The 57,671-nt window shown below is 31.2% G+C and carries 57 protein-coding genes (2 of these 57 running past the window's edge); 40 read left to right on the top strand and 17 right to left on the bottom strand.

What is annotated here, in order from left to right:
• The 11 genes from LX78_RS09630 to LX78_RS09580 all read left to right on the top strand — a co-directional run.
• Positions 1–561: the 3' portion of a sulfotransferase domain-containing protein gene (locus LX78_RS09630; protein ID WP_109682454.1), read on the top strand. It extends 216 nt beyond the left edge of the window; only the last 561 of its 777 coding nucleotides appear in the window; the start codon falls outside the window, past its left edge; the stop codon is at positions 559–561.
• Positions 562–567: 6 nt separating this feature from the next.
• Positions 568–1,545 (top strand): sulfotransferase family protein, encoded by a 978-nt coding sequence (locus LX78_RS09625; RefSeq protein ID WP_109682453.1) that lies wholly within the window; start codon positions 568–570, stop codon positions 1,543–1,545.
• Positions 1,538–1,960 carry a cupin domain-containing protein gene (locus LX78_RS09620; RefSeq protein ID WP_109682452.1) on the top strand — a complete coding sequence of 141 codons (423 nt, stop codon included), beginning with the start codon at positions 1,538–1,540 and terminating at the stop codon, positions 1,958–1,960. Before LX78_RS09625 ends, LX78_RS09620 begins: the two co-directional genes overlap by 8 nt.
• A gap of 2 nt (positions 1,961–1,962) precedes the next feature.
• Positions 1,963–3,075: a DegT/DnrJ/EryC1/StrS family aminotransferase gene (locus LX78_RS09615; protein ID WP_109682451.1), complete on the top strand. Its 1,113-nt coding sequence runs from the start codon at positions 1,963–1,965 to the stop codon at positions 3,073–3,075.
• The gene (locus tag LX78_RS09610) at positions 3,068–3,826 is read left to right on the top strand and encodes a class I SAM-dependent DNA methyltransferase (RefSeq protein WP_109682450.1); all 759 of its coding nucleotides are present in this window, start codon (positions 3,068–3,070) and stop codon (positions 3,824–3,826) included. The genes LX78_RS09615 and LX78_RS09610 overlap by 8 nt, the downstream gene beginning before the upstream one ends.
• A 3-nt stretch (positions 3,827–3,829) precedes the next feature.
• Positions 3,830–5,068: a glycosyltransferase family 4 protein gene (locus LX78_RS09605; protein ID WP_109682449.1), complete on the top strand. Its 1,239-nt coding sequence runs from the start codon at positions 3,830–3,832 to the stop codon at positions 5,066–5,068.
• Between the two features lie 64 nt (positions 5,069–5,132).
• Positions 5,133–6,269, top strand: coding sequence for a GDP-mannose 4,6-dehydratase (gmd, locus tag LX78_RS09600; protein ID WP_109682448.1), 1,137 nt, complete (start codon positions 5,133–5,135; stop codon positions 6,267–6,269).
• Positions 6,262–7,191, top strand: coding sequence for a GDP-L-fucose synthase family protein (locus LX78_RS09595; RefSeq protein ID WP_109682447.1), 930 nt, complete (start codon positions 6,262–6,264; stop codon positions 7,189–7,191). Before gmd ends, LX78_RS09595 begins: the two co-directional genes overlap by 8 nt.
• A 1-nt stretch (position 7,192) precedes the next feature.
• Positions 7,193–7,987, top strand: a complete 795-nt coding sequence (locus tag LX78_RS09590; RefSeq protein WP_109682446.1) for a glycosyltransferase family 2 protein — start codon at positions 7,193–7,195, stop codon at positions 7,985–7,987.
• The gene (locus tag LX78_RS09585; RefSeq protein WP_109682445.1) at positions 7,987–8,958 is read left to right on the top strand and encodes a glycosyltransferase family 2 protein; all 972 of its coding nucleotides are present in this window, start codon (positions 7,987–7,989) and stop codon (positions 8,956–8,958) included. Before LX78_RS09590 ends, LX78_RS09585 begins: the two co-directional genes overlap by 1 nt.
• Before the next feature lie 28 nt (positions 8,959–8,986).
• Positions 8,987–10,210, top strand: coding sequence for a glycosyltransferase (locus LX78_RS09580; RefSeq protein ID WP_170109835.1), 1,224 nt, complete (start codon positions 8,987–8,989; stop codon positions 10,208–10,210).
• A gap of 159 nt (positions 10,211–10,369) precedes the next feature.
• Here the strand turns inward: LX78_RS09580 and LX78_RS09575 are convergent, their stop codons facing one another.
• The 4 genes from LX78_RS09575 to LX78_RS09560 form a co-directional block, all read right to left on the bottom strand.
• The gene (locus LX78_RS09575) at positions 10,370–11,080 is read right to left on the bottom strand and encodes a class I SAM-dependent methyltransferase (protein WP_109682443.1); all 711 of its coding nucleotides are present in this window, start codon (positions 11,078–11,080) and stop codon (positions 10,370–10,372) included.
• 139 nt (positions 11,081–11,219) lie between these two features.
• Positions 11,220–12,182 (bottom strand): FkbM family methyltransferase, encoded by a 963-nt coding sequence (locus LX78_RS09570; RefSeq protein ID WP_109682442.1) that lies wholly within the window; start codon positions 12,180–12,182, stop codon positions 11,220–11,222.
• 70 nt (positions 12,183–12,252) lie between these two features.
• Positions 12,253–13,098 carry a class I SAM-dependent methyltransferase gene (locus tag LX78_RS09565; protein ID WP_170109834.1) on the bottom strand — a complete coding sequence of 282 codons (846 nt, stop codon included), beginning with the start codon at positions 13,096–13,098 and terminating at the stop codon, positions 12,253–12,255.
• A 165-nt stretch (positions 13,099–13,263) separates the two neighbouring features.
• Positions 13,264–14,028 (bottom strand): class I SAM-dependent methyltransferase, encoded by a 765-nt coding sequence (locus LX78_RS09560; protein WP_109682440.1) that lies wholly within the window; start codon positions 14,026–14,028, stop codon positions 13,264–13,266.
• A gap of 412 nt (positions 14,029–14,440) precedes the next feature.
• Here LX78_RS09560 and LX78_RS15050 point away from each other — a divergent pair, with 412 nt between their 5' ends.
• From LX78_RS15050 to LX78_RS09455, 21 genes are all read left to right on the top strand, one after another.
• Complete coding sequence (locus LX78_RS15050; RefSeq protein ID WP_408068262.1) at positions 14,441–14,563, top strand: hypothetical protein; 123 nt, start codon at positions 14,441–14,443, stop codon at positions 14,561–14,563.
• 121 nt (positions 14,564–14,684) lie between these two features.
• Positions 14,685–14,873 (top strand): hypothetical protein, encoded by a 189-nt coding sequence (locus tag LX78_RS09550; protein WP_109682439.1) that lies wholly within the window; start codon positions 14,685–14,687, stop codon positions 14,871–14,873.
• 119 nt (positions 14,874–14,992) lie between these two features.
• Positions 14,993–15,760 carry a sulfotransferase family 2 domain-containing protein gene (locus tag LX78_RS09545; RefSeq protein ID WP_109682438.1) on the top strand — a complete coding sequence of 256 codons (768 nt, stop codon included), beginning with the start codon at positions 14,993–14,995 and terminating at the stop codon, positions 15,758–15,760.
• 137 nt (positions 15,761–15,897) lie between these two features.
• Complete coding sequence (locus LX78_RS09540) at positions 15,898–16,833, top strand: glycosyltransferase family 2 protein (RefSeq protein ID WP_109682437.1); 936 nt, start codon at positions 15,898–15,900, stop codon at positions 16,831–16,833.
• A gap of 149 nt (positions 16,834–16,982) precedes the next feature.
• Positions 16,983–17,900: a glycosyltransferase family 2 protein gene (locus LX78_RS09535; RefSeq protein WP_109682436.1), complete on the top strand. Its 918-nt coding sequence runs from the start codon at positions 16,983–16,985 to the stop codon at positions 17,898–17,900.
• A gap of 4 nt (positions 17,901–17,904) precedes the next feature.
• Positions 17,905–18,678, top strand: a complete 774-nt coding sequence (locus LX78_RS09530; protein ID WP_109682435.1) for a class I SAM-dependent methyltransferase — start codon at positions 17,905–17,907, stop codon at positions 18,676–18,678.
• Positions 18,654–19,757, top strand: coding sequence for a glycosyltransferase (locus tag LX78_RS09525; protein ID WP_109682434.1), 1,104 nt, complete (start codon positions 18,654–18,656; stop codon positions 19,755–19,757). The genes LX78_RS09530 and LX78_RS09525 overlap by 25 nt, the downstream gene beginning before the upstream one ends.
• Positions 19,758–19,769: 12 nt before the next feature.
• A complete protein-coding gene (locus LX78_RS09520; RefSeq protein WP_109682433.1) occupies positions 19,770–21,143 on the top strand; it encodes an asparagine synthase-related protein in 1,374 nt (457 codons plus the stop codon).
• A gap of 130 nt (positions 21,144–21,273) precedes the next feature.
• Positions 21,274–22,455: a glycosyltransferase family 4 protein gene (locus LX78_RS09515; RefSeq protein WP_109682432.1), complete on the top strand. Its 1,182-nt coding sequence runs from the start codon at positions 21,274–21,276 to the stop codon at positions 22,453–22,455.
• Positions 22,452–23,630 carry a glycosyltransferase family 4 protein gene (locus LX78_RS09510; RefSeq protein ID WP_109682431.1) on the top strand — a complete coding sequence of 393 codons (1,179 nt, stop codon included), beginning with the start codon at positions 22,452–22,454 and terminating at the stop codon, positions 23,628–23,630. The genes LX78_RS09515 and LX78_RS09510 overlap by 4 nt, the downstream gene beginning before the upstream one ends.
• A 105-nt stretch (positions 23,631–23,735) precedes the next feature.
• Positions 23,736–24,569: an FkbM family methyltransferase gene (locus LX78_RS09505; RefSeq protein ID WP_109682430.1), complete on the top strand. Its 834-nt coding sequence runs from the start codon at positions 23,736–23,738 to the stop codon at positions 24,567–24,569.
• Between the two features lie 59 nt (positions 24,570–24,628).
• A complete protein-coding gene (locus tag LX78_RS09500) occupies positions 24,629–25,897 on the top strand; it encodes a glycosyltransferase family 2 protein (protein ID WP_245881511.1) in 1,269 nt (422 codons plus the stop codon).
• Positions 25,898–25,905: 8 nt separating this feature from the next.
• Positions 25,906–26,994 carry a glycosyltransferase family 4 protein gene (locus LX78_RS09495; RefSeq protein ID WP_109682428.1) on the top strand — a complete coding sequence of 363 codons (1,089 nt, stop codon included), beginning with the start codon at positions 25,906–25,908 and terminating at the stop codon, positions 26,992–26,994.
• Between the two features lie 5 nt (positions 26,995–26,999).
• Positions 27,000–28,124, top strand: coding sequence for a glycosyltransferase (locus tag LX78_RS09490; RefSeq protein WP_245881510.1), 1,125 nt, complete (start codon positions 27,000–27,002; stop codon positions 28,122–28,124).
• Positions 28,125–28,296: 172 nt separating this feature from the next.
• The gene (locus LX78_RS09485; protein WP_109682426.1) at positions 28,297–29,904 is read left to right on the top strand and encodes a hypothetical protein; all 1,608 of its coding nucleotides are present in this window, start codon (positions 28,297–28,299) and stop codon (positions 29,902–29,904) included.
• Positions 29,901–30,974 (top strand): peptidoglycan bridge formation glycyltransferase FemA/FemB family protein, encoded by a 1,074-nt coding sequence (locus LX78_RS09480; protein WP_109682425.1) that lies wholly within the window; start codon positions 29,901–29,903, stop codon positions 30,972–30,974. Before LX78_RS09485 ends, LX78_RS09480 begins: the two co-directional genes overlap by 4 nt.
• Complete coding sequence (locus LX78_RS09475) at positions 30,974–31,447, top strand: hypothetical protein (protein ID WP_109682424.1); 474 nt, start codon at positions 30,974–30,976, stop codon at positions 31,445–31,447. Before LX78_RS09480 ends, LX78_RS09475 begins: the two co-directional genes overlap by 1 nt.
• A 263-nt stretch (positions 31,448–31,710) precedes the next feature.
• Positions 31,711–32,511 (top strand): transglutaminase-like domain-containing protein, encoded by an 801-nt coding sequence (locus LX78_RS09470; protein ID WP_109682423.1) that lies wholly within the window; start codon positions 31,711–31,713, stop codon positions 32,509–32,511.
• An 85-nt stretch (positions 32,512–32,596) separates the two neighbouring features.
• A complete protein-coding gene (locus LX78_RS09465) occupies positions 32,597–33,961 on the top strand; it encodes an O-antigen ligase family protein (RefSeq protein ID WP_245881509.1) in 1,365 nt (454 codons plus the stop codon).
• Positions 33,912–34,922: a glycosyltransferase family 4 protein gene (locus LX78_RS09460; protein ID WP_170109833.1), complete on the top strand. Its 1,011-nt coding sequence runs from the start codon at positions 33,912–33,914 to the stop codon at positions 34,920–34,922. The genes LX78_RS09465 and LX78_RS09460 overlap by 50 nt, the downstream gene beginning before the upstream one ends.
• Positions 34,923–35,185: 263 nt before the next feature.
• Complete coding sequence (locus LX78_RS09455) at positions 35,186–36,577, top strand: sugar transferase (RefSeq protein WP_109682422.1); 1,392 nt, start codon at positions 35,186–35,188, stop codon at positions 36,575–36,577.
• Between the two features lie 131 nt (positions 36,578–36,708).
• Here LX78_RS09455 and LX78_RS09450 read toward each other — a convergent pair whose 3' ends face one another.
• A complete protein-coding gene (locus LX78_RS09450; RefSeq protein ID WP_109682421.1) occupies positions 36,709–37,884 on the bottom strand; it encodes a lipoprotein N-acyltransferase Lnb domain-containing protein in 1,176 nt (391 codons plus the stop codon).
• Between the two features lie 8 nt (positions 37,885–37,892).
• The gene (locus tag LX78_RS09445) at positions 37,893–38,963 is read right to left on the bottom strand and encodes a putative type IX sorting system protein PorV2 (RefSeq protein WP_109682565.1); all 1,071 of its coding nucleotides are present in this window, start codon (positions 38,961–38,963) and stop codon (positions 37,893–37,895) included.
• A 292-nt stretch (positions 38,964–39,255) separates the two neighbouring features.
• Between LX78_RS09445 and LX78_RS09440 the strand changes: the two genes are divergently transcribed.
• Both LX78_RS09440 and LX78_RS09435 read left to right on the top strand, forming a co-directional pair.
• A complete protein-coding gene (locus LX78_RS09440; RefSeq protein WP_109682420.1) occupies positions 39,256–40,008 on the top strand; it encodes a CDP-alcohol phosphatidyltransferase family protein in 753 nt (250 codons plus the stop codon).
• 90 nt (positions 40,009–40,098) lie between these two features.
• Positions 40,099–40,974 (top strand): DUF808 domain-containing protein, encoded by an 876-nt coding sequence (locus tag LX78_RS09435; protein ID WP_109682419.1) that lies wholly within the window; start codon positions 40,099–40,101, stop codon positions 40,972–40,974.
• Positions 40,975–41,086: 112 nt separating this feature from the next.
• Here LX78_RS09435 and lptB read toward each other — a convergent pair whose 3' ends face one another.
• The 4 genes from lptB to LX78_RS09415 form a co-directional block, all read right to left on the bottom strand.
• Positions 41,087–41,827, bottom strand: a complete 741-nt coding sequence (gene lptB, locus LX78_RS09430) for an LPS export ABC transporter ATP-binding protein (protein ID WP_109682418.1) — start codon at positions 41,825–41,827, stop codon at positions 41,087–41,089.
• 428 nt (positions 41,828–42,255) lie between these two features.
• Complete coding sequence (locus LX78_RS09425; protein ID WP_109682417.1) at positions 42,256–42,603, bottom strand: carboxymuconolactone decarboxylase family protein; 348 nt, start codon at positions 42,601–42,603, stop codon at positions 42,256–42,258.
• Positions 42,596–43,432 carry a twin-arginine translocase subunit TatC gene (gene tatC, locus LX78_RS09420; protein ID WP_109682416.1) on the bottom strand — a complete coding sequence of 279 codons (837 nt, stop codon included), beginning with the start codon at positions 43,430–43,432 and terminating at the stop codon, positions 42,596–42,598. Before tatC ends, LX78_RS09425 begins: the two co-directional genes overlap by 8 nt.
• Complete coding sequence (locus LX78_RS09415; RefSeq protein ID WP_109682564.1) at positions 43,432–44,349, bottom strand: KpsF/GutQ family sugar-phosphate isomerase; 918 nt, start codon at positions 44,347–44,349, stop codon at positions 43,432–43,434. The genes tatC and LX78_RS09415 overlap by 1 nt, the downstream gene beginning before the upstream one ends.
• Before the next feature lie 250 nt (positions 44,350–44,599).
• Here LX78_RS09415 and LX78_RS09410 point away from each other — a divergent pair, with 250 nt between their 5' ends.
• The 4 genes from LX78_RS09410 to LX78_RS09395 all read left to right on the top strand — a co-directional run bounded on the left by LX78_RS09410 (position 44,600) and on the right by LX78_RS09395 (position 49,473).
• Positions 44,600–46,801: an ATP-dependent DNA helicase RecQ gene (locus LX78_RS09410; RefSeq protein WP_109682415.1), complete on the top strand. Its 2,202-nt coding sequence runs from the start codon at positions 44,600–44,602 to the stop codon at positions 46,799–46,801.
• 91 nt (positions 46,802–46,892) lie between these two features.
• Positions 46,893–47,825, top strand: a complete 933-nt coding sequence (locus LX78_RS09405; protein WP_109682414.1) for a peptidylprolyl isomerase — start codon at positions 46,893–46,895, stop codon at positions 47,823–47,825.
• A gap of 146 nt (positions 47,826–47,971) precedes the next feature.
• Complete coding sequence (locus LX78_RS09400) at positions 47,972–48,676, top strand: tetratricopeptide repeat protein (protein WP_109682413.1); 705 nt, start codon at positions 47,972–47,974, stop codon at positions 48,674–48,676.
• Positions 48,677–48,786: 110 nt separating this feature from the next.
• The gene (locus tag LX78_RS09395; RefSeq protein WP_109682412.1) at positions 48,787–49,473 is read left to right on the top strand and encodes a hypothetical protein; all 687 of its coding nucleotides are present in this window, start codon (positions 48,787–48,789) and stop codon (positions 49,471–49,473) included.
• 110 nt (positions 49,474–49,583) lie between these two features.
• Here LX78_RS09395 and LX78_RS09390 read toward each other — a convergent pair whose 3' ends face one another.
• The 4 genes from LX78_RS09390 to LX78_RS09375 form a co-directional block, all read right to left on the bottom strand.
• On the bottom strand, positions 49,584–50,558 hold the full coding sequence (locus tag LX78_RS09390; RefSeq protein WP_109682563.1) for a BamA/TamA family outer membrane protein: 975 nt from the start codon (positions 50,556–50,558) through the stop codon (positions 49,584–49,586).
• A gap of 146 nt (positions 50,559–50,704) precedes the next feature.
• Complete coding sequence (locus LX78_RS09385; protein ID WP_109682411.1) at positions 50,705–51,604, bottom strand: hypothetical protein; 900 nt, start codon at positions 51,602–51,604, stop codon at positions 50,705–50,707.
• 15 nt (positions 51,605–51,619) lie between these two features.
• Entirely contained in the window at positions 51,620–52,831 is a 1,212-nt protein-coding gene (locus LX78_RS09380) for a DcaP family trimeric outer membrane transporter (RefSeq protein ID WP_170109832.1), read from the bottom strand.
• 66 nt (positions 52,832–52,897) lie between these two features.
• Positions 52,898–54,457 (bottom strand): M20 family peptidase, encoded by a 1,560-nt coding sequence (locus LX78_RS09375; protein WP_109682409.1) that lies wholly within the window; start codon positions 54,455–54,457, stop codon positions 52,898–52,900.
• Positions 54,458–54,652: 195 nt separating this feature from the next.
• Between LX78_RS09375 and LX78_RS09370 the strand changes: the two genes are divergently transcribed.
• Entirely contained in the window at positions 54,653–55,198 is a 546-nt protein-coding gene (locus LX78_RS09370; protein WP_109682408.1) for a YfiT family bacillithiol transferase, read from the top strand.
• 89 nt (positions 55,199–55,287) lie between these two features.
• On the opposite strand, the gene LX78_RS09365 is transcribed toward LX78_RS09370, so the two are convergent.
• Genes LX78_RS09365 through LX78_RS09355 form a run of 3 tightly spaced genes read right to left on the bottom strand, consistent with a single transcriptional unit; the run spans position 55,288 to position 57,051 of the window.
• Complete coding sequence (locus tag LX78_RS09365; RefSeq protein ID WP_109682407.1) at positions 55,288–56,034, bottom strand: porin family protein; 747 nt, start codon at positions 56,032–56,034, stop codon at positions 55,288–55,290.
• A gap of 6 nt (positions 56,035–56,040) precedes the next feature.
• On the bottom strand, positions 56,041–56,535 hold the full coding sequence (locus LX78_RS09360; RefSeq protein ID WP_221407900.1) for a glycine zipper domain-containing protein: 495 nt from the start codon (positions 56,533–56,535) through the stop codon (positions 56,041–56,043).
• Between the two features lie 18 nt (positions 56,536–56,553).
• Positions 56,554–57,051 carry a nuclear transport factor 2-like protein gene (locus tag LX78_RS09355; RefSeq protein ID WP_109682405.1) on the bottom strand — a complete coding sequence of 166 codons (498 nt, stop codon included), beginning with the start codon at positions 57,049–57,051 and terminating at the stop codon, positions 56,554–56,556.
• A gap of 314 nt (positions 57,052–57,365) precedes the next feature.
• Here LX78_RS09355 and LX78_RS09345 point away from each other — a divergent pair, with 314 nt between their 5' ends.
• A protein-coding gene (locus LX78_RS09345) for a patatin-like phospholipase family protein (RefSeq protein WP_245881508.1) crosses the window boundary here: on the top strand, positions 57,366–57,671 show its start. The gene runs 2,004 nt beyond the window's last position; 306 of the gene's 2,310 nt are visible here — the first part of the coding sequence; the start codon lies at positions 57,366–57,368; its stop codon lies off the right edge, out of view.

Raw genomic sequence — 57,671 nt, 5'->3', positions numbered from 1 at the left:
AAATCTTCAATTGAATCAATCAATTCCAAAAAAGGATTAAGAATAATCAAATCTCATTTCGTGAAACTCGTTTACCCAAAAATTATTTATATTGTTAGGGACGGAAGAGATGCTTTAGTTTCATATTATTACTATCAAAAAGAATTACGTGGTTTTAAAGGGAGTTTTGAAGAGTTTTATTTTTCTAAATTATCATCAGAGGCAGGTAATTGGCAAGAGCATTTAAGAGCCGCTTTGAAATTTAAAAAGGAAAACCCTAATAATATAATATTTGTTAAATATGAAGATTTAAAAAAAGATACAAACTCAACCTTTAAAGAGGTTATTTCTTTTCTTGGTGAAGCAATTTATGAAGAGAAACTTAATTTCGCAATAAATAGTTCTTCATTTAATAATCTTAAAAAAATGCAATTGTCTGATGGAGTTGAAATTGAAAAAAAGAATATTAATTTTTTTAGAAAAGGAACTAGTGAGCAATGGACAGGTTATTTTAATGAAAAGATAAATGATGATTTTATGAAAAACTCCAAAGATTTAATGGAACATTTTAATTATATATGAAATTAGATGAATGAAAATCAGCTCATTTTTTTAATATCTCAGCCTAGATCAGGATCTTCTTTGACTCAGCAACTTTTATTAAACAACAAAGGCATTACTTCGGCACCAGAATCTTGGCAAATGCTATCTTTAATACATACCTATAAAAAAACAAATATTAGCGATGGTTATAATCCAAATTATGCCAGTATTAATTTTTTGGACTATTTAAATAATATAGACCATGGACTTGATACATTTAAACAACAAATAAAAGACTTAGCTTTAAAACTTTATGCATATAACACAAATGGAGATTGCTATTTTCTTGATAAAACACCACGTTATTACCATATAATTGATGAATTATATGAGTTGTTTCCTCAAGCTAAATTTGTTTTTTTAGTAAGAAATCCATTATCTGTTTTTGCCTCTATTCTTGATCATAATTTTAAAGGCAATTATGTTAACTTCTTATCTTCAAAAGATCGAGTAGAAGATTTGTTTTCTGCACCAGTTGAAATTGATAAGGCTTTAAAGACATATGATAATAAGATTTTGGTAAAATATGAAGATTTAATTGAAAACCCTGAACAGGAATTATTAAAGATATTTAATTATTTGGAATTAGAATTGCCTGAAAGTGTAGGGACTTATAAAGTTAAAGACGATTTTGTAAATACCCAAGCTATAGATACAAAAAGCCTAAAAAAACACTCTAAACCTTCAGACTCATATCTTAATTCTTGGAAGAAAACTATAAATAATACACAGAAAAAAAAACTAGCGTTAGATTTTATTGAAGCACTAAGTAAAAAACATGTTGACTACTTTGGTTATGATTTAAAAGATTTATCAAATAAATTGAGAGCTTTTAAGCCAGAGAAAAGAACATTAATAAATTTGTCTTTAAAATCGCTAATATTGGAAGAAGCACAACTACCTTTTACAAGGTTATTAAAAAAAAGAATTATATTGAAATTTCAAAGTAAGCATTATGTTTGAAGAGATTAAATTTAAAGATCAATTATTGGGTATTATTATAAAATCTACTTATGAAAAAGAAGGAATTACTTTTTTTACACCAGACGATTTCTCCCAACAATTAGGTTATATGAAGCGTGAAAAAGGCTATGTTATCGAACCTCATGTACACAATCCTGTAACACGCGAAGTCATTTGGACCCAGGAAGTATTATTCATTAAATCTGGTAAAGTTCGTGTTGATTTCTATGATGACAATAAAAATTATTTAGAAAGTCGCACTTTAAAAACTGGAGATGTTGTTTTATTAGCTTCTGGAGGTCATGGATTTAGTATGTTAGAGACTAGCGAAATTATAGAAGTAAAACAAGGACCATATTCGGGTGAAAAAGATAAAACAAGATTTGAACCTATAAACGAAGCAAATATAAAATAACAATGATACCAGTTAACACACCATTGCTTAATGGAAATGAAAAGAAATACCTTTTAGAGTGTGTAGAAACTGGGTGGATATCCAGTGAAGGACCTTTTGTGAGAAGATTTGAAGAAGACATTGCTTGTTTTGTTGGAAGACAACATGGTATTGCAGTATCAAATGGGTCTGCTGCTCTAGATGTAGCTATTAGAGCTTTAAATCTTGAAAAGGGAAGCGAGGTTATTATGCCAACGTTTACAATAATTTCTCCAGCTCAATCCTTGGTTAATGAAGGATTGGTACCCGTTTTAATTGATTCAGATCCTTTAACATGGAATATGGATGTTAATCAAATTGAGGCTAAAATAACATCTAAAACAAAAGCAATCCTTGTTGTTCATATTTATGGACTTCCAGTAGATTTGGATGCCATATTAAGTTTAGCTAAAAAATACCAACTTAAAATTATTGAAGATGCAGCAGAAATGCATGGGCAAACCTATAATGGTAAACAATGTGGTAGTTTTGGAGATATAAGTATTTTTAGTTTTTACCCTAATAAACACATTACAACAGGAGAAGGTGGTATGATTTTAACAGACGATGATGAGCTAGCCGAAAGATGTAGAACATTAAAAAATCTATGCTTTAAACCTGGACGTCGTTTTGTGCATGATGAATTAGGTTGGAACTACAGGATGACTAATATGCAAGCGGCTTTAGGAGTTGCCCAATTAGAAAATATTCAATCTATTGTAGAACGTAAACGAGAGATAGGTGATCGTTACAACCAAAACTTAAAAGATTTAATAAATGTTGAATTACCACTAAAGTCTACAGATTATGCCGAAAACATCTATTGGGTTTATGGTTTAATAGCAAAAACTGAAGTGATGGCCATAGAAATCCAAAAAAAATTAGGAGATAACAAAATTGGAACTAGACCGTTTTTTTGGTGTATGCATGAGCAACCTGTTTTTAATAAACTTGGTATGTTTCTAGGTGAAACCTATCCACAAGCCGAAAAATTGGCTCGAACTGGATTTTACATACCCTCAGGTTTAGGATTGAGTAATGCTGAAATTGATGAAGTTTCTGAACAAATTATTAAAGCAGTGAGTTATTATGGATAAGTTTAATCTATATGCAAAGTATTATGATTTGTTATACAGTGACAAAGACTATCAAGGAGAAGTTGAATATATAAACTCACTTATAAAATTAAATAGTAATCAAAATAATTATACTATTTTAGATTTGGGGTGTGGGACTGGTATTCATGCTAATTTATTTTCGAATTTAAATTGTCAAGTAGATGGTGTAGATATGTCACCACAAATGATTTCACGTGCAAAAGAGAGATATTCTGGCAATGTTGATTTAAATTTTTATGTAAATAGTATCACAGATTTTAAAAACAATAAACACTATGATGTGGTAACCTCTTTATTCCATGTTATGAGTTATCAAAACACTAATTCAGATGTAATAAAGACCTTTAAAACAGCTTATAACCATTTAAAAAAGGATGGTTTATTTGTCTTCGATTTTTGGTATGGACCAGGAGTTTTAACAGATCGACCAGAACCTAGAATAAAAATTTTAGAAGATGATTTTATTAAAGTTAAACGGCAGGCCAAACCTAAATTACATATCAATGAAAATATAGTTGATGTTAATTACGAGATATTTATTAATAATAAAGAGAATAACACTTCCGAAATAATAAATGAGGTACACTCTATGCGTTATTTTTTTAAAAAGGAGATTGAATTTTATTTAGAGTATGCGGGATTTAACGTAGAACATTTTTATGAATGGATGACTTTTAAAGAACCTAATACCAAAAGTTGGAATGTGGTAGTTGTTGCCAAAAAAGTATAATTTATGAAGGTAGGTGTTTGGTTAAATGAAGATATTGATACTCAGGTAGGTGGAGGTTTTTCATATGCTGATAGGTTGATACATTTAATAGATAATCATGAATTTTCAACCGAAATTGAGATTGTCTTTCTAACTTCAAAATCACTAATAAAATCTTACAAAAAGGAAGTTGTTTGCTTGCAATTTGATAAGCAACTTAAAAAAGAGAATATTAAGCAAAAACTTAATAAATTTATTTTTAAAAATAGTTATTTCTTAAAGCGTTTATATTCACAAGCAGATAGAAATTTAAAGCGTAAACGTATTTATGCATCTTATAGAAAACAATTAATAATAAATAATATAGATATTATTTATTATTTAAGCCAAACTCAGTGTGTAATAGAAGATTTTCCTTTTATTTCAACCAATTGGGATATAGGACATATAAGTATGTATGCGTTTCCTGAAGTTTCAAATAAAAAAGCTTTTAATTTAAGGCATACCTGGTATAATGAAACTTTAAAAAAGGCTATTTCCATATTTTCCGAATCTGAAGCAGGAAAAGAAGAATTAATATCCTATTTAAATATTAATCCAGCACGAATTAAAGTTTTGCCTATTTTTCCTGGAGGAGTAATACATCAAAAGGTTTCAACAGAAAAACAACAAGATTTATTAAAGTCTTTTAATATAGAAAAAGAGAAATTCTTTTTTTATCCTGCACAGTTTTGGGCTCATAAAAATCATTATAACTTGTTATTAGCATTTAAAAGTTTAATATTGAAAGAGCCTCATTTCAAACTTGTACTTACAGGTAGTGACAAAGGAAATTTAGATTATATAAAAAATAAAATTATTCAACTTAAATTAGAAGAGCATGTAATTTATCTTGGCTTTATGGATTTACAATCTATTTATACCTTATATTCTAATGCTGTTGCATTAGTAATGCCTACATTTTTAGGCCCAACCAATATGCCATTATTAGAGGCAAGAACATTAGGTTGTCCAGTTTTATGTTCAGATTTTAAAGGACATCGTGAGCAATTGGAAGATGGTGCGCTTTATTTTAATCCATTAGAAGCTAATACTATTTTTGAGACAATGGATGAAATATTAAAAAGTGACTTTAGACAAAAATTAATAGAAGTATCAAAAAATATTAATAACGCTTCAAAATTTAACGAGAATCAAGTTATAAAGATATTAGAGCGAAATTTAATTGATATTAGTAAATATAGAAGTTGTTGGAATCATTAAATAAAAACTAATATAAGCCAGCATTTATAGCATTTATAATAACAATTAAGATGAATTTATTTAAATGAAAAAACAAAAAACAGCATTAATAACAGGAATCACAGGCCAAGATGGTGCTTATTTAGCCGAACTTTTATTAGAAAAAGGTTATCAGGTACATGGTATTAAACGTCGTGCTTCCTTATTAAATACCCAACGTGTGGACCATTTGTATCAAGACCCACACGAAGACGAAATCAGGTTCACCTTACATTATGGCGATTTAAGTGATGCCATGAATTTAACGCGAATTATACAAGATGTGCAGCCAGACGAGATTTACAATCTGGGAGCCATGAGCCATGTAAAAGTAAGTTTTGACACTCCAGAATATACAGCCAATGTCGATGGATTAGGTACCTTACGTATTTTAGAAGCTGTACGGTTATTGGGTCTTACCGAGAAAACCAAAATTTACCAAGCATCCACATCAGAGCTTTATGGTATGGTTCAAGAAACGCCACAAACAGAAACAACGCCTTTTTATCCACGTTCTCCTTATGGTGTGGCTAAATTGTATGCTTATTGGATAACTGTAAATTACAGAGAAGCATATAACATGTTTGCTTGCAATGGTATTTTGTTTAATCACGAATCGCCACTACGTGGAGAAACCTTTGTATCACGAAAAATAACACGTGCTGCAAGTCGCATTGCGCTAAAGCAACAAGATGTGTTGTATTTAGGAAATTTGGATGCCCAACGAGATTGGGGTCATGCCAAAGATTATGTAGAAGCCATGTGGTTGATGTTACAACAAGAAGAGGCTAGAGATTATGTAATAGCTACAGGGATTACAACACGAGTTCGAGATTTTGTTGTTATGGCTTTTAAGGAAGTAGGTATTGAATTGTCTTTTAAAGGCTCTGGAGAAGATGAGGTTGCTATAGTTAATGCATGTAACCATGCTGATTATCAATTACCAATTGGTCAAATAGTTGTAAAAATTGATCCTAATTATTATAGACCAACAGAAGTCGATTTATTAGTGGGTAATGCAGATAAATGTAAAGCCTTACTAAACTGGAAACCTAAATACACGTTGCAGGCACTAATTACCGAAATGATGGCTCACGATTTACAATCCTGTAAAAAAGAAGCCTATTTAACATCTGGTGGTTTTAATAACAACACAAGTAAAACGTCATTTAAGCATGAATAAAAGTGCTAAAATATATGTGGCAGGTCATACAGGAATGGTTGGTTCGGCTATTGTTAGGGCATTGGAAACCCAAGGTTTTAATAATTTAGTTTTTAAAAGCTCTAAAGTATTAGATTTAACCAATCAGCAAGCTGTTTCTGAATATTTTGAAATTGAAAAACCAGAATATGTGTTCTTAGCTGCAGCAAAAGTAGGAGGGATAGAAGCAAATAATTTGTATCGAGCCGAATTTTTGTACGATAATTTAATGATAGAAGCCAATATCATCCATCAAAGTTATGTGCATGGCGTGAAAAAGCTCTTGTTTTTAGGGTCTTCCTGTATATATCCTAAATACGCCCAACAACCAATTTCTGAATCAAGCATGTTAACAGGCGCTTTAGAACCAACTAATGAGCCTTATGCCATTGCTAAAATAACAGGTGTGAAACTCTGTGAAAATTACAATAGACAATATGGTTGCGACTTTATATCTGCTATGCCAACCAATTTATATGGTCCAAACGATAATTACAATTTAAAGAATTCGCATGTCCTCCCAGCTTTGTTGCGAAAGTTTCATGAGGCGAAAGAAGCAAATTCTACAAGTGTCGAGGTTTGGGGCTCTGGAAAGCCCATGCGTGAGTTTTTGCATGTCGATGATTTAGCATTAGCCTGTTGTTTTTTAATGCAACATTACTCTGGGAATGAACCTATAAACATTGGAACAGGAACAGATATTTCCATAAAAGACTTGGCCCTTTTAATTAAGGAGATAACAGGTTTTAAAGGAGACATAACTTGGAATTTAGACAAGCCAGATGGAACTCCAAGGAAATTGTTGGATGTTACTAAGATTCACAGCTTGGGTTGGAAGCATAAAATAGATTTAGAGGCTGGTATTCAGTTGGTTTATAATTCCAAATTTTTTAAAAAGGAATAACATGCTAATAACTATAATCACTATTAATTACAATAATTTTGAAGGACTTAAAAAAACCATGCAAAGTGTTTTTAGTCAGACATATCAAAATATTGAATATGTAGTAATTGATGGAGGTAGTACAGATGGAAGTAAAGCGTATATAGAAAGTAACAAGCAACATTTGGCCTATTGGGTAAGTGAACCTGACAACGGTGTTTATCAAGCCATGAATAAAGGCATTGATCAGGCTACAGGTAATTATTTGTTGTTTTTAAATAGTGGAGATTGGTTGTTTGATAATTATGTGATTGAAACATTTATTAAGTTAAATCCCATTGAAGATATTGTATATGGTGATCCTCTAATGCGAGTTAATAATAAATGGCAAAGATTGTATATGCCTAAAACAATGAATAAAATTATAGCCATAACAAATACATTGGCACATCAAGCTGAGTTTTATAAACGATCTCTATTTCATGATGGTTTGAGGTATGATACATCCTATCAAGTAGTAAGTGACTGGATTTTGACTAACCATGCGATTGTTTTTAATAACTGTACGACACGATATATAGATTTAGTTGTTTGTTACTTTGATGATCCAGGTATCAGTAGTGATTTGAAATTAAGGATTAAAGAACGCAAACGCTACTTAAAGGAAAATTTCGATCCATTATTTTTAAGCCTTTTAAGAAAGTATCGCACTTTACAAAAAGAACATGATGCCATAAAAAACAATGCATTAGTGCAAGGAGCACTATGGATGCATCAAAAAGGAGAAAAATTAATTCACTTTTTTAAGAAAAAATAATGAAGCAGCCATTAGTGAGTATTATTATTCCAACCTATAATTCCAAGAATTATCTAGAAGAGGCTGTTTCAAGTGCTTTAAGACAAAGTTATCAGCCAATAGAAATTATTGTTATTGATGATGGCTCAACAGATCAAACACGAGATTTGTTTCCGGAATTTGAAAGCAAAGGTGTTAAATGCTTTACAATAGAAAATGGTGGTGCATCAAATGCACGAAATTATGGATTAGAAAAAGCATCTGGCGAGTATATTCAATTTTTAGATGCCGATGATATTATTGAGCCAACCAAGATAGAAAAACAACTCCATTTGATGCAAAAACATCAGGCAGGCATTTGTTATTCACCTTGGATTGATTTCAAGACCCACCCCAATGATGGGCATCAAACAGAGTTTAGGTTTTTGCATATTAATCATTCTTTAATAAGAACAGGAAAAGAGCTTATGATTAGTTATGGCATGGATAATTGGTTTATACCTACGGTGTCCTGGTTGGTTAGCAAAACTGTAATTGAAAAAGCTGGTTATTGGAATCCTGCTAAATGCCCAAATGACGATGGAGAATATTTTTCTCGTGTCTTATTTTGGACCAAGAAAGTAGTGTGTTGTAATGAAAATTTGGCTCATTACAGACTAGTTGCAGGTGATAGCTTGAGTAAGCTAAATTCAACTGTAAAAATTGAGGCGTCCTTTAAGAGTCATAAGCAAGTTGAAGCTTTATTAACTACCTGTGATGATAAACGTTTGATGTGTTATCCCAAGCGCCATCATTACATGAGCTATAAGTTAATAAAAAAAGGGTATCCTAAATTAGCCAAACGTGCTGCTAGACATTTTGATGCTATAAAATCTGATAGCTTTTTAAGTAAAAAGAAACATTATTGGCGTTTAATAAATTGGTTTGGATTGTATAATGGAACGAAAATTTATAAATTGCTTCTACCTATCTGGAACTTATCAAAAAGATAACTCTTATTTGAAGTTTAACTAAATGCGTATGAAAACAATTTGCTTTACTGTTCCTACATATCCAGCTTTATCTGAAACCTTTATTACCAACCAAATTGTTGAGGCGAAAAAAAAAGGATATTCTGTTGTTGTACTGACTCACAATTTAGGCAAAATAGAGCAATCATCGCAACGTAAAATATTAGAAACCTATTCTATACTAGACAATACCATTCTTATAGATCTTCATATTCCGAAATCTCAATTAAAACGATTTTTGGTTGGACTAGGATTAATTCTTAAATATTTTAAATACTGGATTCGTCTTTCTGATTTGACTTTGAGATATCGAATCATAAATTCACCGTATTTGTTTCGGTTTTATGACCAACTACGACATATAAATGTGTTTCATATCCAATTTGCGGCAGCAGGCAGAGGTGTAGCAGAGATGAAAGCTTGTGGCTTTATACAGGCAAAACTGATTACGACTTTTCATGGGCATGATGCTCATTTTGCAAACAACCAGCAATTAAAAAGCTTACAGGAACTTTATAGATTTATTTTTAAAGTTTCAGATTTTATTACCGTGAATACGCCTTTTTTAGGACAGATAGTAACCCAACTTGGGTGCAATCCAGAAAAGTTACGAGTTGTTTTTATGGGGATTGATGTTAGTTATTTTAAAAGCAACCAAGTACGAATGGGTTTATTAGGAAACGAAGTGAAATTGATATCTGTTGGCAGACTTGTAACATTTAAAGGTTTTAAGTTTGCTATAGAAGCAATAAAATTACTTGTGGAAGGAGGATTAAAAGTACACTACACAATTGTAGGAGAAGGGAAATTATTTGATGCTTTGCAAAAGCAGATCAGCGCATTAAATCTGGAGAATTATGTAGCTTTAGTTGGTAAAAAAAGTCAGGATGAGATAAAACATTTGTTGACAAACCATGATGTGTTTTTAATGAGTTCCATTACTGATCCTACAGGTAGATGTGAAACACAAGGCGTAGTTACTGCTGAAGCTCAAGCGATGGGATTGCCAGTTGTAGCATTCAATAACGGTGGGATTCCTTATACGATTATAGATGGCGAGACAGGTGTTTTAGTAACTGAAAAAGATGTTGAAGGTTATGCTAAGGCTATAAAAGACCTAATAGAAAACAAAGAGCGTTACAAACTAATGAGTAAAGCTGCTATAGAATTTGCCTCATCTAAATTTTCTAATACGCTAATGATGCAACAATTCATGGCGTTGTATGAGGCTTAGAGTAGTTGTACAAGAAATCTTAGATATCTACTCTATTTAGAAACCCTGTACCCATATTCTTCTAAATTTAAATTTGTTAGTTGACTACTTATTTTTTTGACTTCTCGAATCTTCCAACAGACCATTGTACAATTTCTTTTTTAGCTTATTTTTATTAGACTATGTTATTTTTTTAGCTACGGTAATTATATGCAAACCCAGATTTAACCGACTTTGTATATAATCTTTTAATGCATTTGCCTTTAAAGCGGCAAAACCATAATGAATGAATTTGCTATTTATCAGCCTATATATTCCTTTATCTCCCTTTGGGTGTATAATGGAATAAAACTTGAGTATATGGAAATCTTTACTCAAAAGTTTTTTTAATTCTTTCGGATATAAAATATTTTCAATAGGTTGATTAGAGTAATTACCTCCAATCCGTCTATCGAAATAAAATTTATTAGGAGTTGTTAAAATTAGGATTCCATTTGGTGAAAGCAGTCTTTTACACTCATCTATGTAGGTTGATTGAACTTCAATATGTTCAATAACTTCTTGAGAGATTATAATATCAAAGGATCCATCCTTAAAACTGGTGTTAGTAGCATCTCCTGAGGAGAATTCAATAAAAGGATATCTTTTTTTTGCAATTTTCATTGCTTCTTGGGATAGATCTATTCCAGTAGTATCACCAATTTCATGCCATATTGAACAACACCTCCCATCTCCACAACCTAAGTCAAGAATTCTTGGGTTTTTCTTATGTTTCTTGGCAAAGTCAAGTTGTTTTATTATTTCGCTGATTCTTTTTAGTTTATAAGAACCGTATTTTTTCGACCCTCTCCAATAAGTATCATAGAATTCAGATTGTTTTTTTAATTCCATATTATTTAAAATTTAGCTTAAGGTTTATGCAGATTTGAAATTAGCATTATTAAATGAGATATCAAATTAACTTTAATTGCTTTTTTTAATGTGTTATTCTTCAATTGAGTTTTCTAATAAAGGTAAATAACCTGTAATTTTAGTTAGATGTTGCTAAAATTTTGGAATTGTGGCAGCTTACAAAATTTCGTTTACTAGAAGTTGTGAACGTTTCAAGGTCTAGTGGATTTGCCAAATCTTTGAATTCGAAAATTGAATAGTCAAAATCACTTAATTTCTCGAAAATTGCCAACTTATCGTCTTTAGTGTTAGATTCAAAGACAATAATAGGTTTTGTGTTTTTCAAGACTTCATAAGCTCCTGATAATACATCTATTTCAAAGCCTTCAGTATCGATTTTTATCAGGTCCGGATTGATACCAAAATCTTGAGTAAATGTATCAAGTGTTGTTATTTCAACATCGATATTAATTAAATCATTACGCTTTAAAACGGTGTCTTTAACATTTTGATTTATCGTACCAAGCCATGTTTCTTTATTTGGAAATGAAAGTACTGCATTACCAGGTGTTTTACCAACTGCTTTTTTTATTATGTTTGGGGTTAATGCGTTTGCCTTAAACAATTGATTAAAATAGTCGTAACATCTTGGGTTGGGTTCAAATGAATAAGTCTCAACACCTTGAGATTGGAAAAGAAATGAATGCGTTCCATAATTTGCCCCTACATCAAAAAACACTTGAGGCTTATCTTTAGATTTTAAAATATCTTCATAAAACAATTTAATTTCGAGATCATGACCTAGCATGGACAAAGCAGAATCCCAAGTTAGCCACATGTTTTCTTTAACAATAGGAGCAATGATTTTTGAGTCCATAAATCGCATGTTCCATGTTCCATTAAAAGCAAAAGAACTGTCTTGTCTAAAAATTTTAGCAAATTTTTGATGAAACCGTTTTTTTTCTTTAGGCGAAAGCGACTTATAGGAATTATTTAATAAAGCCCTGCTTAGCTTAAAACCTAGCAATGGCTTGATGTTTTTTTGTAAAAGCTTGGTGAGTTTTGATGATTTTAAAACAAACTTAAGAAATGGTAAATACATGTTTAATTGTTGTAATGTTAGATAGTTATATTATCTATGGATTCAGGTTTAATAGATAACAAACTTACACTTATTTTGTACAAATAAAAGCCATATCATTTTTCCTTACACCATACTCTAATTTTGATATGGTATGTAAATCAATGGCATCAACTTTGCTAAAATAAGATTTCATTTTTTTAATGACATCAAGACCATAATGACGAAAATGACCGTTTGAGTCTGTTTGTTTAAATTCGACAGTTGGGTTTAAATGATAATCTCCTGGAATCGTGATGATTGCTTTTCCATTAGTCTTTAATAGTCTTGATAATTCTGAAAAAGCAAGGTCATCGTTGGGTACATGTTCAATCACATGATTGCATAATATATAATCATAACTTTGGCTCTCAAACGACAGGTTTTGTATATCCTCATTTGCAAAATCAACATCAGTTGAATAATAGTCGGTAGTTTTAATAATAATGTTGGGTAGATGGTTATTCAGAATTTCTAATAATATTTTTTCGGGAGCAAAGAATAAAAGATCTAAGCTTTTATTTTCTAAAGCCTGAACTAAAAGTGTTGAAAGTCCACGATGTCTTGATCTAGAATCACAGTTTGGACAGTTAGAATAATAATTAACTCTTTTACTATTGCAAGTGGTTATAAAAGCAGAACCAGTCCAATTACAACAAGAACATCTAACATTTTTTTGATTTTTTTTAAAGACAAAAGCTGACGTATTTATTGACGTCGCCTTCAAATCATTTATAAACAAGCTTAAATTACCACTTAAAAGATTTGTTTTAAAGTTACGTAGCGCTTTATAAGATAAAGTTTTTAAATTGGGAACTCCTTTACCTGACCATCCTGGGTTGTTTTTGGATACTTGACCAATGTTTTTTTCATTTGTATTGTTAAATGAGTTTTTCATATGTATGTGGTTCATTTTTTTTAAAAATAGTATGTATCATTTTATAAATTCAGACTTTTAAAAGCCACATTTCTGGTTTTTGTTAGGTTGTTTTTAAAATTCTATTTTCAATAGTAATTAGTTGTTTAATCAAAAAAGAGAATTTGAACTTGTAATTTAGTGAGATTATTTAAAGCGTTTATAGATTTTTCTAAGTATTTGAATGAGATAGTATCGAGCAGAGTATGATTGTTGGTAAGTCACTTTCTTATGAGTCGAATTACTGATTTTGTTTGCCCATACCCAATCTGAATCTTCTTGGATTATAAAATTGCCATAATTTGGATGTTGCATGACTAATAATTCAAAAATGGCTTTTATATGAGGAATTTTTAATTCGTCATCCGAGAGATTTCTATGTGTAACACCATCTGTTGCATCTCTTCTTTTATTTGCACTCGCATAGGTCCAATTGTAATCATCCCAGATAATCCAACCGTTTTCGTTTAATAACTTATCACATAAATAAAATGAACTGCTGTCTATGGTCCAATTTTTTGGGCCATCGATAATAATTAAATCATATTTAGGAAGACATATATTTTCAGGATTGTTTGAATTGGACTTGATAGCATCATGCAAAAACCAGTTATAACCAGATTTCATTCGATGAATGTCAACCTGCTTATTTAATCCTAAAATATTAAGTTGTTCTTCAATTGAAGGTTTAAAGTGGTCTTTCATTTCTGTTAAGTCAACGCAAGTAAGGGATCCATGACCTATTTCATCGAGTGCTGCAGCCATATAACAACTTGCTGTACCATGAGCAATTCCTAATTCTAGAATATGTGCTGGTTTGTGTTTAAGGATAAAGTCATATAATGTTTTTGCATTTCTATGAGAGATAAAAGGCACATTTTTGACTTTATTGTATACATATTGAAATTCCATTTTTTGGTTTTAAAGTAATAGTTAAAAAGAATAATTTATATTGTTGTTAAAAAACTTATTATTTCAAATATAACTTTTATCATTAATTATTTAAGATTTTATAATTTTAAATTCCTTAAGATTATCGCTTAATCATAGTCATATAATAAGTTTTAAATAAATTATTTGTTCTGAATGATTGTACTATATTTACGACTGAAATTTATAAAAATTGTTTTTTTCGTGAAAATCCAAAAAAATCATTTGCAACTAACAAAAAATATAAACTAATTAAGTGTGGTTTTTCAGGTAGAATTTCTTCAAATTTATTAGAAGACAATTCTTTTAAAGACTTGTAAGATTTAAGTTTAAATCGAGGTCCAGATCAACAAGGGTTTTGGTATGATTCTATTTGTCAGCAAGGTTTTAACCGATTAGGAATTATAGATGTTTAAAAGTAGGAAAGCAGCCTATGGTTAGTCCTTCTGGTCGTTATGTGATAATTTTTAATGGTGAAATATATAATTGTAAAGAGTTGGAATGTCTAGTAAGGTAGACTTAAAAGGATAGTTCATAGTTTAGAAGTTCATTTGCCTTTTCTAAATAAAAACATGATTGCTTTTAGTAATCGTGCAAAATTTGGCTTTACAATTAATCATTATTAGACTAAATTGTTATTGAAGCATGTTCTTTTTTATTTTATCCCAGAAAATATTGTTAATAAACATAAAAAAGAGTTTACAGTAACTATGGATTCTTGGTTAAGACAAGAGCTCAAGTCTGATATTATTGAAACCGTATTAGACACCTCTTTTTATGGAATAGAACATATAAATCTAGAATATTTAAAAAGAACTTTTAAATAAATATTTTGTATGTGAGAGCTCAATTGAAATTTCAACTTTATGGCATGTGTATGCTTGGCAGAAATGGGCTATTCATCATGATTTAGTTTAAATGGGAATCTAAGTAACAAATTAATATAATGGCGATAAAATTAAAAAACGGAGCTGAATTCCTTCACATCCCAAAAACAGGTGGGCGATGGGTTGCATCACTTTTAGATTCAAATAACTTAATTGCACACAATAAAGGACATAAACATGCCGATTACGATTCTAATCTCTTTGATTATGATTCTAATTTATTCCCAATTGGAAAAGGACGAAAGCGTAATTTATTACGGTTATGGTCTCTACTAAAGACCAAAGGCATATTAAAAGACACATCTCATAATATTAGTCCGTTTAGGTTTTGTTTTGTAAGACACCCTCTTTCTTGGTATGAATCGTGGTGGAAATATATGGAAACAATTGGCTGGAGAGACTTTGGTGAAACTAATTCTGCAAGCTTATGGCATCCTAACTCCATACTTAATGGTTTAGGGAGTCATGATTTTAATGAATTTGTATGGAATGTTATAAAAAAAAGGCCTGGATATGTTTCAGAATTATTTATGAGTTATACGAAGTCTGGAATAAATTTTATTGGAAAGACAGAAAACTTACATCATGACATGATTGATGTTATGAGTATTCTTGATATAGAAATAGATAAATCAAAAATACTAGATGCTCCAAAATTTCATGAGTCAAAAAAAGTACAAATTGAATGGGACCCTAAACTTAAAGACATGATGTTGAAATTAGAATTGCCTTCTTTAATTCATTTTGGGTATATTAATGAAAAAGAGCAACGCGACTTTGGACTTCATAAATTCATTCCTCCAAACAAAGCTCTGCATCTAAAATAAGCACTATTGCATATAAAAAAATCAATCAAAATATAACGTAAGCAATATTAAAAACTTGAAGGATTCATTGTTAAAATCAATAAAGCGTATATATTTGAAATTCGATGTAATTTATAAAATCAGTCTTTAAATAAATAATGAGTTTAAGTGTCATTACTCCACATTATAACGATTTAGATGGGTTAAAAAGAATATTAACCTGTTTGCAGGAGCAGACCTCTAAAGATTGGGAATGGATTATTGTGGATGATTGTTCAGATAAATTAGTTCTTATTAATGTAGAAGAGTGGAAAAGTAACATAAACGATAACAGGATTCGATTTATTAAAAACTCTTCAAAATCTAATGCTTCCGTATGTAGAAATAAAGGGATTGAACTAGCCAAATTTGAAAATTTAGTTTTTTTAGATTCGGACGATTATATTGTAGAAGATTTTGTTTCCAATCGTCAGATTGAATTTAATGAATTCGCTGTTTTTCCTAATTTTCATGTAGTTGATGATACAAGTCATTTTATTAAAAAAGAGCTAAAAAATAAAAAAGAGTTATTAAATAAATTTTTAGCGGCCCAATTTTTATGGCAAACCTCATGTATTCTCTGGAATAAAACCTTTTTAGCACAAATCGGAAAATTTGATCCAAATTTAGAACGTTTACAAGACGTAGAACTCTGTATAAGAGCTTTATTTGTTAGTGAAAATTATAAAATAATTGACAATAAGGTAGATTTTTTTTATTATGCTAAGCCTATAAGTTTAAAGCCTGAGATTGTTAGAAAATCCTGTGAATCTGTTAATTATTTGATTTCAAAATTGAATACCAATTATTTATTAGATTTTTACAGAAAATCTTTAATTAAAGCTTACTATTTTGCGTGTGTTAAAGGTTTGCATCGTTGTAAAAATAGAACGAATACTATTTATGTAAAAGAAAGTTTAAAACTGTTCTCTAAATTAAAATATATTAATTTATTTGAATATATTGTTGGATACACTCTGTTGAAACTATATCAATATCATTTGATTTCAGATTCATTATTTATAAGGATTAATCGGTATATTTTTAAATATTAAAATTTATGTTTTTGAGAAGTACTCCTAAATAAGAAGAAGTAAAAAAAGAATAAAAGTAAGATAGATATGAAATGTAAAATCAATATTGATAATCAACTTAGTTGTAAAATCTTTTTTATTTCTGAAATAAGCTCTATTAATAAATAGTAATGATACAAGTTTCAGTTATATTACCCATCTACAATGGTGCAAAAACACTACCAAAAACATTGGATAGCTTAGTGGCGCAATCCTATACTAATTTTGAAGTTATTGCATGTATTGATGGGAGTAAAGATGAATCTGAAGATATTTTAAATCAATATGCCCTGAAGTTTAAAAAGCTAACCATCCTTAAGAATGAAACAAATAGAGGGTTGGGGTCAACTATGAATCGCTTGCTATATCAAGCAAAAGGGGCTTATATAGCAGTAGCTGAGCAAGATGATTATTATTATCCAGAGCGTTTACAGCTACAAGTTGATACATTAGATAAGGATCCATCCATTGGCTTGGTTTCTGGAATTTCTGAATTTTACAATGGAGTAGAAGTAGTTGGTAAATTTCCAGGTATTTTAGTTCATGGAAATCAATATCCTAATGGTGAGGAAATGTTTATGTTGAATTATAAACATCAAATAAAAGTAGTGAATAGTTGTTTAATGTTTAGGAAATCTGTTCATGTAGATAACGGGTTATACTTTACGCAACACTACCCAAGTATTAGTGTTGATTGGACTTATATATTAAGGTTTTCACTTATTTCTAAAATACATGGACTTAATCAAATATTAGTACGCTTAGATAGACGCCATGAAAGAAATTCAGTGACATCAAATAAAGAGAAACAGTTTAAAGCAACAAGAGAATTATTACGTTCATTTGCCTACGAATATCCAAATATTATAAAAGATGAAGATTTTAAGTATGCCATGAGATCACAATATTTGATGGAAATTAATTCAAAATCTGGAATGACATATATATTGGCTTGGTTGTATTATTACATTCAATATCCTTTTGATAAACGGTATATTGGAAGTATAAAAAAAAGGATTTTACATAAAAAGAAAATTTACTTTAATTGATAGCATGAATTTTATAAAACAATATTTAGTGGATTTAATTACTTTCCATCGTTTGGGAAAAAAGGTGCATTTCGATGAATATTTTAGGGAAACAGCCAAATTAACTACCTCGGAAATCCATAAAACTCCAAGACGAACTCTTATTATAAATCATTTTATAAAATTAGTAAAAGCTCAATATTATTTAGAAATAGGAGTCAGAGATCCAAAAAAGAATTTCAACAAAATTGAATCCGAAAATAAATTTTCTGTGGACCCTGGAATTGAATTTGATGATAATCCAGTAGACTTTAAAATGACTTCTGATGCTTTTTTTGACAAACTAAAAAATAATAATTTGAAAATAAAATCAGATGTCAAATTTGATGTTATTTTCATTGATGGGTTGCACATATCTAATCAAGTTGAAAAAGATATATTGAACAGTTTAGAGTTCTTAAATGAAAATGGCGTTATTATTTTGCATGACTGTAATCCACCATCAGAGTTTCATCAAAGAGAGCAATATAATTTTGTAAATTCTCCTGCTGGTCCTTTTTGGAATGGAACTACATGGAAAGCATTTTACAAATTTAGACATTATAAGGACTTGTTTTCAATATGTTTCGATTCCGATTGGGGAGTTGGCATCATTTCTAAAAAACAGTATCCTTTGTTTAATAATATTAAAGGTAAGATTGAAAATGAATTTTATGAATTTTCAAATTTAAATGAAAATAGAGGCGAACACTTAAATTTAAGTTCTTTCGAACAATGGGCAGAATTAATAAAAAAATAAAAATTCTTTATACGATTCCCAATTTCAACACAGCAGGTAGTGGAAAGGTGCTTTATGATTTGGCCAAAGGTCTAGATAAAGAACATTTTGATGTATCCATTGCATGTAACCATAACAAAGGTGCGTTTTTTGAGGAAGTTGAAGCTCTGGGCTTACCAATTTACCTTATAGATGCAACAGTCCCATTACGTCCTTACTATAGTTTAATCTTTAGGCAAAAACGCTTTAAAGACTTTATTAAAACCCACCAATTTGACATGGTTCATTCATGGCATTATACTAGTGATTGGTCTGAAGCTTTAGCTGTACGTATGTCTGGAATAAAATGGCTTTATACCAAAAAAGCTATGGGTTTTAATAATATTCACTGGAAAATTAGAAGTTATTTGGCTAGTTTTATTATTACAATCAATAATGAAATGCGAACGTATTTCCCATACAAAAAACAGCAAGCATTAATTCCTTTGGGCATTGATACCAATTACTACAACCCTGAGATACTTGAAGTAAAACCACCAGTTGATACAAATAAATTTCACATAATTACTGTTGCTAATTTAGTTCCAGTTAAAGGAATTGAAATATTAATAAAGGCTATTAGTGAACTCAATAACCCCTCTATTATACTCACAGTTATAGGAGGCTACAAAAATGAATATGGAGACACTTTAGTAGCTTTAAGAGATCGTTTAAGGATGCAAGAACAAGTGCTTTTTTTAGGCAAAAAACAAGACATTAGACCATATATTGCAACTTCTAATTTGTATGTTATTCCTACTTTAGATCAAGGTAGAAAAGAAGGGATGCCTATGGCGTTAGTTGAGGCTATGTGTATGGGAATTCCTGTTTTAGGTTCTGATATTTCTGGTATTAACTTTGTGTTAAAAAACTTTCCTGACTTACTTTTTCCAGCTTCTGACGTGAACGAATTGGCAATGAAAATTGAAAATTTATTTCATAAACCTAATAAGGAACGCTTGTCTTTGGGAAATGCCTTACGGAACTATTGTATAACACATTATTCTATGGAAATTTTTATAAATGCCCATGAAAGTTTATATTTAGAACTTACCAAATAGCTTGACTTATAGATGAAAATTACTACGGATATTATCCCAGTTCACAACTATTTTATAGGAGATAAAACAAATTTAGACCTAGAAGCTATATGTGTATTTGCTGCTACAGGTTTTTTTTTAGACCAAGACTCATATTATAAAGAGCAAAAGGTATTAAGGCCTGCAACTCGCTATGAATTAAATGAAGAAGGCACTTCAGTCTTAAAATCAAGTCCATATTTTAAATGGCATTATACACCTAATGAGCGTCCCCTTAATGAAGTTGTAGATGAGTTTGCAGATTTATTTGAGACGATTATAAAGGAGCATTCACAAGGAAATAAAATGATTTTGCCATTGTCTGGTGGATTAGATAGTAGAACACAAGCCGTTGCTTTAAAACATTTAGGGATTGATACACATGCTTATTGTTATGCTTTTAAAGGAGGGCACGATGAAACTTTATATGGAAAAAAAATAGCCGCTAGTTGTGGTTTCCCGTTTCAAGGGTTTAAAATTTCAGAGGGCTATTTATGGGATGTCATTGAGCCACTTTCAGAATTAAATAATTGTTATTCTGATTTTACTCACCCAAGACAAATGGCTATTCTAGATGCTTATCAAACAATGGGTGATGTTTTTAGTTTGGGACATTGGGGAGATGTGCTTTTTGATGACATGGGTGTTCCAGAAAACTTGTCTTTTGAAGACCAGGTTGAAGTTATTTTGAAAAAATTAGTTAAAAAAGGAGGCTGGCACTTGGCTGAGACATTATGGCAATCTTGGCAATTGGAAGGAGATTTTAAAAGCTATCTTCAAACCAGAGTTATTAAATTGTTAAAAGAAATTGATATTCCTGAAAGTGCCAATGCGCAAATTCGGGCATTTAAGAGTTTGTATTGGGCGCCTAGATGGACATCTGTGAATCTAGCAGTTTTTGAAGCATCTAAACCAATAACAGTTCCATATTACGATGCACGTATATGTGAGTTTATTTGTTCCGTTCCAGAACGATATCTAGCAGGACGACAAATCCAAATTGCCTATATTAAAAAGCGCATGCCAGAGCTCGCAAAACTCACCTGGCAGGCACAGTATCCATTTAATTTATATACGTATCACTACAATAAAACACCTTGGAATTTACCATATCGTATTTTTAATAAAATAAAACGACTTTCAAAGAGTCAACTTTATATACAAAGGAATTGGGAACTTCAGTTTTTAGGCACATCTAATGATGAGGAATTAAAAAACTGGTTATTTGAATCAGATACTTTTGATGATCTAGTGAACAAAGACATAAGAAATCAGTTTTATAAATTATTTAAAGAAGAAGATGCTGTTTTTTATTCCCATCCTGTGAGTATGTTATTGACCCTGGCTGTGTTTTCAAAAAAGAGATAGTTTTCTGCAACCTTTAATCAGTGTTAAGTAATCGCAGTATTACTTATTTAATTACAGAAAAAGCAACAAATAGTATAAAAAAATTTGTTCCTGATAAAAGATTTATAACTTTAGGTTTTTAATTTAAGTTTTGAAAAAACATCCTACAGTAGCCATATATTCAGGAGTTAGTGCTAGTACCACTTTTATTGAGCGCTTGATAAAAGGTTTGGTAGAGGCTGATGCCCATATTTATATTTTTGGAGCAGATTCTGGAAAACCCATCCAACATAAAAACATACATTATTTTGTACATGGTAAGAAATGGCATAAGCTTTATGTGTTACTAAAGTACAGCATGTTATTATTTCTTTTTAAATCCAAAGAAAAAAAAGCCTTAGATGTTATAATAAATGAGAAGTATACAAATAAATTATTATGGCAATTAAAATTTTACCCAGTACTATACCATCAACCAGATGTATTCCATGTTCAATGGGCCAAAGGACTTGAAGATTGGATTTGGGTTCAGAATTTTGGCATGAAACTGGTGTTAAGCTTGCGTGGTGCTCACATTAATTATTCACCAATTGCTGATCCTGAATTGGCCGCCATGTATCAAAAGAACTTTCCAAAAGTGGATGCATTTCACGCAGTTTCAAACGCCATAGCGATAGAGGCGACTAATTATGGAGCTCCATTGGAGCGTATAAAGGTTGTTAAGAGTGGTTTGAGTGGAAAAGACTATCCTTTTGAATTGAAAAAAGTAGCCCCAAAAGGGACATTAAATATTTTATCTGTTGGAAGAAATCATTGGATTAAAAATTATAGTTTGGCTTTGGATGTCATGTTTGTTTTAAAAAGTAAAAATATTGATTTTCATTATAGCATTATAGGAATGGATGACAATGAAGGTTTGTTTTTTCAACGCGAGCAACTCCAATTACAAGAAAATGTCAGTTTTATTAAGACTCTACCGTTTAACGAGGTTCAAATAGCAATGAAAAGAGCAGACATCCTCCTTTTACCAAGCTTGAAAGAAGGCATAGCTAATGTGGTTTTAGAATCTATGATGTTAGGAACATTGGTCATCAGCTCAGATTGTGGTGGCATGTCAGAAGTTGTAAAGACATCTCAAACAGGTTATCTAGTCCCAATAAGAAATGTAGAAGCAATGGCAGGCGTTATTGAAGAAGTCACAACATTATCATTAGAAACGTATCAAACCATGATTCTAAATGCAAGAACTTTTATAGAGCAACAGCATTCAATGGAAGCCATGATTACCGAAATGTTAGATTTGTATCATAAGATAACAGTAGATAACTTATGAAAATAGGATTGGTATTGCCTTCCGGGCCAGGATATACAGAAACTTTTTTTAGATCTAAAATTGAAGGTTTACAAAAGTCAGGACATCAAGTTATTTTATTTTGCACTAACAATCCTGAAAATTTTAACGATTGCCCTGTTTATTTATTGCCAGAAAGATCTCCATCCAAGATCAAGCAGGTTTTTCGTATGTGGTTGGAGTATTTGAAATTATTACCACATTTTAAAACCATAAAGCATTACATAGCTTTGGAACGTGAGGATGGCACAACGTGGTCGAGAATCTTTAAGCGTATTTATAATAATGCACCTATGTTTAAGTATGAACTAGACTGGTTGCACTTTGGATTTGGTACTTTGGTAATGGATTGTCAGAATGTGGCAGCTGCCTCAAAAACTAAAATGGCTGTGAGTTTTAGAGGTTTTGATATTGGTGTGTATCCCATCAAACATCCTCATTGTTATCAGAAGTTGTGGGATAAGGTTTCTAAAATCCATGTCATATCTGACGATATTGCCCAACTTGTACATGATCAAGGATTCAAAGGGCAGGTGCCATTGGTTAAAATTACTCCAGCAATTAATACGTCCTATTTTTTGGCGCCTGAACAAAAAACAGAAAGCGATCTCGTAAGAATTGTTACGGTCGGCAGGTTACATTGGAAGAAAGGATTGGATTATACTTTACAAGCTTTATCAATATTGAAAAAGGAAGGTATTCTATTTGAATATACCATCATTGGAGCAGGTTTTGAAGAAGAAGCATTAAAATTTGCTGTTTATCAATTGGGGTTGAAAGATCAGGTTATATTTAAGGGAAAATTAGATCCAAAAGATGTAAAAAAGGAATTGTTAAAGTCTCATATCTATGTACAATACAGTGTACAGGAAGGATTCTGTAATGCAGTTTTAGAGGCCCAAGCAATGGGTTTACTTTGTATTGTTTCTGATGCTGAAGGTTTAGCAGAAAATATTCTTGATGGACAAACAGGTTGGGTAGTACCTAAGCGTCAGCCTGATTTATTGGCATCTAAAATTAAAGACACAATAGGTCTATCAAAGACAAAAAAACAGCAGATTAGAGATGCAGCTATTATACGTGTTCAACAACAATTTAATATAGAAAAACAGCAATTAGAATTTATTGAGTTTTATAAAGAAAATAAAACCATTTAATGAGAGTTAAGATATTTATATTCATTTTCTATACCTTACAATTTTCAATAAAACTAAATAATTGTCTATTTTCGTTGACTAGAAATTGAATTATAATAAATTCCAATGCGCATTAAAAACATTTTAAAAGAAATATTCTACAAAGTAAAAGGCCAAGAACATAAGTTTGTTTCAAAACAGCTTAGTGGTTTTCATTTAAAAGTGATTCCTGGGACTATTAGAGGAAAAGTAGATCAGGATGACGCATGGTGGTTTTATTTAGCCAAACATCATGATGTTATTTTTGATATTGGTTGTAATATTGGTTATACAGCCTTATTGGCTTTGATTCAAAATCCAGATAAACGTATCGTTTTAGTTGATCCTAATCCGAAAGCATTAGGTATAGCTGCACTAAATATTATTGAAAATGGTTTAGGTCATCAAGCACAATATTTTTCAGCTTTTGTAGGAAATAAATTAGATGATGAAGTAAAATTTTATACGGTTGGTTCTGGTGCTGCTGGAAGCATGCACCCAACACATGCTCAAACGGCTTCGTCGATGAATTCATTTATAAATGTAAAAACTGTTACTCTGGATTATTTGTATCGTTATTATGATGTAAAACCAGATTTAGTAAAAATTGATGTTGAAGGAGCAGAAACTTTAGTTATGGAAGCTGCTATAAATTTAGCAAAAGAAACACAATGTTCATTCTTTATAGAAATGCATGATATTGTTGATTTAGGCATGGAAGCTTCAGGCCAAATGATGATAGATTGGTGTAAGGAACAAGAATATAAGGCTTGGTATTTAAAGACAGGTGAGGAGTTAACCAATGCTGAGACGATAAAAACGAGAGGTAAATGCCATCTACTTTTAATGCCTAAAGAAAAATTATATCCTGATTATTTAAAAGGCGTTGTGCAGAATGCGACCTTACCCGAGACTATTTAATGTTATTTAGATTTTTAAAATATTTACAGCCTACCCATTATTTTCAGGTTAAAACTGCAATGGGTTTATCGGTATTTCCCGTTATAGAGCACTTGCCAGATTTTGTAAAGAAACAACTATTGGTTGATAGAGCATATCAATCAGAAATTGCACAGAATTATGATTTGTCATGGCAAGCAATTCAAAAAGGTTACATAGGGAATCTACCAACATATACTAATTTTGAACACGATTCATTATATGACAATTACCACTTTATAAGAAAGAATTTTCATCCAATTTGGGTGTTTTATGTCATGATGATTCGTATTTTTTCATTGCATAATCCGTTTAAAGAAATTCGATATTGGTTTAAAACAAGGCATACAACCAGAGCATTAAATATAAGTGAATCCATTAATTATGATAGTTGGGAAGATTATAAATCTTCATTAATTGAACGAAACCCGAAAGTTAGTGTCGTAATCCCTACTTTAAATAGGTATAATTATCTCAAAGATGTTTTAAAGGATTTAGAGCAACAAGATTACACTAATTTTGAAGTAATTGTTGTTGATCAGTCTGACGCTTTTAATCTAGATTTTTATAAAGATTTTAAATTAGATATGAATGTCATCAATCAAAAAGAAAAAGCATTATGGTTAGCAAGAAATACAGCCATTAAAATGTCTAAAGGTGATTTGATAGCGCTTTCTGAAGATGATGTTAGAATACAACCTCATTGGATTTCTAATCATTTAAAATGCCTTGATTTTTTTGATGCACAAGTTTCAGCTGGTGTATTTTATCCTGAAGGACAACAAATCCCAAAAGAGCGCTCTTTTTTTGCTATTGCTTCTCAATTTGCAACAGGTAATGCCATGCTTTATAAACATGTTTTTAAAAGAGTTGGACTATTTGATAGGCAATTTGAAAAACAAAGGATGGGAGATGGTGAGTTTGGAATGCGAGTTTATTTAGATGGAATTAAAAGTGTTTCCAACCCTTTTGCTTCATGTATAGATGTAAAAGCTGCAACTGGTGGCTTAAGAGAAATGGGGAGCTGGGATGCATTTAGACCTTCTACATTTTTTGCTCCTAGACCTATTCCAAGTGTTTTATATTATTTTAGGAGATATTATGGTAATCAGGCTGCAAGATTGACATTATTAAGAACCATACCACTTTCTATAATGCCATATCAGTTTAAAAAAAATAAACCTTTGCTAGTGTTAGGTGTTTTATTTACAATTGTTCTTCTTCCAATTGTGTTTTATCAAGTCTTTAAATCTTGGAGCCTTGCTAGTGAAAAAATAAAAGAAGGACCAATAGTTGATTTTCTTGTTTGAGTACGAAAATGAAACATATCGTAATTGTTACATCAGAATTTCCTCCACAACCAGGAGGAATAGGCAATCATGCCTATAATTTGGCATTGTATTTATCTAAAAACAATTATGAGGTGACAGTAATTGCCGATCAGCGTGCAGCATTAAATGAAGCTGAAATAAAGTTCGATACAACCTTACCTTTTTTAGTTGAAAGAATTTCATTGAAGAAACTTCGAGTTTTGATGTATGTGAATAGAATTATTAAAACCTTACATACAATTATAAAAGGCGATTTTATTATTGCTACAGGAAAATTTTCTCTTTGGAATGTGGCTTTATGCACATTGTTTGTCAAGCGTCCAAGCATGGCTGTAATTCATGGGACAGAAGTTAATTTTAAATCTTCAAGTTTGCGAAAAGCTATTAATGTTTCTTTAAAACGATTTGATCGTATAGTAGCTGTTTCAAACTACACCAAACAATTAGTCACTCATTTAAAAAAGGATGTAGAAGTAATACCTAACGGAATTGATTCAAATCAATGGACTACTAATATTTTAAAAATACCATTAAAAGGATTTCCTGTTATTACAACAGTGGGACGTGTGAGCATTCGAAAAGGTCAATTGCAAGTAATAAAAATGCTGCCAGATTTGTTAAATGATTATCCGGAAATACACTACCACTGTGTTGGGATTACAAGTGAAGCTGAAGCTTTTTTGGATGAAGCAAAACGAATAGGAGTCGATAAACACATCACCTTTCATGGTGTTTTAAATAATGATGATTTGAAACGAGTACTTTCTTCAACCGACGTGTTTGTTATGTTAAGTCAAGAAAGTGTTACTGGAGATGTTGAAGGGTTTGGCATAGCAATCCTGGAAGCAAATGCTATTGGAATTCCTGCTATAGGTGCTAAAAATTGTGGTATAGAAGATGCCATTGATAATGGAATTACTGGATTTTTAATTGAGGGAAACGATAGCAAAGCTTTAAAAAACAGTTTGGATAACATCTTAGAAAATAAACTAGTATTTCAGGAAAATTCTAGAGAATGGGCAAAACAACATGATTGGAGCCAGTTAATTAAACGTTATATTGCTTTGATACCATGAAAAGTTTGACAATAATTTCACATACCGAACATTATAAAAATTCAGATGGTAGTATTGTTGGATTGGGCTCTACAGTTACAGAAATTAATCATTTACTAGAAATTTTTGATATGGTAATTCATGTAGCCATGCTTCATGATTCTGTACCACCTCCAAGCGCTTTGCCTTATCTCTCAGATAAAATAACATTCGTAGCTTTGCCAGCTGTTGGAGGCACAAGTATTAATGATAAAATGGCAATTGTTTTCAAAGCACCTCATATTCTAAATACCATTAGAAAAGCAGTTGAAGAAACAGATTATTTTCAGTTTAGAGCACCAACAGGAATTGGTGTTTATGTGATTCCATATTTAATTTTTTTAAGCAAAAAAAAGGGTTGGTTTAAATATGCTGGTAATTGGAAGCAACAAAATGCAACAATGGCTTATAGCTTTCAGCGTTGGCTTTTAAAGCAGCAAAAACGGACAGTGACTATAAATGGTATGTGGAACGATCAACCAAAGCAATGTAAAACATTTGAAAATCCTTGTTTAACTAAGGATGAAATTGAATTAGGGAAGCAAACCATTGCAAATAAAATATTTCAATTTCCATTACAGTTTTGTTTTGTTGGACGCTTAGAAGCTGCCAAGGGATTAGATTTAATAATAGAAGCTATACAATCTTTAGAACCTGAAGAACTTTTAAAAATAGGAACCATTCATTTGGTAGGAGAAGGTAAGCGAATTACAGAATATAAAAAGAAAATAAAAGATATAAATTTGCCATTTGAATTTCATGGTTTTTTATCAAGAATAGAGGTGCATGACATATATAGAAAGTCACATGCCATCATCTTGCCTTCAGCTTCTGAAGGGTTTCCTAAAGTAATAGCAGAAGCTATGAATTATGGATGTGTTCCTATTGTTTCTAATGTTTCATCTATAGGTCATTATATTAAAGATAATAAAAATGGTTTTTTAATAGAAACTCTAAATGCAGAAGGTGTTGTTAAAGTATTGAGGTATTTTTTAAATCTACATCAAACAGAATATTTTAATTTAGTCAATTTAGATAATAAGGAATTAGCTAAGTTTAGTTATGCTTTTTATAATCAGCGTATTAAAGATGAAATTCTTTTAAGTGATTAATATAACCTATTATTAATAACAGTATATGGACATTTTTAAGTCATACTGAAAGTATATTCAATTTAGTTTTTATACTTTTAACTTTTTCTTGTAATTTGCTTCTAACTCATTTTAAAACTCTTTTTTAATAAAGAATCTAAAAGCAATTATGAATTGAATTGGTGCCTATTTTATGATTAAATCTATAACGCTTTTAAAGGATAATTCTGAAATAAATCTTGAATTTATTAAGACGCACGCACATAAAGTGGAGATAGACTCTTCATTTATGAATGATTTGTCGATAACCATTCAAATAGAATTTAAAATCCCTATTATACAATTTAGGAGTCATGGTTATACATGGAAAAGTTTAGAACAAACGGAATTATCAAATTGGTATGCTCCTAAAATTTTACGTCTTAATAATAACCAGCTAGTACAAGCCAATCAACATATTGGTATTTGGGAAGTTAATAAGAAGAATTCGAGAATATTAAACTGGCACTTTAATTTAGAAAATGCGAATCCATTAGTAGAATATGGTTTTAATAATTCTAAGCAGATAGTACAAGCAGTTTCTAAACATCGTTTATTAAGCCCATTAGCTCTTCTGTTTCCTATTGAAAGTAGCATTGAAATTAGTAGGTCTAAAATACCATTTTCAGCCATAGCCTGTTTTACAGATCACTGCGATTTTGATACATTAATTAATCTGAAACAACAACGGCAATTTTTTAAGACTTATAATATAAAAATTACTAAAGGCTTTTTTTTAAATCATTTCTCAAAAAGGTCAGATACAGCTTGTTTTGAAATTCATAATCAGGAGATAAGTGCTTGGCAAGATGATGACCATGAATTGGCTTACCATTCTTTGTCACAATCTATTAAGCCCTTAGATGAAAGCTTAAATGATTTTGAATCATTTGCGCCACCTTTTAAAGGTATAAGTACATGGATAGATCATGGTTTTCAGCCTTATAATGTTTCACTTTATAAAAATTTTGACCGTATTAGTAATCATTATGGGTCATCATTAAAAAATAATGGTATTAATACATTCTGGAATTATACTGATTCTGGAACTGCTGTAAAAGGAGTCATAAATCAATTAAACCCTAATCAATTTACATTACATTCTTTTTATAATGGCATTAAGCATTTAAAATTGAAGGAGCAAATACCAATGTTTATTAAAAATGTTGTTTTTCATTATTATAATACAGAATACAGTTTAAGAATCTATAGAGATGTTGCTAAATATTTTAAAAATATAAAACATAAAAAATCGATTAATAGTCATTTAAGAGTTTTAGTAGTCATGTTTAAATTAATAAAACTGTTAATTCCCATTCTCTTATTTTGGAAAACTAGAAAAAATCAGGTTTATCCTTTAGCTAGATATAATCCTGTTATTTTTAATCAGGATATTTTAAATGATACTTTTACCGTTTTTCAAACCATAGAAATGATAGATTTCAAGTTGGGGCTTAATCAAAACAATATTGATTTACTCATTAAAGAAAACGGTCTTTTTATCGCACATACTTATTTTTCGGCGCCATTAAATTATCATCACGGTAAACTGTTTGAGAAAAGTAATGAAATTGATAAACAAGTGGAAGAGAACTTTAGTTATTTGTCACATAAAATCGCTTCTAAAGATATTTGGAACCCAACGTTAAAAGAATTAATTGTTCATTTACAAAGTTTTGCTATGGTAACATTTGAATGTAATGAACTAGGAGAGATGTTAATTATAGATAAAAATCAATTAGCTTATAGAAAAGTGCAATGATAAAGTTTATTTTTACTAAGGAAAAAGTATGGCTTGAGAAATGGGATGTTTTCGTAGCTAATAATCCAAAAGGGAGTCATTTAATATTATCTGATTGGCTTAATTCATATAAGTCTTATGGTTTTGATTATGAATTAGGTTTATTTTTAGAAAACGACAAAATTATTGGAGGCTATGGCGCACTAATTCCAAAGTTCTTATTTTTTAAGTTTTATATCATTCCCCATGGACCTATAGTAAATAAAGGACATGAATACTATCTAGCAGAGATTTTAGAACAGATTGGGACAAGAGCAAAATTACTTGATTGTTGTTATGCACAAGTTAGTTTACCTATTTCTAGTAATTGTAAAATAAAAGATTTTGTTTTTGACCCAAGTGTAGTTAAATTCTTTGAGAATAAATTTAAAACTGGTAAATTATTTAATTATGTATATTGTTCCTACGGCCTAAATTGGATGGACTTTTCAGAGCATTCCAATCCAGACAGCTACTTAAAAAGCTTAACTTCAAAAGTGAGACAATATGTTCGTTTACCATACAAAAAAAATACTGAAATTTTAAATGTAACCAATGAAGTTGAATTGAAAAAAGGGTATAATATTTTTGAATTTAACGCTAAAGAAAATGGTTATGAAATACGTGCATTTAAGGATGTTAAGAATTCTATTTTGAGATTGATAAATTCAAATCAAGCATATTTTCTTAACATTTATGTAGATGGAGAGGTTAAGGCATCTGGATTTTATATAATGACAGGAGGATACACAACCAATGTAATGGCTGGTGTAATAAAAGAAAAACCAGATTTAAAATTGGGTTATATGCTACAGTGGGAAGCTGTTAAAAAGGCATTTGAAAATGGACATAAAGGTTATAACATATCAGTTGGGGGATCAAAAGGAGTTCAGGATTTTAAAACTAAATTTGGAGCCGAAACTATCTTTTTCGAAGATTCGCATTATCATATAATATTAAAGCCATTGCATTATAAAATATTTAAAATATTTAATACATATTTAAAGCCATATAAAGCTCAAGTATCAAAATTATTAGCACGCTTTAAATAATGAAAAAATTAATAAATAGATTTCGAGTCAGACATATCGATGTCCTTATTTATAAAATGGGTCATTACGTTGAATTTAATGTGCCAAATTTTGGATATGAAATTGAAAAAGCTCGTAAAAAAAACAAATGGTGTTACACTATAATAGAAAGTAATATAGTGGTACACGTAAGTTACTTATTTGATAAAGTATTCCTCCTGAAACTATTAAAAAAAAAGGGACCAGTAATTGGAGATTGTTATACTAATAAATTGTATCGAGGGCGATCTATTTATCCACAAGTCATTAATAAAATTGCTTTTGAAACTTTAAATAAAGGAATTGAGGATGTTTTTATTGTTGTTAACAATAACAATATTCCTTCAATAAAAGGAATAGAAAAAGCAGGCTTTAGTAAATTTGCTGCTATTAAAGGTAGAAGATGGCTTTGGTTTTACCTTAAAAAACAGATTGTTTATTTTGAAAACAAATAATTATTAAATTTATATATGAATTCTAAAATTACAACAAGATTTATTTTCTAGAGTATTGCATGAATTTATAACCTTTGAAGTTTACCGTTTTGTTACAATATTAAATTTAAAGCTATAGCCAGCAGTAAAACAGCAAATAGTTATTATGCACATGTTGCAATAAGAAATCTATAGAATTTTAAAGTTCTAAAGTGTTGATTTATTAGGTATAAGAAAAAAAAAATACATATTTTTAGCAATTACGATAAATATATACATCATTAATGATTTTAAAAAAGATACTTTGGACATTTAAACGGCACCCATTTTTATATAGGTCTCGATTTAAATTGCTCTCTAAAAATTCAAATATTCATGAAATTGAGGCTTATTCGTATAATGATATAAATGAAAAGAAAGAGATACCAAAATATTTTTACGAGATAAATGATTTAGTTTTTTTGGATGGATTGCCAAGTTCAGACTTAGAGCGTGTTAAAAAATTAAACAAATGGCTTGTTAAACATATCAAAGGAGGGCCAGGTTTAAGTGTCCCTTCAGAAGAAGCTCTTAAAATAATGCTTGCGGGTAAAGGAGGTGTATGTAGTGATATGGCACAAATATTTAATAATTTTTGTGTGATAAATGATATTCAAGTTAGAGAATGGGGGTCAACTAGAGCTCCTTATGAAGAAGAGTATGGAGGACATTCTTATAATGAAGTATATATTAAGGAATTAAATAAATGGGTGTTTGTTGATGTGTCTTATGGAATTATGTTTTATTATAACGAAAAACCACTGTCTGTTATTGAATTTTATCAAATATTAAGAGAAGGAAAAAAATTAACATTCAATTCTTTCCTAGAAGAAGAAAATTCTTATGAATCTAGTGTCTATAGGAATTATTTGAACCCAAATACAGTGCCTTTTTTAATTTGTAATTATTCTAATAAAACCTACGATAAGTTTTTAACTAATTTTAGACCTTATTTACCTGTTTTTATGATACACTTTATATTGTACTTATTGAATAAAAGTTATCATTATAGATTTCCTTTAAACGATTATAAAGAGATTTTTTGATGTATTCCATAAAAAGCAATTTTTTTCTTTTTATGTCAAGATTTGTTAATCAAAATTTACTACAAAATTATATAAGCTTTTTATTTTGAAAACCAACATTACATATATTAGTGCTATAGTATTTCATATAGTTATTGGGCTTTTAATTTATTTAAATGAGAGCTTCTCAAAGCTTTACTTTTTTGCAGCTTTAATATATTTTATATATCGTATCATTACGGTTGCTGATAATAAAAAAACTTATGAAGTCTTAAAAGCTTGTGCTTACTTTGTTGGAGCAGAGGTGTTTTTTCGAACTACGCGAGGTGCAATTTCTTACGAGGCTGGAAAATATATGGTAATCGTCTTTGTTTTATTTGGAATGTTTTATAAAGGCTTATCAGGAAAAGGCTATCCGTATTTTATTTATTTAATGCTCTTAGTACCCTCAATTTTTGTGGCTTCTACCACTTTAAGTTTTGATGCTAATTTTAGAACGAATATTGCTTTTGTGTTAAGCGGCCCTGTTTGTCTTGGCTTATCTGCGTTATTTTGTTATGATAAAAAGGTGACATTTAAACAAATGTCTCAGATCCTATTGTATATGCTACTCCCCATTATTGCACATACCATATACGTTTATTTTTATGCACCAGATTTGCGTGATGTTTTAACTAGTACAGCATCCAATCGTGAAGCAGCAGGTGGTTTTGGGTCAAATCAGGTTGCAACAGCTTTGGGACTAGGTATGATTATTGTTGGTATTCGGTTATTTGTAAATTCATCCAATTTTGGGATAAAGTTATTAAATATTTTGCTCTTAATTTTTATTTCTTATCGTGCAGTGGTTACTTTAAGTAGAGGTGGTGTAATAGCAGCTGTACTATGTTTAGCTATTTTTTTAGTATTTTATTTTGCTCAAGCAAGTTCTAATGTAAGAAACAAAGTACTGGGTGTTTTTGTTTTATTTATAAGTGCTTTAACTTTAGCTTGGGTTATAAGTTCTAATCAAACACGAGGATTGACTGAAATGAGGTATGCTAATAAAAACGCTTCTGGGATTGAGAAAAAAGATTTAACTACAGGTCGCTCAGAATTATTTTTGGGAGAAATAGAAGGTTTTATTACAAACCCTTTTTTTGGAATTGGGTCTAGTCGAGCTAAAGATAGGCGTATTGAAGAGGAGGGGCAAGGTATAACTTCTCATAACGAGATTAGCAGAACTCTAGCTGAACACGGGATTTTTGGTATTATTATTCTGGTAATCCTATTATTTAAACCCCTTGATATGAGGGCTTCAAACAAACAGAATTATTATTTTTATGTCTTTTTAGCTTTTTGGTTTGCGACAATTAATCATTCCTCTATGCGAATTGCAGCACCAGCTTTTATCTATGGCCTTGCCTTATTAAATGTTACACATGAAAAACGTCCTTTACATAGGAAACAACTTAAAACAACGAACAGCTAATATTTCAGCAATTAGAACTTTAGGGGCTAAGTTGGAAAAGGAAGGCTTTAATTTAGTTTATGCTTCCTCTAAAGCTAATAAGGTTTATAGATTGTTTGATATGCTTTCGAGTTGTTTCAGGCATAGAAAAACTACAGATGTGGTGCTAATTGATACTTATAGTACTCAGAATTTTTATTATGCTTTTTGTGTTAGTTTAGTATGTTCTTTCTTAGGTTTAAAGTATATTCCAATTTTACATGGAGGTAATCTGCCTATGCGTTTAAAAATGAATCCTAAATTGTGCCAAGTTATCTTTAAACCTGCCTATAAGTTAGTATCTCCTTCAATATACTTAAAAGAAGCATTTGAGGCTTCTGGCTACCAAAACGTAGATTATATTCCTAATAGTTTAGAAATGGATCAATATGTATTTCATATAAAAGAATTACAAAAAGTTGATTTATTATGGGTGCGTTCGTTCTCAACAATCTATAATCCATTGTTAGCTGTAAAAATTCTAAAAGAATTGCAGGATGATAACATACAAGCAAGTCTGTGTATGGTGGGTCCGGATGCTGATGGTTCTATGGAAACCGTAAAGCAATTAGCGAATGAGTTAAATGTGTCAATAAAAATAACAGGAAAGCTTCCTAAAAAAGAATGGTTAGCTTTAGCCAAAGACTACAACATCTTCATAAATACAACCAATTTCGATAATATGCCTGTGAGTGTTATTGAAGCTATGGCATTAGGCTTACCAGTAATATCTACCAATGTTGGAGGTTTACCATATCTTATTACTCATGAAAAGGATGGTTTGTTAGTGCCTCCTAATAATGTAGATACTTTTGTAGTTGCTATAAAACAACTACTAAATAATCCGGTTGCTACAAATACCTTAGCATTTAATGCTAGACAGAAAGTAGAGCAATTTGATTGGAATGTAATAAAATATAAATGGGTAGAATTGCTTAGTTAACGAAAAGTAACTACCTCGATAAAAGCAAACAGTTGGAATAAACCTAGATTTTATTTACAGTTTTTAACACTCTACCCTTATCCAGCGAAAGAGATTGTAAATGGAAATCAGACGGCCAAAATTTTTGTCAAACAAAAGAAATTTGATAAAAATCAACATCCAACCAATATAAACTTTTAAAGCAATAACTAAAACTAAACCCATTATAAAAATACTTGCATAAGTTTGTTAACTTAGTATCTTTACTCTTATTTTTAACATAAATGTCAAAGCAAGGTATTCATTTTAATATTTCTGAACGTAAAATTCTATTAAGAGTTGCAGATATACTATCTGTATTAGGTATGTTATATTTGGTAAGTACCTTATTTACTTTTGATTATTTTACAGTGACTAAAGAAAACTGGTCATGGATAGTTGTACTTTTACTATACATTAGTGTGTTTGGGACCATTTTTGAACTTTATGATTTACAAAAAGCTAGTAGATTAGATAAAGTTATTGGTAACATTATATTAACAGCCTCTGTAACTGTTTTATTTTATTTGTTAACACCCTTTTTTACTCCTTTTTTACCTACTAACCGGCTTCAAATATTATACTTTTATTTAGCAATTATTTCTGCTCTTTTTATTTGGAGGTTAGTGTATTTAAATTTTATTACCTCCCCAAGGTTTTATAAAAAAGTATTAATTGTAGGTGAAACTTCTAATATTGAAATTATTGTTGATGCATTTAAAAATTCAGATCCTAATTATAAGATAGTTGGATTTATTAACTGCGAAGAACCTCTGGAAAATAAAATTAAATATAGAGGTATTAGAGAGTATGAACCTAATGAAATGCATCAAGTAATTAAAAATGAGAATATTTCAGAAATAGTTGTTGCTAGTTATAATGCTGAAACTATTACTTCAACTATTTATAACGATTTAATTCTACTGTTAGAACGTGGATTTCCTATAAAGGAATACACACAAGTTTACGAAGACATCACCTATCGTGTTCCAGTACAATTTGTAGGAAAAGATTTTTACAAATACTTTCCTTTTAGCCGATCTAATCAAAACAAATTTTATTTGTTCTATCATCGTTTATTCGATACACTTTTTTCTTTTAGTGGTGTGCTAATTGGACTTTGTCTTCTACCTTTCATCTTTATTGGGAATCTAATTGCTAATCGTGGACCTCTTTTTTATTTTCAAGATAGAGTGGGAAAAAATGGAGAAGTATTTTCTATTATTAAGTTTCGAACTATGATTATAAATGCTGAAAAACAAGGAGCAGTTTGGGCAGAGAAGAATGATAGTCGTGTAACCCCTTTTGGTAAGTTCTTAAGACGTTCTAGGTTAGATGAATTCCCTCAGTTTTTAAATATCTTAAAAGGAGACATGAGTTTGATTGGCCCAAGACCAGAGCGCCCATACTTTGTAAAAGAATTATCGCAAGTCATTCCATTTTATGAGACTAGACATATTATCAAACCAGGTTTAACAGGTTGGGCTCAAGTAAAAGTACGTTATGGCTCTACAGTTGAAGATAGCCTGTTAAAACTTCAATATGATCTTTATTATATTAAACATAGAAGCTTCTTCTTAGATGCTAATGTGATTATAAAAACCTTAAGTACCATGTTGTTTTTTAGAGGACAGTAGGTTCAGTGTTTAGTACGGTCTCAATCCTGTAAAAGAACCAACGACATGTAATCATTACGAGTTTTTCCTAAACGAGTATCATTGCGAGGAGAGACGTCGCTGCGCTTCTCGCAAAGATGTAGACATTGGACTCACAACATCTTATAATACCAAACCAAAAACATATACCTAATACCTAAAGCTAGAAACAGAGGTAATAAGGCTATGGCAAATACCTGAATGCCAACCATCCAATGGAACGTAAGCAAACACAGCATAATTATTAAAAACTTTAAATACTTAATAAACCACAATTTAGGTGTTTGTTTGGCTACTTGTCCTAGAACAAAAAGATTTAAGGCAAATGCCCAGAGTAAGTTGTAATTTTGAGCAGTGGCTTCATGGTCTGTTGCAAACCAAAGTAATAAGATAAAAACACCAATAAGTCCAGTAATAGTAAATAAAAGTATGTCTAGAAGTTTTGTTCTACGTTGGTTTTTATAATCTAAATAGGTTATACTAATAATTAAAATACCTAAAACGCTAAATATTACAAAGGGACTGAATAGCATCTGTTTAGACCCTTTAGTTTCTTTTTGTTTAAATACCAACTTATTGCTTTTTACCAGTGGATTAGTACTAGTATTTAGTGTGGCTTCTCCAAAAAAGGTGTGAATGTATTTTGGTAGGAACATGTGTTCTTCTGGAGTGGCAGGTCTATCTATAACAGATCCTAATGCGATATCAATACCAACAGAACCCCAAGAATTAGCATCTAATTGATTTTGGATAAGGGTTCTAAACGTTTGTGGTTGAAAGTTTTCGGGATTGTTAAATGTTATAGAACTATGGATATTTTTAACTAAAACATCTTTAATTCTAGTAGCACAGTTGTCAAAAAAGAAGTCGTATAAATAAGCTCTATTTTCAGGTTTGTAATTGTTTTCAAGATAATCAAAAACCTGCTGCTTTTCAGTTTGACTTAGATTTAAGGACTGTTCTTCAATCGTTCTATTTTGATATACATAACTGTTATAAAAATCTAGGTAATAATTCCTTCCTATTAAATAATTTAACTTTCCTTGAGCAAACTTGGTATAGAAATTAGGTGTGTTAAAATCGTAAATACCATAATTGTAAACCAAATCAATTCCAAATCTCTTGTCTTTTATTCTAAAAGCACTATGTCCGAAGGCGTCGTTTAATGAAGCTCCTGGTGCAATGGTTAGGACGCTTATTTCAGCCTCGTCTGAAAGTCTTTTGGTTTGAGAAAAAGAGGATGAAATAAAAAAAAGACAGGTAATTATTATGAAGAAACAATGTCTCATAAGGTTGTTTATCTAAAGATACTGAAATCTATTTTTAATGAGAATACATTTGAATACAAGGCAATACTTTGATCACCAATATCTGTAAAGGCATAATCTACTTGAATGCCTTTGTATTTGAAACCAACACCAATGCTTGGCTGAAAGCTCACACGTTCTTGATCGTCTAGTTGTAATTCATTTTGAAAATTACCAACACCAGTTCTAAGATAAATCATATCTATATATCCAAACTCCAGACCAAGGGCTGGATTGATACTTGCAAAAGAGGTAGAGATAATGTCGTTGTTTTCTTCAAAGCGAATGTTTAAGTCAACTTCAGCTAATAAAGAATAATCGTGTCTAATAATGAATTTTTTAGCAACTCCAAACTGTACTTTAGGAATTGTAATTTCTGTAGTTTCTGGAAGTTCTTGGTTTTGTCCTTCTACAGCATCTTGAATGGTTTGAAAGGCTTCTTCGTTTATACTCCAAGTATTAAATGTGGTAGTAATGTCTCTAGCCATAATACCAAACTTCCATTCGTCTCTTGTTTCAAATTGAATGGCAGCATCTAACCCAAAACCCCAAGAGGAAGCAAAATCTCCAATAACACGACGAATTACTTTGGCATTAATACCATAATTCAAACCGTCTAAAGGGAGTTTTCTAGCATAAGAAAAAGTTACACCATAATCAGCCGTTGAAAACAAACTAATTCTATCGTAATTAATATTTCCTTCGTCGTCTATAAGTTGTGTGGTATTTAAGATATCATCGACTGCAAAACGAATTAATGAGATTCCTAAAGCGCTTCTATCGTCAATAGGCATCGCAAAGCCAATATAATCGTAGTTAGCTATACTTTCAAAATAACTTGAATGCATTAAAGCCAGTTGTTTATCTTCCAAATGAACCAGTCCAGCAGGATTCCAATATCCAGAATTTACATCAGCTGAATAAGCTGTAACGGCATTACTCATACCTAATGCAGCAGCATCAACACCAATATTCATAAACTCATTAGAATATTTTCTAACGGCTTGACTGAATACGGATACGGATAATAAAAAAAGTAAGATTGTTAATTTTGTCTTCAATGCAATTTCTTTCTGCAAATATGCCATATTTTTTCAACTTATTAAACTTGAAAATATAGTAGTTATTGTATAATTGTTGTAGTATACCAATTAAATGTAAAAATAATCGATGAAATTCGTTTCTATTTCTTTAATATTTCAACATAAAATAGAACCATAACAAAGGCTATGCTTAGATGTTCTATTTCATCTAAAGAAAATATAATTCAAATTTCTTATCAATCATTTTTACATTCATTTGTTATTAGACGAAAATAGTTTGTTATTTTTACACTTATCTAAGCCTATTTTAATGAAAAAGCAGATTCCTAACATAGTCACCCTTTTAAATTTATTTTCTGGATGTATTGCAGTTTTACTTGCTGTGAATAATAATTTTATTGCTGCAGCTGGTTTTGTTGCTTTAGGTATTTTTTTCGATTTCTTTGATGGCTTATTAGCAAGAAAACTTCAGGTACAGAGCGAATTAGGGATTCAGTTAGATTCTTTGGCAGACATGATTACTAGTGGTTTGGTTCCTGGAATTATTATGTTTAAATTATTGGCATTAACAAGTGATGCACCAGATTTGGTATCCTTTTCTAACGAATGGAATAGTGCTTTGCATTGGCAAGGATTTCAATTTGCACCTATAGCTTTATTAGGGTTTTTAATAACTATGGCTTCTGCTTATAGATTGGCAAAATTTAATATTGACGAAGATCAGCAATCTTATTTTAAAGGATTACCAACTCCAGCTAATACCTTATTAATTATTTCGTTACCATTAATTATGGAATTTCAGAATAACGATTTAATTAATTCCATTATTTTAAATCCTTGGTTTTTAGTAATACTTACTTTTGTAAGTTCATATATGCTAGTGTCTTCGGTTAAGTTATTTGCATTAAAATTTAAAGACTGGAGCTTTAAGGATAATGCCATTAGATATGTCTTTATCCTGCTTTGCTTGGTATTATTAATTGTGCTAAAGTTTGCTGCAATTCCTTTAATTATTCTGGTTTACATTTTGTTATCCTTATTTAATCAGTCATCCATTTCATAGCATTTTAGAAATATAATGGGTTAATGCTTTCTTTATAGTTACTACGTTTTTTAAATTTTTAGCACCAAACACCAAACACCAAAAAGATACATGGCTTCTGGATTTTTTGCCCTATTAGATGATATTGCTGTGCTCATGGACGATGTGGCAGCTATGAGTAAAATTACCACCAAAAAAACAGCTGGTATATTAGGAGATGATTTGGCCGTGAATGCCGAAAAAGCTTCTGGTTTTGTTTCTTCCAGAGAGTTGCCTGTGTTGTGGGCAATTACTAAAGGGTCTTTTATAAACAAACTGATAATTTTGCCTATTGCGTTTTTGTTAAGTGCATTCTTACCATGGACTGTTACTGTGATTTTAGTTCTGGGAGGTGTTTATCTAGCATTTGAAGGCGCCGAAAAAGTCTATGAGTTTTTTGTACCACATAGAGGTGAAGTGACTCATACTTTAGCGTCTAAATCACTTTCAAAGGTCGAAGTGTTAGCAATAGAGAAAAAGAAAATTAAATCGGCTATTGTAACCGATTTTATCTTATCGGTTGAAATAGTTATCATCGCTCTTGGGACTGTTGTTGGAAAAGCAATTTTGTTTCAGATATTAGTAGTGTCTGTAGTGGCTATTATAGCAACCATAGGTGTTTATGGTATTGTGGCTTTAATAGTTAGAATGGATGATTTTGGTTTACGTTTAATACAACTAGGAAATGGAAAGGGGTTTTTAAAGTTTATTGGAAACCTTTTGGTTCAGGCTCTGCCTAAAGTCATAAAATCGCTTTCTGTAATAGGAACTATTGCTTTATTACTTGTTGCAGGTGGTATTTTTTCACATAATATAGAATTCTTACATCATGTTTTGGAATCCTGGCCAAGTATGATAAAGGATTTTCTAATTGGCTTAGCAGTAGGTTTTTTAGCGCTTTTGGTTTTTAAATTAGTAATGAAGGTTGTTGGGGTGATTAGAGGATAAACTGTTTTTCTCGCAAAGTCGTAAAGTTGAAAAGCCGTAATTCTGCCTGTCGGCAGCCTGGGTCGCGAAGTAATTGTGTTTTGTATTTAGAAACCAATAGGAATAAAAGTAACTACTCTCTTATCTTCTTTTTACGTAACTCGAAGTTTTGACCTAAATAGACTTTTCTTACCATTTCATCGTTAGCTAATTCTTCTGGTTCTCCTGCCTTTAAAATGCTACCTTCAAACATTAAATAAGTCCTGTCTGTAATAGCTAAAGTTTCTTGAACATTATGATCTGTAATAAGAATGCCTATGTTTTTTTTGGTTAATTGAGCAACAATACGTTGTATGTCTTCAACAGCTACAGGATCGACACCTGCAAAAGGTTCGTCTAATAGTATAAAGCTAGGATCTGTTGCTAAGGCTCTAGCAATTTCGGTACGTCTGCGTTCGCCACCAGATAATAAATCGCCTCTACTTTTACGTATGTGCCCCAAACCAAACTCTTCAATTAAAGACTCCATTTTATCATGCTGTTCTTTCTTGCTTAATTTGGTAAGCTGTAACACACTTAAAATATTATCTTCAATGCTTAATTTTCTAAATACAGAAGCTTCTTGTGCTAAATAACCAATCCCATTTTGAGCACGTTTGTACATGGGATATTTTGTAATATTTGTTTGGTCTAAATGAATGCTTCCACCATTTGGTTTAATTAAGCCAACAATCATATAAAACGAAGTTGTTTTTCCTGCACCATTTGGACCTAAAAGACCAACAATTTCACCTTGATTTACTTCAAGAGAAACATCTTTAACCACTTTTCGTCCGTTGTAGGACTTCATTAAATTATCGGCTTTTAACTTCATATAGGTATGTAATTAGTGCTAAAATAGTAAAATAGAAAGATACTCTAAAGATTCTACTTTTATTTATTATAAGTTTAACTGAAAATCTACTCTATATAAATATAATTAATGCTCAAAATTTCTACTCTTTTCTTTTTTGCATCGCCCAAAAAAGAAATAAAAAAGTCTAGGCTTACGAAACTTTATCTAAATTTATCATTCGACGCTTAAATTTTAATAACTCGCTTCTAAAATCTTAAATAAATTAAGATTTTGATAGCTCAAACAGCTTAAAATTTTACAGCGTTTTCATTTCAAATTTTACAATAAATTTTCGATAGGCCGAAATTGGAAGTTTATAAAGTAAACATAAAATATTAAGCTTTTTGAAACATCAATTAGAACAATAGAATAAAAGTGAGTAAAAAATCGCTAAGTCTTTTGATGATTTAATTTGTTTTTTCTAAAGCATCCCAAAACTCGTAAGCACGACGTAGATGAGGAATGACTATGGTGCCACCAACTAAGGTTGCAATACTTAAAGCTTCAACAACTTCTTCTTTTTTTAAACCGATTTTATGACTCGTTTCCAAATGATATTTAATACAATCGTCGCAACGTAAAACCGTTGAAGCTACTAGCCCAAGGAGTTCTTTAGTTTTAACATCTAGAGCACCTTCTTGAAAAGCATTGGTGTCCAGATTAAAGATACGCTTAATAACCTTGTTGTTATCTGCTAAGATTTTATCGTTCATTTTAGAACGATATTCGTTGAATTCGTTAACTATATCAGACATGTTTTTTCTCTTTTTTCTTTGCGTTTCTTGCTTGATTTCTTACAACTATTTTAGAAATATAAATACTTACTTGATACAGTATTAATATTGGAATAGCTACAATAATTTGACTTGCTATATCTGGAGGTGTAATAATGGCTGAAAGCACTAATACAATAACCAAAGCAAACTTTCGATATTTCTTTAAAATTTGAGGTGTTACTAAACCTATTTTTGTTAGAAAATAGATGATGATTGGTAATTCGAAAATAATTCCAGATGCCAATGCAGAAGATCTAACTAGAGAAATATAAGAACTAATGTCAATTTCATTTGAAATTTCACTACTTACATTATAAGTTCCTAAAAAGTTAATTGACAAAGGTGTCACAATATAATATCCAAATAAGACACCAAGAAAGAATAAGAAAGATGAAATTATAATAAATCCTCTAGAATGTTTGCGTTCATTTTTATGCAATCCAGGACTTAGAAATTTCCAGAACTGATATATAACATATGGAAAAGCAATTACAAAACCTGCATAAATAGATGTCCAGATATGAGCTGAAAACTGACCAGCCATGGTTCTGTTTTGAATTCTAAAAGGAAACTCTTCTAAACAAAATGTTGTTTCAACTCCTATATATTGAGACATGTTACAAAGCCATTTGTAGGTTGGGAAAGACATTCTCTTAGGGCCGAAAATTATGGTATCGAAAATAAAATCTGAAAAGATAAAGGCTCCAGTTCCAGCAATTAGAATGGCAATTGTCGCTCGAATTAAATGCCAGCGTAAATCCTCTAAATGGTCGAGAAAAGACATCTCGTTCACATCTTTTTTTGCCATTATAAAATACCTTCTTTAATTAAGTCATGTACATGAACCACACCTGCATATTGTCCTTTATTCTCAACTAGCAATTGCGAAATACCATATTCCTCCATAATTTCTTTAGCATCAACAGCCATGGCATTCGAATCGATTCGTTTTGGATTCTCGCTCATAATATCTTTAGCAGTTAAAGACGTAAAATCATCTGTTTTACTTAGCATACGTCTTAAATCGCCATCTGTTATAATACCTAAAATTTTGCCATCTTCAACAACTGCTGTTACACCAAGCATTTTTTCAGTAATTTCAATAATTATCTGTTTTATACCTGTATTTAAAGAGACACTAGGTTTTTGGTTCACTTCAGACATGTCACTAACACGTAGATATAATTTCTTTCCTAAAGCTCCACCTGGATGGTATTTAGCAAAATCTTTACTTGAAAAGCCTCTTAATTCTAATAAACAAATAGCTAGAGCATCACCAATAACTAATTGTGCAGTCGTACTAGTAGTAGGAGCTAAGTTATTTGGACAGGCTTCTTTTTCAACATAAGCGTTTAAAACAAAATCTGCATGCTGGCCAAGAAAAGATTCTGTATTTCCTGTAATTGCAATCATTTTGTTTTTTGCATTCTTTATTAATGGTACTAATACTTTTATTTCTGGAGTGTTACCACTTTTAGAAATACAAATAACAACATCGTTTTCAAGAATTAAACCCAAGTCACCATGAATGGCATCTGCAGCATGCATAAAAACAGCAGGTGTCCCAGTTGAATTTAAAGTGGCAACAATTTTAGTAGCAATAATGGCACTTTTCCCTATACCAGTAATAATTACTCGACCTTTTGAGTTGTAAATAAGCTCTACTGAAGATGCAAATTCTTCGTTAATTAAACTCGCCAAATTTAAAATGGCTTTACTCTCCATTTCAATAGTTTGTTTTGCAGTAAGTATAATAGAATTCTGGCTGTTCAAAATTTATTATTTTTTTGGGTTGATGCTTTTAAAGTTTTTGTTATCTTTAAAGTAATTCTAAAATTAGATTTAGTATCTGTTTAAAGATGCTACAAATCTAACAAAAAATATTTTGAGAGTTCTGTAAATACATTACTATAATTAATAGCAATTTTAATTTAATGTATTTTTATAAAAGTGTAAATTAAAATTAAAATAATTCATGTCGATAGTTGAAAAAGACTTACATCTAGCCTTAAAAAAATATTTTGGCTTTAGTAAGTTTAAGGGATTGCAAGAACAAGTAATTAAGAGTTTATTATCAGGTAATCATACGTTTGTTGTTATGCCTACAGGAGGAGGTAAATCTTTATGTTACCAACTACCTGCATTAATGCAAGATGGAACTGCCATTATTGTCTCTCCTTTAATAGCTTTAATGAAAAACCAAGTAGATGCCATTAGAGGTATTTCAGATAAAGAAGGTGTTGCCCATGTTTTAAATTCTTCTTTAAATAAAACTGAAATAAAGCGTGTGAAACAAGATATTCTGGATGGTGTTACCAAATTATTATATGTAGCTCCAGAATCGCTTACTAAGGAAGAGAATGTAGAGTTTTTACGTTCTGTTAAAGTTTCGTTTATGGCAGTAGATGAAGCCCATTGTATAAGTGAATGGGGTCACGATTTTCGTCCAGAATACAGAAACCTACGACACATAATTCAGCGTATTGGAGATAATATTCCTATAATAGGTTTAACAGCAACTGCTACACCAAAAGTTCAAGAAGATATTTTAAAGAATCTGGCAATTAATGATGCAACAACTTTTAAAGCATCGTTTAACAGACCTAATTTGTATTATGAAATACGTCCAAAGACGAAGCAAGTAGATGCAGATATAATTCGTTTTATAAAACAGAATAGTGGAAAGTCTGGTATTGTTTATTGTTTAAGTAGAAAACGCGTTGAAGAATTAGCGCAAACCCTACAAGTAAATGGTATTAAAGCTGTTCCTTATCATGCAGGATTGGATGCAAAAACCAGAGCCAATCATCAAGATATGTTTTTAATGGAAGACATAGATGTAGTAGTTGCTACTATTGCATTTGGTATGGGAATAGACAAACCAGATGTGCGTTTTGTTATTCATCACGATATTCCTAAAAGTATTGAAAGTTATTATCAAGAAACAGGTCGAGCTGGTCGAGATGGAGGAGAAGGTCATTGTTTGGCTTTTTATGCTTATAAAGACATAGAGAAATTAGAAAAATTTATGTCTGGTAAACCTGTAGCCGAACAGGAAATAGGTCAAGCATTATTGCAAGAAGTAGTTGCTTATGCCGAAACATCCATTTCAAGAAGAAAGTTTATTCTTCATTATTTTGGAGAAGAATTCGATAATGAAACTGGTGAAGGTGGCGATTTAGATGATAATGTTCGTTTTCCAAAAAAGAAACATGAAGCTCAAGACAATGTTAAATTGCTCTTAGAAACAGTAGAAAGTACCAACGAAAAATACAAAACTAAAGATTTAGTAAATGTTATAGTTGGGAATGCGAATGCTTTAATTAAGTCGCATAGAACAGACGAATTGGATTTCTTCGGAAAAGGAAAAAGTAAGGATAAAAGCTATTGGATGGCTTTAGTAAGGCAAGTTCTTGTTTCAGGATATCTTAATAAAGACATAGAAACGTATGGTGTGATTAAAATAACAGATGCAGGTAAGCAGTTTATTAAAAATCCTGAATCTTTTATGATGACCGAAGATCATGTGTTTGACTCTAATGGAGATGAAAATATTATTACAGCAACTAAAGGTGGAGGTGCTTCAGCCGATGAAAACCTCATGATTATGCTTAAAGATTTGCGCAAGAGAAACGCCAAAAAATTAGGTGTGCCACCTTTTGTTATTTTCCAAGATCCTTCATTAGAAGACATGGCCTTAAAATATCCTATAAGTATTGAAGAGTTAAGTCATGTTCATGGTGTAGGAGATGGTAAGGCAAAAAAATATGGAAAAGATTTTGTTAAGCTAATTGCTAATTATGTTGAAGAAAACGATATTATTCGTCCAGACGATATGGTTGTTAAATCAACAGGAACCAATTCAGCTTTAAAGCTTTATATAATACAAAATGTCGATAGAAAATTGCCTTTAGATGATATAGCATCTGCAAAAGGGATGGAGATGAAGGATTTTATTAAAGAAATGGAAGCCATTGTTTTTTCAGGAACAAAATTAAATATTAATTACTGGATTAATAATCTTCTTGACGAAGATCAGCAAGAAGAGATCCATGACTATTTCATGGAAGCAAAAACCGATAAAATAGATGATGCTATTGATGAGTTTGATGGCGATTATGACGATGAAGAATTACGTTTGTATCGCATTAAGTTTATTAGTGAAGTGGCTAATTAGTGTTTGGTTTTTAGTTTTTTGATATTTGGAATTTATGTAATCATTTTTAATTTCATTACGTATCTTTGCACTTTATTAAAAAACAAAGCACATGCAAGACGGTTTATACGCAAAATTTAATACAAGTAAAGGCAACATTTTAGTTGCTTTAGAATACAAAAAAGTACCAGGAACAGTTGGTAATTTTGTAGCATTAGCAGAAGGTAACATGGAAAACTCAGCTAAAGCTCAAGGAACACCATATTACGATGGGTTACAATTTCATAGAGTAATTCCAGATTTTATGATTCAAGGTGGTTGTCCACAAGGAACTGGAACTGGAAATCCAGGATATAAGTTTGATGATGAGTTTCATCCAGATTTAAAACACTCAGGGCCAGGAGTTCTATCTATGGCAAATGCAGGACCAGGAACTAATGGTTCTCAGTTTTTTATTACACATATCGAAACACCTTGGTTAGATAACATGCATACCGTTTTTGGACATGTTGTTGAAGGACAAGATATAGTTGATGCCATTGCTCAAGGTGATGTGTTGACTACTTTAGAAATTATTAGAAAAGGAGCAGAAGCTGAAACATTTAATGCTATTGAAGCTTTTAGAACTTTTGAAGGAGCTCGTGAAAAAAGAGTAAAGGCAGAACGTGAAGCAAAAAGAGCAGAATTAGATAAGTTAGCTGTAGGTTTTGAAGAAACAGCAAGTGGCTTACGTTATCAAATTCTACAAAAAGGAGCTGGAGTTAAAGCAGAAAAAGGCAATACTGTTTCTGTACATTATAAAGGACAGTTACCAGATGGAACGGTTTTCGATTCTTCATACAAACGTAAGCAACCACTAGAATTTCCAGTAGGAGTTGGTCAAGTTATTGCTGGTTGGGATGAAGGCATTCAGCTATTACATGTTGGAGATAAAGCACGATTAGTTATACCTAGCGATTTAGGTTATGGAAGTCGTGGTGCAGGTGGTGTTATCCCTCCAGATGCTACGTTGATATTCGATGTAGAATTAATGGATGTGAAATAAATTCGTCAATTCGAGTAATTTGCTTTAGCAAATTGTATCGAGAATATTTTAGTATAATAGTAACAAAACGTAAAAAAAATCGTCTCATTTATAATGAGACTTTTTTTTACTCGTTATTTTCTTATAACCAATCAATCAAAATCAAAATGAAACCAAAAGCTTTATTATTTTCGTTTATTTTATTTGCATTTGTTGCAAGTTGTTCCAAAAACATAGAGTATTCTCAAGAACATATTAATCAAACTTCAGGAAGGTATTTATATAGTCCAGATGAAGTAATAGATATTTATTACGATAATAATAACTTGTTTTTAAAATGGCGAGGTGCTGAAAAAATTGAACCAGTTGTTCTAGATGAGAATACATTTTTCGTTTCAGATATGTATAAAAAACTTCGTTTTGTACAACATCCAGAGTCTAAAAAGTATTATTTAGGGATTGTTTCAGAAACTGATGACAGTAAATTTACTTATGATTTTATTAAAGTAGAAGACTCGTTTAAAACTCCAAGTATGTATTTAGCAAGTAAGCGTTATCATGAAGCTTTAGAGGGGTTTATAGAAATTAAAAAGCAAGATTCAACCAGTGTATTTGTTGAAGAAGGTGAAATAAATGAATTAGGTTATGAAAAATTACGAAAAAAGGAATTTCAAGATGCTTTAGAAGTATTTAAAATAAATGTTGCCTTATATCCTGAAAGCGATAATGTTTATGATAGTTTGGCTGATGCTTATTTAAGAAATGGAGATAGTTTACAGGCCTATAACAATTATAAAAAAGCCTTAGAATTGAATTCAGGAAATAAGCGAGCTAAAAAATATATTGAAAGTTATATTAAAACTCAAGACTAAAATTTTTTAATACTAAGGTCATACTAGCACTTTTATAGAGGTGTTTTTTTAATGATAAGGTTAATGATATAAAAAATTTGATTAACTTTTATCATTCTTAAACCAACCACATGAAAAACCTAAGCTCATTATGCGTGGCTTTAACTCTCTCCTTCATTACTTTTTCGCAGGAACGGTATTTAACCATATCTTCAAAAGATTCTATTAACAACCAACCTAAATTTAAGACTAGTTTGGGTTTTAATATGAAACTTAATGGCTATTACGATGTTTTTGGTGGTTTAAATGAAAGCGAAACTTTTAACGTTGGAATGATTAACGTTTTTGGCACAGACAATTCAAGTAGCTTGCATGTAGATTTATACCAATCGCAAATAAATTGGACATCTCATTTTGTTTTGGAAAACGGAAAAACTCTAAAATCAGTTGTTGAAACAGATTTTTGGGGAGGAAATGGACACATGCGATTACGAAAAGCTTACATAGAATCCGAACATTGGCAAGTAGGTCAAACATGGAATAATTTTGGAGACGAAGATTTGTGGCCAAATATTATGGAATGGGAAGGACCTCCTTCTGGTGTTTGGCTAAGAACACCTCATGTTAAATATACCAATTCCTTTAAAAACCCGAATTGGTTCTATCAAATAAGTTTGGAAGCTCCTATTACAGATTATAATCGTTTTGATGAGCTTGAACCTTTAGTTGAAGAAACCAATCAAACTACTCCAGATCTTACTTTTGCTATATCTTATAAAAGTAAATGGGGACATATTAGAGCTGTATCTTTATTCTAGAGATGCCATGCGTATTAGTTTCGGATTTATGTTTTATTTTTAAAAAGAATAATAAAAGAGTAAAACAACTATTTTAATTAAATGGCCTGTTTTAATTTAATTTTTAAAAACTAGAATGCTTCTCCAATTCTAAAATAAACACCCCAATCATCTTTTCCTATTGCAGCATCAAGCCCTATATTGAATTTTATAGTTTTAAAAGCACGATATCGATATCCAATACCTGCTCCAGGTAATAGTTCACCATCAAAATCTTCGTTATCAGACCCATAAAGCGTGGCAATACCTGCAAAGCCAACAATGCCCATACGCTTTGCGAAATTTAAACGATATTCACCTTGAAGTGCAATTACTGTATCGCCACGATACTTGCCTTCAGAATATCCTCTAATATCATTACCGCCAACTACAGTTTGTTGTTCAAAGGCAATGTTCCCTAATCCAATTGTACTTGAAAAACGAGCTGCCAAGACATCTTTTTGATCTCTCATGTCAAAATACTTATTGTAGTCGGCTTTTATTTTGTTGGCATTAGCATCATTCCCAAACCATTCGGTATAAGTAATCCATTTGGCATTTATCATATTTCCAGTGGTTGGATAATAAACATCGTCACGTGTGTCGTATAACCCATTAAATTCTAATCCATTAGTGGTTGTGGTAGTTTCATCAGCAATATTGTCTTCAAAAACAGTATTGTAACTTGCATACGTATAGGTTATACCTCCATATAATTTATTTACTATTTTTCTTTGAATACCAATGCTAAAAATGGTAGCATTTGTACCATAGTTATAGAATTCTGCATTATTAAACTCGCCTGCAAAAAATTGCGAATTAAGGTCTCCAATTGCAAAAAACAGTGTTCCACGCCACTTATCTTCAATAAAATAAAACTTATTGAAAATGCCTATAAAGTATGATTTGTTAGTTGTATATACACCAGCAGCACCAGATAAGGATTTAGGCGATATACTATCTTGTTTATTCAACTTGTACATGACCATTGGAATACCTCCAATCATAAACTTTAAATTTCGGTTATAGCTTAAAAATGGCATTACCGTAAAGTCTGCATTTTTCATGTCAATTTCTTTTTTATCAAGGCTGTCAGTCGTTTGGGTTTGAGCCTCTGATAAAAGTGAGATAAAAAAAACAAAGACTAATAATTTAAAGTTTTTAAACAAGCTAAATAAACATTTAAAAGAGTTATTAAATAATGTTTCAAACCTTACCAAGGTAATGGAACAACAGGAGCAATAGTTAACCTAAATTGATGTTGTGGGCCAAAAGTGTCTGGTGTTGCTACATAGTACCAATATTGTGCACCAAGTCTAATAGGCATTTTTCCAGCTAAAATTACCTTTTGAATTCCTGTGCCAAGTGGTAATGTTAATTTATTACCATCACCAGCGTTATGATTGTAAGCGTATGTTGGAGAGGCTGCAATTTGCCATCCCTTTTCCAGGTTTATGGTGTAGAAGTATTGGCCAGCTGTAATACTAACATCATTAGATGCAGAACCGGAAGTTGACCAAAAGGCATCAGATAAAATTGTTGAACTAGTTGGATCAGCATCCTTGCTGTCCCCAACACTCCAAGCATGACTAATCATAAAACCTACAGCTCCAAAACTGGTTAGCTTGGCAATCATTAATTCTGGCCCAAGTGTTGTATGACTTGCTCTTAACGCTTCATCGGAAGCTGTCTTAAATCCACCAAAAACACCAACTAATGTTATCCATTTAGAAGGCCAAGTTTTACCTATAGCCACATCAGCACTAATATTTCCAAGTCCAGACTTTTGTTCAAAACCATTAGCCGTAATTGTTGGTTGAGAGATATACATAGGTATTAAGGGTCTTACATATAAATTGATACCTTCGGAAAGTGGTATTGGTAAAGATGGTTGAAAACTTATAACAGAAGCATTTTGTCCACTAGCATTGTTTAAATCACCATTGTAACCAATAAGATCTATGGGGAATAACATTTGTCCTACAGTTGCATTCGGATTAGCTAGTTCTTTAGCTAAATCTGCAGAGCTTTTTTCTTGTTCTTCTTCTTGAGCATTTAAAGTTGCTACCGTAAAAAGTAGAAGAAAAGTCAATAATAAGTAGTTTTTTTTCATTTTATAAGTAATTAATTAAAATTCAAATTTAGCCATGCTTTGGATTCTATTTGCTGCTCCATAAGCATCATTAGTTGTTCGTTGTTCACCACGCATATATTCTATACCGATAGAGAAATTTTTATCAAATTTATATATCAGATTTATATGACCAATACCACCTCGTTTTAATGCATAAGGTGCTCTGGAAGCCGGTGCATCTAGCCAGCCATAAGCATAATTGATGTTGGACTCTAATTTTGGATTCCATCTATGCATAAAACCAGCCATAATTGATTTAGCTAAAATAGGATCAAGTTTTCCATCGGCATTTAAAACAGCATTGGCATTACTACCATTAAAGGCAATAATATTTTCGCCATAAGCATTACCGTAACTAAAATTAAAGGTAAAGTAATTATTGTCTCCTATGTATTGTCGTCCTGCAATAACAAATGCCAATTGCGCAATTTGGTCTTGTGGTCCATCAGTACCACCATCCCATCGTAATTGTGCTATGCTAGATCCTAACCATAAGATTCCAGATTTCCATTTGTAATCTAACCTTAAAGCCAATAAGGGTAATTGTACATTAGCTTCTCCTTCTAAATCATTTGAGTTTTCAATACCTAATGATTCTAAATATTCAAGTCCAGCTGCAATCCTAATCTTATCTGAAATATCCTTTTGGTATCTAATTTGTATCGTACGTCCTCCAAAAAGTGCATCGCCAGCAGCAAAATCAATCATAAAGGACATGGATTCCAGAAAAGATAAGGTAGTCCAAGTTTGACCAATTATAAAATCGCCAGCAGTAATATAAGCATGTCTTATTCTGAATCGATTGTCAGAAGTGAAAAAATCGCCTTCGAAGAATAATTGAAGTGGTATTTTGTTTTCGGCAAAACGTCTAACATCTATATTTATTCGTGTTTCTTTAGCTAAAAAGGAAAGGTAGCCTTCATTGCCATATTCGGGTTCTCCTCTTACAGGAATGGTTGCCATTAAAAATTGACTTTTATCGGTAGTTCCATCTAAATCATAAATGAAATCTGCTTTTAAATAACCCCCAATTTTCATTCGTAAATCGGTATTAAACATAGGCCAAGAACCAGGGAAGTTATCATTAACTAATTGTTCTTTAGCTGTTTTAATAATTTGTTCTTTTAAATCCTTATTTGGAATTACCAATTCTTTTTGTGTGGAATCTTTTTTAGTTTCCACTTGGGCATACATTCCTAAAGTCAATAGGTACGCTATTAAAAGGAGTAAAAATTTAGAATTTCTCAAATGTCTTTATTTATTAACTAAATGTTATAGCTCTTCCAGATTATCAAATATTTGATAAAAGAAACCAATAGATTTGGCATACTCATCAACAAGAATACGCTCATTTACGCCGTGGAACCCTTCAAACTCTTTGGTGTTTTCTAATTGAATAGCTGTGATGGTATAAACATCTGGTGCAAAATCTCTGGCTTGAAAGTGTTTAGAATCTGAACCACCTACAACAAAGAAAGGTGATACAATTAAATCATTCCCCCAAATTTGACGAATTGTTTTTTCAAGCATATTATAAGCGGGATTACCTACTTCTGCAATGTTGGTGGCAGGAGTAGAAGCAGAAATATCTCTAATTTTAATGCGATCATCTTGAATAGCATTTTTCACGTGTTCAATAAGCACCTCAGGAGTATCTCCTGGCATAGGTCTGAAGTTAACCACAGCAGTAGCTGATGGTGGCAGTACATTATCTTTAATACCTGCATTAAACATAGTTACGGCAATGGTAGTATGAAGCATGGCTCTTGTAACTTCATTGCCGGCCATGGCATCTATAAATTTTTGTTCCTGCTCAGTTAATTCATCATCCTTACCAAAGGCTACGGCTGCATATAATGGTTTTAGTTCTTCATCTAATTCCGGTCCCATATAACGGTATTGCGAGCGAACAGCCGGATGAATTTTGTAAGGAAATGGAGCTGCTTCTAATTTAGTGATGGCTTCAGCTAATATGCCAATGTTAGATTCTTCAGGAGGCATTGCCGAGTGTCCTCCAATACCATGTATAGCTAATTCTAAACTAATAAATCCTTTTTGAGCAATACCTATCAAAGCTGTATTGTTTTTAATTCCTGGGAATATACCAGGTGTTAATGGAGCAGATTCATCCATAACATAAGCAAAACGTTCTATGCCACGTTCTTCTAATACATCGGCTATTTTTTTAGCGCCTTCTTCACCACCTACTTCTTCATCTTGACCAAATACAAAATAAAGGGTACGAGCTGGTTGCCAGCCTTGTTTGATTTTCATTTCAGCAGCTTCTAATATTGCATGTACTTGATTCTTATCATCTAATACACCACGACCCCAGATGTAACCATCTTTTACGGTACCAGCAAAAGGGTCTTCTTTCCATTCATGTCTAGATTCCTCTGGAACTGGTACAACATCCAAATGCGCATAAAACAATGCAGGTTCTAATGATGGATCTTTTCCTTCCCAAGTATAAAGGAGACTATAAGGGCGAGGATCGCCATGTAACTCTTTTTTTAAGGTTTTATGTACTTCAGGATATGAAACCTCTATATATTTGTGGTAGTCTGAAAAAGCCTTTTTATCAAAATCGTCTCTATCTTGATTAGAAATGGTTTTATAGGTGACTGCTTTTGATAAGCGTTTAACGGCTGCATCTAAATCAACATCAATGGAAACCTGTTCAATACCTGTCATTTGCATGGAGGTGAAATCTTCAAGATTAACTGATGTTTTTGGTTGGGTAACTTCTTCCGTTTTTTCTGCATTTTGATTGCAATTGAAAAAGACAAAAGCAATTAATAGCGTAATAAATACATTTGGTTTTTTTAACATGACATTAAATTTTAATTTCTTAGAGGTATTTTGTAATTAGTGTTTATGTTTGAAGCATAAATTTGAATCACAAAATTAAAAAATATTTTTTAAGGTAAAGAAGTATCTTTGTTTTATTTTTCTTTCAATTCACATATGGTTAACAGGCGAATAATATATAATACATTGATTATGAGTTAAAAATATTATTAAACTATGACAAATCAAGAACTAGAAAAACTAAAATATCCTATTGGGCAATTTCAATGTCCTAAAGATATTACTACAAACGATATTGGATTATGGATAGAAACTTTGGAACAATTTCCAGAAAGATTGGAACAATTAGTATCCAGTTTATCTAATAAGCAATTAGATACACCTTACAGACCAGGAGGTTGGACTATTAGGCAAGTGATTCATCATGTTGCAGATAGTCATCATCATAGTTATATTCGATTTAAGTGGGCATTAACCGAAGACAAGCCTGTAATTAAATATTATTATGAAGCACTTTGGGCAGAGTTAGAAGATGCTAAAACAGCTCCAATAAATTTATCTATAAATCATTTAAAAGCTGTACATGCTAAATTGGTTTATTTTCTGAAAGGTTTAAGTAAAGCTGATTTAAATAAAAGTTTTATTCATCCAGAACACAATGAAGAAGTTGTGTTAAAGAAAAATATTGGTATTTATGCATGGCATAGCAACCATCATTTTGCACATATAGAAAAATTATTAAAAAGAGAACATTGGATATAAGCTTTTAGTTACTATTAATACATACAAAAAGCATTAAAATTATAAACATCAATGCTTTTTAATATAAAAATGTATTCTTTTTTAAAAGCTCAATTTGTTTTTTCAGCAGTGTTATTATCTGTTGCTTCAACTTTTTTATTCTTTCTACTTCCAATTGGAATACCAACTCCTAGATATACAGATCTGTTATATTGTTTCCCTTCAGCATCGTTTTTATTAATATTAACTAAACCATAATAATATTTTACGTGGATGTTCATGCCCAATTTAGACATTAGCTTATAATTAATAACACCCATTAATCCAGCATCTAAATGCGTGGTTTGGTCTTTAATATCTAGCTCATAAGTTAAATCTTCTTTATCTATAACCTTGTTTGTAAATACATCATGAGCTTTATATCTTAAGCCTAACATGGTTCCAACACCTGTAGAAAAATGGTCGCCAAACTTTCTTTTAATAACCAAAGGGACGTTAAAATAGTTTATTTTACGTTGCACAGAGCCTCCTTCGAAGGCATCATCTAAATCTGGATTATTTAAACTATAAACAGCAATGTCTTCTGCTCCCATGGTAGATTTTACAATAACTCCAGTATTAAAAACCCATTGTGGATTTTTTTTAATTGTAAAATCAAAATAAAAACCTAAATAAAAATTAGGACTTGTGTTTGAAGAAATTCCTTTTAAACTAGAAAAATCTGCTCCTCCATCTAAACCAAACTCTACATATTCTGAATTTAATTTATCTCCAAATAAGAGTGAAATTAATACTTGTGAATGTGCTTGATAGCCTGTAAACAAAAGTATTAACAGGAGAATTGAATATTTTTTCATAGATAGTTATTTAACTGTGTATCCTTTTCCTTCCATACAAGCTGAAAAGGCTTTTTTGTAATCGTCGCTCATAGCTTTTTCTTGATTAGCAGCAGCTTGATTATTTTGTTTTTGTTGTTGTTGGTCGTGAGAAACTTTTGCTCTTCTACCTCTTAAACCACCCAGAATAGCACCAATAGCAGCTCCTTCTCCAGCATCTCCAGCAATGGCACCAATAGCAGCTCCAGCAGCAGCTCCACCAGCAGCTCCAACTACAGCAGTTCCATCTACCGATTTATCAACTTGCGCAGCTTGAACTTTAGTAGGATTCATTGGGTCGAAACCTGTTTGATTCATTGCCCATTTATAACATGCAGCTTCATCTGCATCTTGCGTAGCTTGGTCTTGATTGTTTGCTGGGAAAACATATAATCCTATGCTTGAAGCTATAGATTTGCTTTGAGCTTTAGCAGCAAAATTAAAAGACATTATAATTATACATGTAAATATGATATTTTTCATTTTATATAATTTTTGAGATTATAAATTGTTTGGGTTTATAAATACATAGCCTAATTGTTCTAGAACATCAGCTTCATTATAGAAAGTATAACTTTTTATAATCTTATTATTTTCTATTTGATAAATTGAATTTGCCCAAATAATTACAGAACCTTTGTCGTTTTTATAATCAATTTTTAATTCTGCCCAATTAGAAACCCATTCTCCTTGATTATCTCCAGTAGTAATTTTTATAGCAGCATTTCTTGATTTATCGTAATGAACTTTTTTATACAGAGTTTCAACATTATTTTTCCAATTAGCAATAGCTTGTGTTTTGTTAATGGAGTCTCCATATGAAGGGCCTAAACCTAGATAGTTTTCATCTAGATATAAATCCATAGCATCAAAATCCATATTTTCTACAGCCTTCACATAATTTCCTATTAATGCGAGGTTTTTTTCTGAATTATCAACTTCAGAAGTACAACTCATCACTAATGTAATAACCATTAGAGCTAAAATTAGTTTTTTCATTTTTATTAAATTTAATTATGTATAAAGTAATGTGTTTCTTAGTGTTTGTGTATTGTTTTTAAGACAAATATTATTTTAGCCAGTTAATTAACTAAACAAATGTAATTTTATTTTTGACTTAAAAATACAATTAAATAAATTTTTAACCAATTTGCTTTGTATAAACTAATAATATAATGTTTGTAGTTTTTACACAGATAATTTTACCTTTAGACATTAAGAAATTTTGTATGATTAATAAACTCATTAAAAACAAGCCAATCTCATTAATAAGGTCTTGTTTTAAAAGTTTAGTTTGCTTAAACCAAAGTTTTTTGGGAGTATGTATGCTTACTTTATTTATTTCACTTCCATTAAGCATTTTTTCGCAAGAAGAAAAACCAAAAGTTGCCTTAGTTTTAAGTGGAGGAGGAGCTAAAGGCATAGCACATATTCCAGTATTACAAGCTTTAGATAGTTTGGGAATTGTACCAGATTTAATTGTTGGAACGAGTATGGGAAGTGTTGTTGGAGGTTTGTATGCTATGGGTTATTCTGGAGATAGTATTGCTAAAATTGCAAGTCAGGCTAATTGGAGTGAGCTTTTAGGTGGAGATGTGTCTTTACGAGATGTAGGCGTA

The sequence above is a fragment of the Xanthomarina spongicola genome, from assembly GCF_003148645.1.
In the GTDB taxonomy this organism is placed as follows: Bacteria; Bacteroidota; Bacteroidia; order Flavobacteriales; family Flavobacteriaceae; genus Xanthomarina; species Xanthomarina spongicola.
This window is presented reverse-complemented; position numbering and strand designations above follow the sequence as displayed.

Bases quoted from the DNA above. Each gene is read 5' to 3' on its own strand.
- LX78_RS09625 (WP_109682453.1), top strand. From the start codon at position 568: ATGAATGAAAATCAGCTCATTTTTTTAATATCTCAGCCTAGATCAGGA.
- LX78_RS09620 (WP_109682452.1), top strand. From the start codon at position 1,538: ATGTTTGAAGAGATTAAATTTAAAGATCAATTATTGGGTATTATTATA.
- LX78_RS09615 (WP_109682451.1), top strand. From the start codon at position 1,963: ATGATACCAGTTAACACACCATTGCTTAATGGAAATGAAAAGAAATAC.
- LX78_RS09610 (WP_109682450.1), top strand. From the start codon at position 3,068: ATGGATAAGTTTAATCTATATGCAAAGTATTATGATTTGTTATACAGT.
- LX78_RS09605 (WP_109682449.1), top strand. From the start codon at position 3,830: ATGAAGGTAGGTGTTTGGTTAAATGAAGATATTGATACTCAGGTAGGT.
- gmd (WP_109682448.1), top strand. From the start codon at position 5,133: ATGAAAAAACAAAAAACAGCATTAATAACAGGAATCACAGGCCAAGAT.
- LX78_RS09595 (WP_109682447.1), top strand. From the start codon at position 6,262: ATGAATAAAAGTGCTAAAATATATGTGGCAGGTCATACAGGAATGGTT.
- LX78_RS09590 (WP_109682446.1), top strand. From the start codon at position 7,193: ATGCTAATAACTATAATCACTATTAATTACAATAATTTTGAAGGACTT.
- LX78_RS09585 (WP_109682445.1), top strand. From the start codon at position 7,987: ATGAAGCAGCCATTAGTGAGTATTATTATTCCAACCTATAATTCCAAG.
- LX78_RS09580 (WP_170109835.1), top strand. From the start codon at position 8,987: ATGAAAACAATTTGCTTTACTGTTCCTACATATCCAGCTTTATCTGAA.
- LX78_RS09575 (WP_109682443.1), bottom strand. From the start codon at position 11,080: ATGGAATTAAAAAAACAATCTGAATTCTATGATACTTATTGGAGAGGG.
- LX78_RS09570 (WP_109682442.1), bottom strand. From the start codon at position 12,182: ATGTATTTACCATTTCTTAAGTTTGTTTTAAAATCATCAAAACTCACC.
- LX78_RS09565 (WP_170109834.1), bottom strand. From the start codon at position 13,098: ATGAAAAACTCATTTAACAATACAAATGAAAAAAACATTGGTCAAGTA.
- LX78_RS09560 (WP_109682440.1), bottom strand. From the start codon at position 14,028: ATGGAATTTCAATATGTATACAATAAAGTCAAAAATGTGCCTTTTATC.
- LX78_RS09545 (WP_109682438.1), top strand. From the start codon at position 14,993: ATGGCGATAAAATTAAAAAACGGAGCTGAATTCCTTCACATCCCAAAA.
- LX78_RS09540 (WP_109682437.1), top strand. From the start codon at position 15,898: ATGAGTTTAAGTGTCATTACTCCACATTATAACGATTTAGATGGGTTA.
- LX78_RS09535 (WP_109682436.1), top strand. From the start codon at position 16,983: ATGATACAAGTTTCAGTTATATTACCCATCTACAATGGTGCAAAAACA.
- LX78_RS09530 (WP_109682435.1), top strand. From the start codon at position 17,905: ATGAATTTTATAAAACAATATTTAGTGGATTTAATTACTTTCCATCGT.
- LX78_RS09525 (WP_109682434.1), top strand. From the start codon at position 18,654: ATGGGCAGAATTAATAAAAAAATAAAAATTCTTTATACGATTCCCAAT.
- LX78_RS09520 (WP_109682433.1), top strand. From the start codon at position 19,770: ATGAAAATTACTACGGATATTATCCCAGTTCACAACTATTTTATAGGA.
- LX78_RS09510 (WP_109682431.1), top strand. From the start codon at position 22,452: ATGAAAATAGGATTGGTATTGCCTTCCGGGCCAGGATATACAGAAACT.
- LX78_RS09505 (WP_109682430.1), top strand. From the start codon at position 23,736: ATGCGCATTAAAAACATTTTAAAAGAAATATTCTACAAAGTAAAAGGC.
- LX78_RS09500 (WP_245881511.1), top strand. From the start codon at position 24,629: ATGGGTTTATCGGTATTTCCCGTTATAGAGCACTTGCCAGATTTTGTA.
- LX78_RS09495 (WP_109682428.1), top strand. From the start codon at position 25,906: ATGAAACATATCGTAATTGTTACATCAGAATTTCCTCCACAACCAGGA.
- LX78_RS09485 (WP_109682426.1), top strand. From the start codon at position 28,297: ATGATTAAATCTATAACGCTTTTAAAGGATAATTCTGAAATAAATCTT.
- LX78_RS09480 (WP_109682425.1), top strand. From the start codon at position 29,901: ATGATAAAGTTTATTTTTACTAAGGAAAAAGTATGGCTTGAGAAATGG.
- LX78_RS09475 (WP_109682424.1), top strand. From the start codon at position 30,974: ATGAAAAAATTAATAAATAGATTTCGAGTCAGACATATCGATGTCCTT.
- LX78_RS09470 (WP_109682423.1), top strand. From the start codon at position 31,711: ATGATTTTAAAAAAGATACTTTGGACATTTAAACGGCACCCATTTTTA.
- LX78_RS09460 (WP_170109833.1), top strand. From the start codon at position 33,912: ATGAAAAACGTCCTTTACATAGGAAACAACTTAAAACAACGAACAGCT.
- LX78_RS09455 (WP_109682422.1), top strand. From the start codon at position 35,186: ATGTCAAAGCAAGGTATTCATTTTAATATTTCTGAACGTAAAATTCTA.
- LX78_RS09450 (WP_109682421.1), bottom strand. From the start codon at position 37,884: ATGAGACATTGTTTCTTCATAATAATTACCTGTCTTTTTTTTATTTCA.
- LX78_RS09440 (WP_109682420.1), top strand. From the start codon at position 39,256: ATGAAAAAGCAGATTCCTAACATAGTCACCCTTTTAAATTTATTTTCT.
- LX78_RS09435 (WP_109682419.1), top strand. From the start codon at position 40,099: ATGGCTTCTGGATTTTTTGCCCTATTAGATGATATTGCTGTGCTCATG.
- lptB (WP_109682418.1), bottom strand. From the start codon at position 41,827: ATGAAGTTAAAAGCCGATAATTTAATGAAGTCCTACAACGGACGAAAA.
- LX78_RS09425 (WP_109682417.1), bottom strand. From the start codon at position 42,603: ATGTCTGATATAGTTAACGAATTCAACGAATATCGTTCTAAAATGAAC.
- tatC (WP_109682416.1), bottom strand. From the start codon at position 43,432: ATGGCAAAAAAAGATGTGAACGAGATGTCTTTTCTCGACCATTTAGAG.
- LX78_RS09415 (WP_109682564.1), bottom strand. From the start codon at position 44,349: ATGGAGAGTAAAGCCATTTTAAATTTGGCGAGTTTAATTAACGAAGAA.
- LX78_RS09410 (WP_109682415.1), top strand. From the start codon at position 44,600: ATGTCGATAGTTGAAAAAGACTTACATCTAGCCTTAAAAAAATATTTT.
- LX78_RS09405 (WP_109682414.1), top strand. From the start codon at position 46,893: ATGCAAGACGGTTTATACGCAAAATTTAATACAAGTAAAGGCAACATT.
- LX78_RS09400 (WP_109682413.1), top strand. From the start codon at position 47,972: ATGAAACCAAAAGCTTTATTATTTTCGTTTATTTTATTTGCATTTGTT.
- LX78_RS09395 (WP_109682412.1), top strand. From the start codon at position 48,787: ATGAAAAACCTAAGCTCATTATGCGTGGCTTTAACTCTCTCCTTCATT.
- LX78_RS09390 (WP_109682563.1), bottom strand. From the start codon at position 50,558: ATGAAAAATGCAGACTTTACGGTAATGCCATTTTTAAGCTATAACCGA.
- LX78_RS09385 (WP_109682411.1), bottom strand. From the start codon at position 51,604: ATGAAAAAAAACTACTTATTATTGACTTTTCTTCTACTTTTTACGGTA.
- LX78_RS09375 (WP_109682409.1), bottom strand. From the start codon at position 54,457: ATGTTAAAAAAACCAAATGTATTTATTACGCTATTAATTGCTTTTGTC.
- LX78_RS09370 (WP_109682408.1), top strand. From the start codon at position 54,653: ATGACAAATCAAGAACTAGAAAAACTAAAATATCCTATTGGGCAATTT.
- LX78_RS09365 (WP_109682407.1), bottom strand. From the start codon at position 56,034: ATGAAAAAATATTCAATTCTCCTGTTAATACTTTTGTTTACAGGCTAT.
- LX78_RS09360 (WP_221407900.1), bottom strand. From the start codon at position 56,535: ATGAAAAATATCATATTTACATGTATAATTATAATGTCTTTTAATTTT.
- LX78_RS09355 (WP_109682405.1), bottom strand. From the start codon at position 57,051: ATGAAAAAACTAATTTTAGCTCTAATGGTTATTACATTAGTGATGAGT.